Raw genomic sequence first — 57671 nt, forward strand, 5'->3', positions numbered from 1 at the left:
TTCGGCATCGCCATGTCGGCCAGCCGCAACCTCAAGGTGAGCGGGCCGGAGGAGTCGATCGCGATGCTGCGCGGGGTGCTGGACAACCAGCCGGGCCCGGCACTGGACATCGTGGCGCTCAATGCCGGTGCAGCGCTGTACGTGGCGGGCGTGGCCAGCAGCATCGCCGACGGCCTGGCCCGCGCCCGCGCGGCCATTGCCGACGGCAGTGCGCGCCAGCGCATGCAGGAATACGTCGACGCCACCCGCCGCATCCGCGCCGCGGGCTGAGCCCCGCCTTCACGCTGCGCCCTTGGCTGGCCGATAATGGCCGCCCTGAAGGACCCCGAACGACATGAGCGACAAGAGCGACATCCTCGAGACCATCCTGGCCCGCAAGGCCGTCGAAGTGGCCGAGCGCCGTGCCCGGGTACCCCTGGAAGCGCTGCAGGCGCGCCTGGCCGATGCCTCGCCCGTGCGCGGCTTCACCGACGCGCTGCGCGCCTCGATCGCGGCCGGCAACCCGGCGGTGATCGCCGAGGTGAAGAAGGCCAGCCCGTCCAAGGGCGTGATCCGCCCGGACTTCCACCCGGCCGACATCGCCGTCAGCTACGAATTCGGCGGCGCAAGCTGCCTGTCGGTACTGACCGACGTGGATTTCTTCCAGGGTTCCGATGCGTACCTGCAGCAGGCGTGCGAGGCGTGCACCTTGCCGGTGCTGCGCAAGGACTTCGTCATTGATGCCTACCAGGTTTATGAAGCCCGCGTGCTGGGCGCCGACTGCATCCTGCTGATCGTGGCCGCGCTGGAAGACCGCCAGCTGGCCGAGCTTTCCGACCTGGCCATGCAGCTGGGCATGGACGTGCTGGTGGAGGTGCATGACATCGACGAGCTCGAGCGCGCCATCCAGGTGCCGGTGCCGCTCATCGGCATCAACAACCGCAACCTGCGCACCTTCGAGGTGTCGCTGCAGACCACGCTGGACATGCGCCAGGCGGTACCGCGCGACCGCCTGCTGGTGACCGAGAGCGGCATCCTTGGCCCGGACGATGTGAGCCTGATGCGCAACGCCGGGGTGCATGCCTTCCTGGTGGGCGAGGCCTTCATGCGGGTCGAAGAGCCCGGCGAGGGCCTGCGTCAGCTATTCTTCAGCGCATGACTGCGATCTACCCGACTCCGCGTGATGACGCGCCGCTGGTGGTCTTCGACTTCGACCACACCCTGTACGACGGCGATTCCGGCAGCCACCTGTTCGCCTCGCTGATCAAGCGCAATCCGTTGCGGTTGTTGGCGGCCCTGCTGGTCACGCCGATCGCCGGGCCGCTGGTGGCGATGTTGCCCACCCGCCGCCGCGGCATTTCGGCGTATGTCTGGATCGCCACGTTCGGGCTGCACCGCGCGCGTGATTTCAATCGGGTCATCGACGCTTACGTGCTCAAGCACGAGGCGCAGCTGCGCGCCAAGCTGCTGCCGCAGGCGCTGGAGGTCTTCGCCGCGCATCGCGCGCAGGGTGACCGCGTGGTGGTTGCCACCGGTGCACCGCCGGAGCTGGCGCGGGCCATCCTGGCGTTCGTCGCCCACCAGGGCGTGCCGGTGATCGGCAGCGAGGTGGGGCCGCGCTTCGGTGCGGTCGGTGCCACCCGCCACTGCCACAACGAAGAGAAGATGCGCATGCTGCGCGAGCGCGGCTATGGCGATATCGACGTGGCCTACTCGGACAGCACCGCCGACCTGCCGCTGCTCCTCGCGGCCAGGGAACCGGTGGTGGTGAACCCGAAGGTGTCGCGCGTGGACTACTTCCGCAAGGTGCTCAAGCCCGGTACCCGTATCCTCAACTGGGGTTGCGTGGATCGCGGCGGCGACCGGTAATGCGTATCGACCAACGGTATGCCCGTCTCCGACGGGCACCCTCCGGGCCGTCGCAAGCGACGTTAGGAATGGCGGCGCCATTCCTTGCGATACCCACCTACCCCCACCATCCGTGAGCCGCCCGGCCAATCTGGAACAGGCTGATCGACAGCACCAGCACGCCCACGGCCACCAGCACCCAGCGTTCCTTGACCCGCTTCACCAGCACGGCCGCCAGCGGCGCGGCCATCATGCCGCCGATCAGCAGGCCGGCCACGATGTTGAGGTACTGCAGCCCCATCGACAGCAGGAAGGTGAGGGAGACCGCCAGGGTGACCACGAACTCGGCCGCGTTGACCGTGCCGATCGTCGTCCGGGCCTGACCGCCGCGCGCCAACAGCGTGGAGGTGGCTACCGGGCCCCAGCCGCCGCCACCGCTGGCGTCCAGCAGCCCCGCGAAGAAGCCCAGCACCGGCACCCGCTTCACTTCCTGCCGGGGCACCAGCCGCCCGGCCGCGCGCAGCAGGATGAAGATGGCCAGCACCAGCAGGTAGGCGTAGATGAAGGGCCGGATGGCATCCCCGGGCAGCTGGGTCAGCACATAGGCGCCGACGATCCCACCCACTGCGCCGGGCAGCGCCAGGCGCAGGAACAGCCGCCGGTCCACATTGCCGGCGACCAGGTGCGAGACCCCCGAGGCCCCTGTCGTGAAGACCTCGGCAGTGTGCACGCTGGCGCTGACCGCCGCTGGCGGCAGGCCCATGCTCAGCATCACCGAGGACGAGACCAGGCCGAACGCCATGCCGAGCGCGCCATCCACCAGCTGCGCGCCAAGCCCGATCAGGATGAACCAGTAGAATTCGCTGCCAGGTGCCATGCCGTCAGCCTAGCGACAGCGCGTGAACGGCGCTGTCATTCCCAGCGGTGGCGCCGGCCGTGGGCCGGCAACCGACCTCAGCGGGTGCCGTACAACACGACGGTCTTGCCCCGTGCATGCAGCAACCCATCGCTTTGCAGCTTCTTCAGCACGCGGCCGGCCATTTCACGCGAGCAGCCGACCAGGCGGGCCAGCTCCTGGCGCGAGACGCGCAGCTGGGTGCCCTGCGGGTGGCTCATGGCCTCTGGTTCGCGGGCCAGGTCATGCAGGGTGCGCACGATCCGGTCGGTGACGTCCAGGAAGGCCAGGCGGCTGGCCTTGCGGCTGGTGTCCAGCAGGCGCTTGGAGATCTGCTGCCCCAGCGCGTACAGCAACCGCGGCGCGTCGGCCGACAGCGGGCCCAGGAACAGCTGGTGCAGCCGCTCGTAGCTGATCTCGGCCAGCTCACAGGGGGTCCGGGTGCGCAGGATGACCTCGCGGCGGTCCGATTCCACGAACAGCCCCATCTCGCCGACGAACTCGCCCGAGCCGAAGTAGCCGAGGACGAGTTCACGGTCGTCTTCCTCTTCAGCAATTATAGAAACCGAGCCACTGATCACGTAGTACAGGGTGCCGGCGGGGTCTCCAGGCCGGAAAACGTCCGTACGGGCCGGGTAGCGGCGACGGTGGCTGTGGGCCAGAAAGCGATCAATGGTGGCGATATCCAGGGCCAATGGACTCGTGGCAAGGCGCACAGATGACACGTTGAGGCGCTCCCTTTGCTCATGAACAATTCACGGCTATATGCCGCGAGCTTAACGATCAGGGTTGGTAAGGGCAAACCCCAACACACGAACTTGTTTCAATGCAAGTTTCGCCCCCGATCACTTTGCCCCATAATTGATCCTTTCCCACCACACACAGGATCGACCGCCGTGGTCAAGCCGTTGCCTCGCCTGAGGTTGCAGGGTTTCAACAACCTCACCAAGGCGCTGAGCTTCAACATCTATGACGTGTGTTACGCCCGCACCGAAGAGGAGCGTCAGCGTTACATTGAATACATCGATGAAGAGTACAACGCCGATAGGCTGACTCAGATCTTGACCGATGTCGCTGAGATCATCGGCGCCAACATCCTCAACGTCGCGCGCCAGGACTACGATCCGCAGGGCGCTTCGGTGACGATCCTGATCTCCGAAGAACCGGTGATCGACAAGAAGCTGGCGGGCAAGGAGTTGATCTCCGACGCCGTGGTCGCGCACATGGACAAGTCGCACATCACGGTGCACACCTATCCGGAAACGCACCCGCAGGAAGGTATCGCCACCTTCCGCGCCGACATCGATGTGGCTACCTGTGGCGTCATTTCGCCGCTGAAGGCGCTGAACTACCTGATCGAGAGTCTGGAATCGGACATCGTGATCATGGACTACCGCGTGCGTGGCTTTACCCGTGACGTGAAGGGCAAGAAGCACTACATCGATCACAAGATCAACTCGATCCAGAACTTCCTGGCCAAGAACATCAAGTCGCGTTACGAGATGTTCGACGTCAACGTCTACCAGGAAAACATCTTCCACACGAAGATGCACCTGAAGGACTTCGACCTGGACCAGTACCTGTTCGAGGAAAAGGCCAAGAACATCTCGTTCAAGGAACGCATGAAGATCGAAGCGCTGCTCAAGCGCGAGATCGAAGAGCTGTTCCACGGCCGCAACCTGTCCGAGTAAGACCACGCGACACCCGTCCGGGCTCCGGCCCGGACGGTGCAGCACAAGGCGGGACGTCCCGCCCTGTGGAACATCTGTTTTGCGCAGAACTAATGTTCCACGGCACGCTACCGACGACGGTCCGGTGTGAAAACACCGGGCCGTTTTGTTTTTGTTTAGGAGGCAACCCCCATGCCCTGGATCTACCTGCTGCTCGCCGGCATCTTTGAAATCGGCTTCGCTCTTGGCCTGAAGTACAGCGACGGCTTCAGCAAGCCCTGGCCCACCGTGGGCACCATCATTTCCGCCGCGATCAGCCTGTATCTGCTGACGCAGGCGCTGCGCACCATCCCGGTGGGCACCGGCTACGCGATCTGGACGGGCATCGGCGCGTTGGGCGTGGCCATCCTGGGCATCTTCCTGTTCGGCGACAGCGCCTCGGCCCCGCGCCTGGCCTGCATCGGGCTGATCGTGGCCGGTGTGATTGGTCTGAAGCTCGTTTCGGGCTGAGATCGCCTGCGGCGTCGCCCTACCAACGGTAGGGCGCTACCGCGGTGGATCCCCGGCCGCGGTGGATCCCCGGTAGGTATCGACCGTTGGTCGATACGCCTTACAACCGATACGCAATCGTCTTCGTGACCTTCGATGCCAGCGCCATCACGCCCGGGATCGGCGGCGGCAGCTTGCGGGCGCCGGCGTGTTCGGCATGGTCGGCGTGGCGGGCCTCGTCGATCTTCATCACCTTGAGGATCGCGCGGCTGCGCTGGTCGACCGGGGGCAGGGTGTCCAGGTGCTCGTCCAGGTGGGCCTCCACCTGGCGTTCGGTTTCCACCACGAAGCCCAGGTTCCAGCCGTCGCCGCGCAGCCCGGCCAGGGTGCCGATGGTGTAGCTGCCGGCATACCAGATCGGATTGAACAGGCTCGGGCGGCTGTCCAGCTCGCGCAGGCGCTGCGCGCACCAGGCCAGGTGGTCGGTCTCTTCCTGGGCGGCTTCAAGCAGGTGCGCGCGGGTTTCCGGCTCCCGGGCCACGGCGGCCTGGCCGAAGTACAGGCCCTGCGCGCAGACCTCGCCCACATGGTTGATGCGCATCAGGCCGGCCGCATGGCGGCGGGCCGGGGCGGGCATCGGCGCGTCCGGGGTCGCTTCGGCCGGGTAGGGGCGGCTGGCCGGCGGGTTGCCGAACACCGTGTCCAGGGCACGCTGGGCCTCGGTCAGCAGGTGGTCGAGCGGGGTGATCTGGCGGAACGCGGTCATGCGGGTGGGCATCGCGGCAGGGGATCAGCGATTCTCGCCCCATGAGGCCGGCCTGCCAACCCGTGAAGCCGGGCGATTTGCATGCGGGCCAAATGGCCAGTACAATCCCGCCTCTTCACAACGCGTGGCAGAGTTGCGGCCGCTTCAACGCCGTAATGAGCCCGACCTACTTGAGTTCTTCCATGAGCACTTTCACTGCAAAGTCCGAGACCGTCCAGCGCGACTGGTATCTCGTCGACGCCTCCGGCAAGACGCTGGGCCGTCTGTCCACCGAGCTGGCCCGCCGTCTGCGCGGCAAGCACAAGCCGGTTTACACCCCTCACGTTGATACCGGTGATTACCTGGTTGTCATCAATGCAGAAAAGATTGCCGTCACCGGCAACAAGCTGCAGGACAAGCTGTACCACCGCTTCACTGGCTACATCGGCAACCTGAAGACCGAAACTCTGGCCCAGGCGCTGGAGCGCCACCCGGAGCGCGTCATCGAAACCGCCGTCAAGGGCATGCTGCCGAAGGGCCCGCTGGGCCGCGCCATGTACCGCAAGCTCAAGGTGTACTCGGGTTCCGAGCACCCGCACGCCGCTCAGCAGCCTCAGGTTCTGGATATCTAATCATGGCTATCACGCAAAACTACGGCACCGGCCGCCGCAAGTCCTCCACCGCCCGCGTGTTCCTGCGCAAGGGCGCCGGCAACATCACCGTCAACGGCCGTCCGCTGGACGAGTTCTTTGGCCGTGAGACTGCACGCATGATCGTGCGTCAGCCGCTGGAACTGACCAAGAACACCGAATCGTTCGACATCATGGTCACCGCCGCTGGCGGCGGCACCACCGGCCAGGCCGGTGCGATCCGCCTGGGCATCGCCCGCGCGCTGGTCGAGTACGACGAAACCCTGAAGTCCGAGCTGCGCAAGGCTGGCTTCATGACCCGTGACGCCCGTGAAGTCGAGCGTAAGAAGGTCGGCCTGCACAAGGCACGTCGCGCCACCCAGTTCTCCAAGCGCTGATCCATCGCGCCTGGCGTGGGATCCTTCGGGATCCCGCTGGGAGGAAAGCAAAAGCCCGGCTTCGGCCGGGCTTTTGTCGTTTCAGCGGAACCGGGGGGCTTACACCGCGCCCGGGTCACCCTTGGCCTTGCTGCGGGGCCAGTAGCCGCCGCCGCGCTTGGGTGCCGGCGCACGCTTGCGCGGGCGGTCGTGCCCGGCCGCATGCCCGGGCATCCACGCTTCCTGGGCGGACTTGGGCATGGTGTCCACGCCGGTCCCGGCCACGCCGCGCGCCAAGGGCGCCAGATGGCGCAGGGCCCGCGCGTAAACCCCGCGCTTGAACATCACCACGTGCTCGACCGGGTACCAGAAATCCACCCAGCGCCACTGATCGAACTCGGGGCTGTCGGTGTGGTCCAGTTTCACGTGCGATTCGTCGCCTGACAGGCGCAGCAGGAACCAGACCTGCTTCTGGCCGATGCAGACCTGTCGCTCATTGCGACGGATGGCACGTGCCGGCAGGCGATAGCGCAGCCAGCCCGGTGTCGCACCCAGCACTTCGACGTGCTCTGGCAACAGCCCGGTTTCTTCATGCAACTCGCGATACATGGCTTCGACAGGCGTCTCGTCGGTATTCATGCCACCCTGCGGGAACTGCCAGCCATCCCGGCGCACACGTCGTGCCCAGAACACCTGCCCGTCCTGCCGCATCAGCACAATGCCGACGTTCGGTCGATAGCCGTCCGGATCGATCACGATGCGGACTCCTAGAAAAATCTACTGGTCAGGACTGTGACACGCCCGCTGCCCACTCACAAGCGTGATGAAAAGGTGTTGACAGATCCCGTTTACATCTCCAGAATTGCCGGCTCACTAGGGCTATGTAGCTCAGCCGGTTAGAGCACAGCACTCATAATGCTGGGGTCGGTGGTTCGAGTCCACCCATAGCCACCAAGTTCGCTTGGTTTCCTAGTGAAAAAGTGCAATAATCGCACGCACATTTTGCCCCGTCGCCAAGCGGTAAGGCACCTGACTCTGACTCAGGCATTCGGTGGTTCGAATCCATCCGGGGCAGCCAAATACGAAGAAGACCGATCGAAAGATCGGTCTTTTTTTTTGTCCTCCGCAGCCCCCGTCGCGAAGACCCTGAACGGGCAGGCTGAACCGTATCGAGAATGATTCAGATACGAAATTGACAACGATTCGCGTTTCGATTGGAATAGCCACAGGCCGATCCGGGCCTGCCTGTCGAGTCCGCACGTGTACGTCTGCATCTGCAACGGGGTTACCGACCACCAGATCCGCGAAGCCGCCCTCAGCGGTGTCGCCAGCGTGTCCGAGCTGACCATGCGCACCGGTTGCGGTGCCACCTGCGGCTCCTGCCTGGACATGGCGGCCGATCTGCTGGCCAAGGCCCGCAACACCCACGACCTGCCGTTGCCCGTATTGGGGCTGGCGCAGGTCGCCTGACGCAACGCCGACGGTCCGAAGGGCCGACTGGTCCGGGCCGACTGGGTAGAGCCGACTGTTAGTCGGCTGCTCTTCCCGGACGTCCCCGCAAACGGCCAGCCGACTAACAGTCGGCTCTACCCAGTCGGCTCTACCCAGAATGAAACGCCTTCCCGGCACGTTGCGCAACTAAGGTTGATTCGCGTTCCTTCATCCGCACGCGCAACGCGTTACAGTGCCGGCGTTTTCACGCTGCAGGAGCACGGTCATGAAGGGCGACGCCAAGGTCATCGAATTCCTCAACAAGGTCCTCTACAACGAGCTGACCGCGATCAACCAGTACTTCCTGCATGCCAAGATGCTGAAGAACTGGGGTCTGAAGGAACTGGCCGAACACGAATACAAGGAATCGATCGAGGAGATGAAGCACGCCGACGTGCTGTCCGATCGCATCCTGTTCCTTGAGGGCCTGCCGAACTTCCAGGCGCTGGGCAAGCTGCGCATCGGCGAGAACCCCACCGAGATCCTGCAGTGCGACCTGGCGCTGGAGCGCGAGGGCACCGTCACGCTGCGTGACGCGGTGGCCTACGCCGATTCGGTCGGCGATTACGTCAGCCGCCAGCTGTTCGTGAAGATCCTCGACAACGAGGAAGAGCACATCGACTGGCTGGAAACCCAGCTGGAGCTGATCGAGCGCATCGGCGAGCCGAACTACCTGCTCACCAAGCTGGAAGAATGAGTCACCGCGCGGCGGTGGCGCGCACGCTGGCCTGGTAGCCGGCCAGCGCCAGCCGCGCCCGCGCGTACTCGGCAATCAGCAGCGCCACGGCCACGGCCGGGCGCTCCAGCGTGCCGGCGCGTGCGTCGTGTTCGATCCGACGTGCGGCCACCGACAACGCCATCGCGCCAACATTCGCACTCGCCGATTTAAGGCTGTGTGCCAGCGCGCGCAGCTTTTCCAGGTCGCCGGCAACCGAGGCGTCCTGCAGCTGCCGGATCAACGGCGGGGTGTCTTCCAGGAACACGCCGATGATGTTGGCCGTCTCCGCACCGATCACCTCCTGCAGCTCGTCCAGCACGCCGCTGTCGAGCACCCCGGGTGTGCCATCTTCACTGCCGTCGTCTGCGACCAGCAGCGGCAACGGCGGCGGCAACGGCGTGGGCGCCGCCGCCAGCACCGGCACAACGGCGGGGGCGACCTGCGGGAGCGGGGGAGCGTTGCGCAGGTCTGCCGCGTTGTCTTCCATGGTGAACTGCCAGCGCAGCAGGCAGGCCTGCAGCGACTCGCGGTTGACCGGCTTGGACAGGTAGTCGTCCATGCCGGCCTGCAGGCAACGCTCGCGGTCGCCGGCCATCGCATTGGCGGTCATCGCCACGATCGGCAGGCGGGTGCGCCCCTGCGCCGCTTCCTGTTCGCGCCAGCGGCGGGTGGCGCTGTAGCCGTCCAGCACCGGCATCTGGCAATCCATCAGCACCAGGTCGAATGCGCGGCTCTGCAGTTGCTGCAGGCCCTGCTCGCCGTCGGTGGCGGTGGTGACGGTGCAGCCGAGCACCTGCAGCAGGCGCTGGGCGACCAGCAGGTTGACGCTGTTGTCTTCCACCAGCAGCAGGCGCAGGCCCAGTTGCGGTGCCTCCACCGGGCCGCTGTAGGGCTCCACGCTGGCCAGCAGCGGCGCCGGCCGTGCGCTCACCACCGCCGGACGCAGCACCGCGTGCAGTTCAACGTCGCCGGCATCGCGCGGCAGTACGCAGGTGTTCTCGCGCAGCAGCGCGGCCAAGGGCTCGTCGCCCTGCAGCCATAGCAGGCGCGGCGCGGGCGTGCGGGTGTCGTGCAGCACCGCGCGGTGCAGCGCGGTGGCGCCGTGGCGCAGTGCATGGGTGTCTGCGATCACCCAGACCAGGTCCGGTTCGATGCCCGGGCGCACCGGCGCGCGCAGGATGTCCAGCGCGGCCGAGGCGCTGTCCACCGTGTGCAGGCGGATATCGTGATGCTGCAGCACGCGCTGCAGGCGCTGCACCAGCAGCGGGTCTTCGCTGACCAGCAATGCGCGCGTGGTGACCGGCGCGGCCGGCAGATCGCCCGCCACCTTCAGCAGCGGAATCTCGAACCAGAAAGTGGAGCCGTGGCGCGGGGTGGAGCTCACCCCGATGCTGCCCTGCATCAGGTCGATGATGCGCTTGCAGATGGCCAGGCCCAGCCCGGTGCCGCCGTAGATGCGGGTGGTCGAGGCATCGGCCTGGCTGAAGGACTGGAACAGGCGCGCCTGCAGACTGCCGTCGATGCCGATGCCGGTGTCGATCACCTCGAAGCGCAACTGGTGTTGGCTGGCCGTTTCGCCCTGGCGCGTGACCCGCACCCGGATCTGGCCGCGCTCGGTGAATTTGATGGCATTGACCATCAGATTGCCCAGCACCTGGCGCAGCCGCACCGGGTCGCCGCGCACCGACAGCCGTACCGCCGGGTCCAGTTCCAGCGACACGCCCAGGCCCTTGGCCTCGGCGCTGCGCTGCATCAGCTGGACGATGCCCTCCAGCAGCTCGCGCAGGTTGAACGTGGTGATTTCGAGGTCGAGGCCCTTGGCCTCCAGGCGCGAGTAATCGAGGATGTCGTCCACGATGCGCAGCAGCTGCTGCGAGCTGACCGTTGCCGTGGCCAGCATCTGCCGCTGGTCGGTGCCGAGCTGGCCGCCGGCGATCAGGTCGAGCATCGGCAGGATGCCGTTGAGCGGGGTGCGGATCTCATGGCTCATGGTGGCCAGGAACTCGCCCTTGGCCAGCGCCGCCGCCTCGGCCGCCTGCTTGGCCTGCAACAGCTCCTGTTCCAGCATGTCCTGCTGCTGCACGGCGCGTTGCAGGTGGTCGCGTTCGCCGGCCACGGCCTCGCTGCGGCGTTGCATCAGGGCCAGCTGCGCCTGCAGCTCGCGCCAGCGGCTGACGCCGGCCAGCGCAGCCACCAGGCTTACCGCGGCAGTGCCGGCGGCAATGATCGCCCACGGCCCGTTGGCGCCGGCCGCGGCCATGCCGCCGGCGGTGGCGGCAAGTGCGGCCGCGATCGCGGCCAGCCACAGTGCGAAGGGAACCCGTCCGTGGGCCGTCATGGTCAGAGCACCGCGGTGTGGAAGTCGAAGTTCAGTTCGCTCCCGGCCGACTGCACCATGTTGCCCTGGATGAAGTCGACGCCCCCCATCCACATCGCGGCGGCCGCTTGGGGATCTTCGATCTGCTGGCCGATGATGAGCGCGCCGGCACGATGCGCCGCGTCGATGGCGCTGCGCAGTTCATCGCGGGTCTGCTGGTTGGCATGGCTGCTGGAGAAGCGCGCGGCCATGCGCACGAAGGCCAGCGGCAGCTGGCCGAGCAGTGCGTTGGCCTCCGCGCCGGGCTCGAACTGGCTCAGGCAGAAGCGCACGCCTGCCGCACTCATGCGATTGCAGAACTGCTGCAGGGTGACGGTGTGGATCAGGGCGTCAGGCAGTCGCACGTCGATGACCAGCGAAGCGCCCGGCAACTGGCGCTGCTGCAACGTCTCCAGCAGCCAGTCGGCGAAGGCGTCACGGGCCAGCGTGCGCAGCGACTGCGAGACGAACAGGCTCAGCGGCTGGGCGGCGTGCTGGTACAGGTCGAGCAGGCCCAGGGCGTGGTCCAGCACCTGCTGGTCGAGGTCGGCGATGCGCCCGGCCGCTTCGGCCGCAGGGATGACCTGGCCGGCATTGAGCACGCTGCCATCGGCCTGGCGCAGGCGCAGCAGCACCTGGTACTGCGCGGTGTTGCCACCGGCCACCGCCACGATCGGCTGGTAGGCCGGCTCCAGCTGGCCTTCCAGCAATGCCAGGTGTTCCTGTGCGGCCACGTCTTCGCGGCGCACGTGCGCGGCCACACCCGAGGGCAGCAGGCGAGCCTGCAGCGTGGTGCGCTCCACCGCCTCCAACGCCGTGCCGGCGTCGCCGAAGCCGGCCGACAGCCGTGCATGACCCACGACGCCACGCAGGTGCACCGATTCCTCGTCGCGGATCACGAAGGCGCGCGCGGACAACTGGTCGCGCAGGGTGTGCGCCATCGTGTCCAGCGATTCCTCGTCGATGCCGCGGGCGAGTACCAGGAAGCTGTTGTCGTTCAACCGCGCCAGCAGGTGCGGATGCGCGGTCTCGGCCAGGCGCTGGGCGGCCTGCACCATCAACCGTTCGAACGCGGCATAGCCGTAGCGCTCACGCAGGCCGAGCGCGCTGGCCACTTCAATGAAGAACAGCCCGCCGTGGTCGCGGTGCGCCAGCGAGGCGCTCAGCTGCTGCATCACGTGGTGGCGGGTGGGCAGGCCGGTCTCGGGGTTGTTCATCGCCGGCGCGCCCTGCGCACCCGGCTGGGTGGCGGCCTGCGCGCGGGCGCGGCGGATCCGGTTGGATACCGCTGCAATCAGATGGCGCGGCCGGATCGGCTTGCTCAGGAAATCATCGGCGCCACTGTCGAGCACCTCGAACTGGCGCTCCGGATCGGGATCGCCGCTGAGGAACACGATCGGCAGCAGCTGCTGGCCGGGCTGCTGGCGGATCAACGCGGTCAGGCGCATGCCATCCAGGCCGGGCAGATGCAGGTCCATCAGGATCAGGTCGGGGCGGTGTTCGTTGATGACCTGCTGCACGCCTTCGGCCTCGCTGTGCACGATGGCCTCCATGCCGGCGCCGTGCAGCACGCTCTGCGCGAACAGCGCCTGCGAGCGGTCATCCTCGACGATCAGCACGCGGTACGGGGCGTCGGTGCCGGGCGTCGGCTGCGCGGCGTCGTCCTGCCACTGCGCCGGTGGCAGCAGCGGCGGCGTGGCAACCGGCGCTGCGCTGGCTGCATTGAGCGGCACCACGTTGCTGGGCGCTGCGGTGGCGGGCGCAGGCGAATCGACCCAGCGCTGCCAGTGGTCGGCGGGCGGGGTCTCGGCGCGGGTGGCGCGGGCGGATGCAACAGCGTTGTCGTGAACGGCCATCAGTACTCCCAGTCTGCGGCGCAATTATGCGGTATCGCGGTCGGCCACGGTCCCGGTCCGGTCGGCGGGCTGCCGCAGCAGCCAGCGCATGCCTTTCCACAGGGTGCGCCAGACCAGCCAGACGATCAGCGCGCCGACAAGGCTGCAGGCCACCACCACCACCAGCGCGAGCCACGGGTGGGCCAGCGCCAGCGCCAGGCCCCCCACCACCACGGTGTCTTCGGCGGCCGAGGCCACCCAGTTGCTGGCCGGTTCGGGTGAGGTGTTGAGCAGGGCGCGGGTGCCGGACTTCAAGCCATGGCTGGCCAGCGCCACCCCGGCGCCGGCGGCCAGTGCGGTACCGCTGAGCTCGCCGTTGGGCGACAGCGTGGCCGCCGCCAGGAAGGCGCCGGCCGGCACCCGTGCCAGGGTCTGGACCAGGTCCCACGCCGAATCGACCCCGGGGATCTTGTCGGCGAAGAATTCGGTGATGGCCAGTGCCGCGGAGGTCCCCAGCACCCACCAGGACTCGGTGGCCTGCAGCGCGGGCGGCAGCTCGACCCAGCCCAGCAGCCCGGCCAGGCCGACCCCGAACACGGTGAGGTACACGCGGATGCCGGCCAGCCAGGCCAGCAGGATGCCGATCACGAACAGGTGGGCCTCGGTCATGGCAGGCGCTCCGGCGTCAAAGTGTGCACAGGCCCACACTATCGGGGATGGCGTCGATGAACGCTACTGCCCGGGCGCCGACCGGAGGCGAAAAATCCGCCAACCCTGACTTACACTACACAGTCGCTCGTTCCGACAGGGCCGTGTCGGTATCGTCCATAGGGCGCTGCCGCGGAAAACGCCATGAACAACCCGACTCCTTCCCGGATCCAGATCCGCCGTCCCGGCACGCCGTCCGTGCCCGATCGCCGCCGCCTGCTGATCCTGGGCGGGGTGTGGCTGGCCACCCTGGTCCTGGCCGTGCTGCTGGGCCGCTGGCTGGGCAGCCCGGGCGGCGACGTCGGCCGTGAACTGGATGCGGCCAAGGGGCGCGCCGAGACCCTGCAGAAGCAGGTGGTGGAACTGCAGCAGCGCCAGGCCACCCTGCAGGCCTCCGACCGGATCAGCCGCGCCGCCAACAATGAAGTGCAGAGCTCGCTGAGCGAGCGCGACGAGGAAATCGCCGGCCTGCGCGCCGATGTGGCCTTCTATGAGCGGCTGGTGGGGGCCACCAGCCAGCGCAAGGGCCTGAACACCCATTCCATTGAATTCTCGCCGGAAGCCGGTGGCACCTGGCAGTACGCCGTGGTGCTGACCCAGAACCTGAATCGCGGCGCGATCAGCCAGGGCCAGATGCGCTTCACGGTTGAGGGTGTCAAAGGCGGCAAGCTGACCTCGGTCAGCTGGGACGAGCTGCACCAGCGCACCAAGGTGCCGGGCCAGGAGTATTCCTTCCGGTACTTCCAGCAGCTCACCGGCAGCGTCATGCTGCCGAAGGACTTCACCCCGCAACGTGTGCGGGTCACGCTGGGGAACGGTGCAGGGGGCGCCACCCAGGTATTCGACTGGAAGCAGGCCGGAGCACCGGCTGCAGCAACGGCAAAAGAAGGGGAGTAAACCGATGTTTGGCAGCAACAAATCCAATCGCGACGGCCATCTGGTCGTGGACGCGCTCATTGGCGCGCAGGTGGTGATCCGGGGCGACGTGGAATTCAGCGGCGGCCTGTATGTGGAAGGCACGATCCTGGGCAAGGTGATCGCCCAGGAAGGCGCGGCCAACGCCACGCTGACCCTTGCCGAGCAGGGCGCCATCGAGGGTGAGATCCGCGCCCAGGTGGTGGTCATCAGCGGCCGCCTGGACGGCGACGTGCATGCCAGCGAGCGGGTGGAACTGACCCCGACCGCGCGGGTCAACGGCAACATCCATTACCAGGTGGTGGAGATGAACGCCGGCGCCCAGCTGACCGGTCGCCTGATCCACGGCAGCCCGCAGATGGCGTTGCCGCCGCCGGCCGCCGATGCCGCCGCCAGCGGCAAGGATGGCAAGGACGGCAACGCGCGCAAGAAGCTTGCCGACGCCATGGCCTGAACGCCGCATGCTTGAAAGCGTGCCCATGCACCCCCATGCTGGGGGCATGAGCACGCTTGTTTCCCTGCCCGGCGCACCAGTCGCCGCGCCGAACTACCAGTCGTTGGACCGTCCACTGAACTTCACCGAGGCCGCCGCGGCCAAGGTCAAGGAACTCATCCAGGACGAGGCCAGCACCTCGCTCGCGCTGCGCGTGTACATCCAGGGTGGCGGCTGTTCGGGCTTCCAGTACGGTTTCGAGTTCGACGAGAACCGCGCCGAGGATGACCTGGCCGTGGACACAAACGGGGTCACCCTGCTGGTCGATCCGCTCAGCCTGCAGTACCTGATGGGCGCCGAAGTGGACTACACCGAAAGCCTTACCGGCGCGCAGTTCGTGATCCGCAATCCGAACGCGAAGACCACCTGCGGCTGCGGCAGCAGTTTCAGCATGTGACCGGCACGGCGGCGTTCCAACCGGGCGCTGCCGCTTGCTACTGCCGATGAATGGGGGCAGGCTTTACGGATGTCCATATTCCCCCTGCCGCTGAGCGGTTTTTCCTTCACCACCGATCCCCTTGAACGTGCCGACACGCTGCGCGACGACGCCGATGCGTTGCTGCGCCTGTGGCCGCAGGCGCATGTGCTGGTTTTGGATGTCGACGGCCGCGCGCTGGCCGGCGACGACGGTCAGCCGCTGCGCCTGAGCGGCGCGGAGGTGGGCGGTGGCCCGGGCACGGCCATCTTCCTCGGGCTGCGCGGCGAGCAGGCGTGGTTCTCGATCGAATCCAGCGCCGTCGCGGTGAGCGCCCCGCAGCGCGTGGACCTGCGCGAGTCGGCCAGCACCTGGTCGGCCGCCGATGCCAGCGCGTTCTGCTACGCCCGCGGCATGTCCTACTGGCAATCGCGCACCCGCTTCTGCGGCGTCTGCGGCGGTGCGGTGACCTTCAGTCGCGGCGGCTTCATCGGCCGCTGCGGCCAGTGCAACACCGAACACTACCCCCGGGTGGACCCGGCGGTGATCGTGGCGGTGGAGAACAACGGCCGGCTGCTGCTGGGCCGGCAGGCGAACTGGGCCCCGCGCCGCTACTCGGTGCTGGCCGGCTTCGTCGAACCCGGCGAGTCGCTGGAGCAGACCGTGGTGCGCGAGGTCTTCGAGGAAAGCAAGGTGCGGGTCCGCGCGTGCCAGTACCTGGGCACCCAGCCGTGGCCGTTCCCCGGCGCGCTGATGGTGGGCTTCAGCGCCACCGCCGAGGACGACGTTCCCACCGTGGACGGCGAACTGGAGGACGCGCGCTGGTTCAGCGCCGAAGAGGTGGGTGCGGCCTTGGCCCGGGATGTCACCGATGACGGAATCGGCATCCGCCTGTCCCCGCCGATCTCGATTTCACGCAGCCTGATCGAACACTGGTACCGCCGCCAGGTGGGCTGAGCAGTACTCTGCGTTGCCGCTGCCTGAACACGGGGCGGCATACATTACCTACGGCCCGGGGAATTGCCGGGTCGCAAGGCATAGTAGCCGCCAGAAACCGAGCCGGAGGCATTCATGTTCACCACCCTGGTTGCCGTGCTGGTCGCCCTGGCCCTGGGCCATGTAGCGCCTGCCGCCGCGGTGGCGCTGCGCGGGTTCGGCGGGTACCGCCGCTGGCTGCAGTGGTTGGACGCACATGCGGCCGGGAACGGCCTGTGGCGCGGGCGCCAGGGCTGGGTCCTGGCAGTGCTGCCCTTCGTGCTGCTGCTGGCGCTGCTGCAGTGGGCGCTGCATGACCGCCTGTTCGGCCTGCCTTCGCTGCTGCTGGGTATCGCCACGCTGGTGATCTGCTGGGGGCCGCGCGACCTGGACCGCGACGTGGAGGCAGTGATCGACGCCGACGACGCGCATGCCCGCCATGCGGCCATCGCGCAGCTGCAGTCGGCCGGTGGCAGCCTGCACGAGGATGTTCCGTCGCTGGTGGAAGCAACCGTACTCAACGCCCTGCGGCGCTGGTTCGCGGTGCTGTTCTGGTTCCTGCTGCTGGGCCCGGTCGGGGCATTGGCGTACCGCCTGCTCACGCTGTTGGCCGTGGGCCCGATGCGCTCGCTGGCCAGCGTGGAGGCGGTTGTGGGTGCGCGGGTGGTGCTGTCCTGGCTGGAGTGGCCGGTGGCGCAGCTGATGTCGCTGTCGATGGCGCTGGTCGGCAACTTCGACACCGCCTACAAGGCGTGGCGTGAGGCGCACGGCAACCGCTGGGTGGCCTCCACGGTATTCCTCGGCGCGGTGGCACGCGCCAGCGTCAGTGCCGAGCTGCGCGAAGACGCGCACGATTACAGCGATGCGGGCATGGTGCCGGTATGGCGCCGCCTGCCCGAGCTGCGCGATGCGATGAGCCTGGTCTGGCGCATGCTGCTGCTGTGGATGGCCGCGCTGGCGTTGCTGGTCATCGCCGGTTGGGTTACGTAGCGCCGGGCTCTGCCCGGCTAGGCGCCGCCAGGCGCCAACAGGTTAAACGGCATCCACGGCAGATTGCGCATCACCGCATAGCCGACCAGCAATACCAGCCAGAACGTGGGATTGGCCAGCACCCGCATCACCGGGTCCAGCGCACGCATGCGCACGCCCGCGTTGTTGAGCAGCATGAGCAGCAGGAACGGCAGCGAGATCACCAGCAGGGGGTTCATCGCCAAGGCGCCGCTCCAGTCGAAATGGACCAGCGAATACAGGCAGCGCGTGCTCCCGCAGCCGGGGCAGTACAGCCCGGTCAGCGCGTACAACGGGCACCCGGGCAGTACGCTGTTGCTGGCATACGGGCTGACGTGGCGCAGCACCACGGTTGCGCCCACCGCAAGGCCGGCACTGATGGCCAGCGGCGCCCAGCGGGCCAGGGTTGTGCGGGAAGGCATCTTCATCACGGCAGAACGGCCCGGGCCGGGTACCCCGCAGGGGCACCGGACCGGGCCGTCCAGAGTGCGATCAGTAGTTGCTGCCGCCCATCGCGCCGCCGACGCCCATCACCACGACCAGGATGATGTACAGCACGATCGCAACGACGCCGATGATGGCCGACCACATGGCCCACTTCTTGGCGTTGGCCGACGATTCCTGCGCACCGGCGATGTCACCCGCGGCCAGCTTGCCGTTGACCTGGGCGGCATACACGATCGACACGATGCCGGCCGGCAGGCAGCAGAACAGGGTGGTCAGGATGGCCCAGACGAGATTGTTGGGGACTTGCGGGGCAGTGGCGTTCATGGGTGAAGCTCCATTTTCTTGGGTGAGTTGAACGAAGGGTCTTTCAAAGGTCGGAAAGAGCGCTCAGCGCGGCAATGCCGCCGAACAGACCGAACCACAACAGCAGCAGTACCGGCATGGCCAGGGCCGATGCCAACGCCCACCCGCCTGCCTTGCGCGATGCCTCGTATGCACCTGCCAGGTCGCCCGCCGCACGGCGGCCATCGACCTGGGCGGCATACACGATCGACACAATGCCCAACGGCAGGCAGCAGAACAGCGTCGTCAGGATCGCCCACACCAGGTGGTTCGGTACGACGACGGCCGATGACGGTTGCGGCGGGTGATCCACGTACTACTCCATTCCATTGGTTGTCCCTTGGCATCTCCAAAAGCCAAGTGACACCCCCTATGGCGGGTAATTTACCCGATGTTGTGTCCGGATGTATGCGTTTACATCCCCGCAGGGCGGGATTTCTTCCATGCGCCGGCGGACGGGCGGGGTCCGTCGCGTACCGACCGGGGCAATCGCGACATCAGCCGCGGTCGCCGCGCAGCGCGCGCACCTGAGCCTCCAGCCCATCGGCGGTCGCCGTGGCGCCGTCGACCGGTGCACCGGCCACCACCTCGATGTGGGCGCGGACGCGGCGGGGTACCCGCATGCGCCCCAGCCGGGTGTCGCGCCGGCTCCACATGCTGGACCACATCCCGCGCAGGGCCATCGGCACCACGGGCACGGGGCGGCGTTCGAGGATCTTTTCCACGCCGGATTTGAACGCGGCCATCTCGCCGTCGCGGGTCAGTGCACCCTCGGGGAAGATGCAGACCAGCTCGCCTTCGGCCAGCGCCTTGTCCACTTCGTCGAATGCCGCCTGCATCAGCGCGGGGTTCTCGCGTGCGCCGGCAATCGGAATCGCCTTGGCGGTGCGGAAGATCCAGCGCATCACCGGGATGTTGAAGATCTTGTAGTACATGACGAAGCGCACCGGGCGCGGGATCGTCGCCGACAGGATCAGCGCGTCCATGTAGCTGACGTGGTTGCACACGATCAGCGCGGCACCCTCGTCGGGCACGTTGGCTTCGATGCCATGCGGGCGCAGCCGGTACAGGAAGCGCACCATCACCCAGCTGAGGAAGCGCATCAGGAATTCGGGGACGATGGTGAAGATGTAGATCGCCACCACCGCATTGGCGATCGCCAAGGCCAGGAACAGCTGCGGAATCGTCCAGTGCAGGAACTTCTGGGTGACCAGGGCGATCATCGCCGCGCCGACGATGAAGCCGGAATTCTGGATGTTGAGCGCGGCGAACACGCGCGACATTTCCGACTTCGGCGTACGGCTCTGGATCAGCGCGAACAACGGCACCACGAAGAAGCCGGTGAACAGGCCGATGCCGACCAGGTCGATGATGATGCGCACGCTGCCCGGAGCGGCCACGAAGGCCGATACGCTCAAGCCGGCAGCGGTGGCGGTGCCGGCGCGCGCGAAGTACAGGTCGAGCATGAAGGCGGTCATGCCGAAGGCGCCCAGCGGCACCAGCCCGATCTCGACGGTGCGCCCGGACAGCTTTTCGCACAGCAGCGAACCGACGCCGGTGCCGACCGAGAACAGGGCCAGCGCGAAGATGTACAGGGTAGGCTCGCCGCCCAGGTTGACCACCGCATAGGTGGGCAGCTGCGAGGTGAGCATGGTGCCCACGAACCAGAACCAGGACACGCCCAGGATGGCGTTGCGCACGGCCTTCTGCTTCTTGGCCAGGCGCAGCACCGCCAGCGATTCGGGAATGGGGTTCCAGTTGATCTTCAGGTCGGGCGCGCCGGCGTCGACCTTGGGAATCATGCGCGCGGTGACGTTGCCGGTGATGGCCAGTGCGATCACTGCGGTGGCCGCCACGATCGGACCAAAGCTGCCGGCCAGGGTGAAGATGATGCCGCCGCTGATCATGCCGGTCAGGATCGACATGGACGTGCCCATCTCGACCAGGCCGTTGCCGCCGGTGAGCTCCTCGGGCTTGAGCACCGAGGGCAGCACCGAGTATTTGACCGGGCCGAACAGGGTGGACTGCAACCCGGTGCAGAACAGCGCCACCAGCAGGATGGGCATGCTCTGGGTGAGGAAGCCGACCGCGGCCAGCGACATGATCGCGATCTCCATGGTCGTGGTGATCACGATCAGGCGCGATTTCTCCAGCTTCTCGGCGATCTGCCCGGCCAGGGCGGAGAACAGGAAGTAGGGCAGGATGAAGATCGCCGGCGCCAGGGTGGTGTACAGCGATTGCTCTTCCTGGCTGACGCCGAGGTAGAACAGCAGGCCGATGATGGCCTGGCGGTAGACGTTGTCGTTGAACGCGCCCAGCGACTGGACGATGAAGAACGGCAGAAAACGGCGCTGGCGGAGCAGGGCGAACTGACTGTGGCCGGACATGGAAACTCCTTGCGAACCGGCGCACCTTATCACGCGGCCCCGCCGCCCCCGATTACCGCAACGTGCGGGCCGCTTCGTTGGCGGCGGCGCGCAGCTTGGGCAGCAGGCGCAGCATGAGGCCCATCTGGGTGCGGATCAGCTGCAGCTTGGGCGGCATGTCCTCGCCGATCTGCTCGAGCTGTTCGGCCAGGGCGCGGTCGCCGTCGTTGCCGTCCTCGGCCACCGGCTCGCGCTGCTCCAGCGCGCTGGCGATCTGCTGCATGGCCTGCTGCACGCGTTCGCCGCTGGAGCGGGCCAGCGGGTCCTGGGCGTAGCTGTCCAGCTGCGTGCGGTGGGCACCCAACGCGGAGAGGTGGCCGAGCAGGGTGTTGGACAGGGCCAGGAAGCGGAAGCCGGCATCCAGGTTGCGGCGCACGTGGCCGGGCTCGCGCAGCATGTTGGACAGGGCGGTGGACAGGGCCGCGTCGGCGTTGTGCATGTCGCGGCGGGCGATGCGGTAGGCCAGGTCGTCCTGCATGCCGCTGCCGTACTGGCCCAACACGGCCTGCAGATAGCCCGCGCAGCGCTCCAGCACGCGTGCCATGACCAGGTTGAGCCGCCGGCCCTGCCAGTCGGGCAGGATCAGGAACGCGGCGGCCGCGGCAATCGCGCACCCCAGCAGGGTATCGACCAGACGCGGCCAGATCAGCAGGAAGCCGTCGCCAATCAGGTTGAAGCAGGTCAGCGCCATCACGGTGATGGCGGCCGAGGCCACCAGGTAGCGGTCGCTGCGGGTGAAGAAGAACAGCAGGGCCGAGAGCAGGGCGATCAGCAGCTCGATGCGCAGGTCCTGGAACAGCTGCATCAGGGCCCAGGTCAGCACCAGGCCGATCAGGGTGCCGGCGATCCGCTGGGCCAGTCGCTGGCGGGTGGCACCGAAGCTGGGGCGACACACGAAGACGATGGTGAGCAGCACCCACGAGCCGTTCTGGGTATTGAACAGGCGGATGGTGACAAAGCCGACGATCAGCGCCAGCGCCATGCGCAGGCCGTGCCGGAACAACACCGAGCCGGGGGTCAGCTGCTGGCGGATGCGCACGCCCATTTCGCGCAGGGTATGCGGGTTGGTGTCGCGCAGGCGGGTGTCGACGTTGTCGAGGGTGGATTCGGACTGCGCCGCTTCGGACAACCGCCGTTCGATGCTCTGCAGATTGTGGCCGAGCAGCTCCAGCGAAGACAGCAGGCGCTGCCACTGCGGGTTGTGCTGGTCACGCAGCCACGCCAGGGAGTCGGTCAGGTCGGCGGTGGCCTGGCGGGTGCGGTCGCCGTACTGGAACGGGCGGCGCAGGCGGATGGCGGTACCCAGGTTGGCGCAGGCCTCGCCCTGCAGGGCGAGCAGGCGCTGGCAGCGGTACAGGACGTCGCTGTGGAAGAAGGCCTCGGTGAGTGCGCCGTACGGGTAGTGCGAGGAGCTGGCGCGCTCGTGGAAGTCCTGGGCCATGTAATACAGGCGCAGGTACAGGCCGGATTGGACGCCGGGCCGGCCGGAGCGCCCGAAGCGGGCCAGGATGGCGGTCTTGGCGATGTTGAGGGCCTCGACGACGCGGCGGTTCTGCTCGGCCAGGGCGAGCTGCCGCTTCTGTACGTCGGCATCGCGCACGGGTTCGAACAGGTCGGCCTTGAGCTGCAGGTAGCGGCCCAGTTCGACGAACAGGCGCGCGATGCGCTCGCGCACGGGGCGGTTGGCGAACAGGGCGGTCCACAGGATGGAGAGCAGGCCATACCAGAGCGCGCCGGCCAGCAGGTGGCTGACGGCAGTGATGGCCTGGGCACGGTCGGCGGCGCCATGTTGTTCCAGACCGATCATGGTGTAGATGGCGAGGGTGACGGTGGCCTGGGCGATGGAGGCGTAACGCTCACCCAGCGCACCGAGCAGGGTCAGGGCAAAGGTGGACAGGGCCAGCGCGCCGATGAACAGCCACGGCCAAGCAAACAGTTCGACGACGGCGGCGGCAGCGGCCACGAAGCAGAGCAGCGACAGGGCAACGGATTTGGTGCGGCCCCACCAGTTGTCGTCGGTTTCGGCGATGGCGCTGGCGATGATGCCCAGAAACACGCCGGGCAGCGCGGGCAGCTGGTCGAGGTGCCAACACAGGCCCATTGCGACAGAGAGCGCGATGAACACCCGCAGGCCATAGCTGGCCTTCTCATGCGCCCACAGGCGGCTCAGGCGGGATTCTCGGGCGGACATGCGGACTCGCGGTGCGGGGGCGCCCTCATTATTGCGTCATCGCGGTGAAGTCGACATAGCCGGTTGGTAGGTACCGACCGTTGGTCGGTGCTGCAACGGCAACGGCAACGGCCTTGGTCTGCGAACGGTCCTGGCTTGGGCCGGCGGGTGCGGCTTTGCGGGACACGCCGTGAATCCGTCCGTGGAGGCTTGTAGAAAACATCCATGTTTTCTACAGTCCCGCAAATCCACCCCCGCCGACCCTTCGACAGATTGCCGGTGGACATGGGAAAACGAGGCAACGGCAAAGCCAAACGCGGGTGCGCGTACGCGCACCGCCGTAGAGCCAGGCCATGCCTGGCTGCTGCCTCCAACCGCGAAACTGGAACCGCCCGCCTCAGCGGGCGATAATCGGGACGCTTCTTACATATCAAACCGCACGCTCACGGCAAACGTACGCGGCAGCCCGATGCCGGCGTTGGACCAGTACTTCCTGTTGGTGAGGTTCTCCACGCTGGCGCGCCAGGTGATGGGATGGCCGTTGGCCTGCATGCGGTAGCCGACGCCCGCGTTGACGAGGGTGTAATCGGGCAGCTTCAGCGTGTTGTCGGCGTCGTAGTAGACGTCGCCGTAGTAGCGCGCCAGCGCGTACAGGCTCAGGCCCTCCACCTGCGGCACGCTGTAGTCGGCGTGCACGACGCCGTTCCAGCGCGCCGCGCCGGCGGTGCGGTTGCCTTGCTGGGTGCTGCTGTCCGGTGACAGTTTGTCGTAGGTCGGGTCGAGCCAGGTGACGCCGCCGCCCAGGGTGAAGGCGTCGGTCAGGCGCAGGTCGCCGCTTGCTTCGATGCCTTCGTACAGGGTGATGCCGTCCTACACGAGCAGCTTGCCGCCGCTGGTCAGGCGGTCGATGTTGGCGCCGCGCTCGAGCCGGAAGGCGGCGGCGTTGGCGTTCCAGCGCGGGGTTTCGATCTTGGCGCCGATCTCGAACTGCTTGCTGATGGTCGGGTCGAGGACGTCGCCGGCGTTGATGTAGTCGCTGCCGACCCGGCTGCCCGCTTCCAGCGATTCGACGTAGCTGGTGTAGAGCGTGATTTCCTCGGCCGGCTTGAACATCACCGCGTAGGTCGGGGTGACCGGGTAGGTGTGGTACGCGCCCTTGTTCTCGAAGTCGTTGTAGCGCGCGCCGGCCAGCACGGACCAGCCGTGGCCAACATCGACGGTGTCGCTGACGAACACGGCCTGCTGGACGGTCTCGCTGCCGCGGGTGAGCTCGTGCGAACCCACGGCATCGTGGCGCACGGTCGGGCGCTGGTAGAGGTTGCCACGGCCGATGGTGTTCCACTCGTACGGGCGGTCCCAGCCCAGGCCGGTCTGGTGCGAGACGCCGGCCACCAGTTGGTGCGACAGCGGGCCGGTCTGGAAGCGGCCCTGCACGATGGCCTGCGCCAGCTTCCACTCGCTCTTGCCGCCGAGCTCGTAGGCGTTGATGTCGTAGTCGCCGTTGACGTCGTCGATGTAGGCGAAGATCTTGTTCACGTCGTTCCACGACGAGGTGTAGCCGTAGCTCAGGCTGGCCTTCCAGTCGTCGTTGATCTGCCAGTTCAGCGCGGTGGAGAGCAGGCTGGAGCGGGTGTCGTAGAAGGTGCCCGGAATGGCGTTGTTCACATCCCCGGCGATCGGGCGTGGCAGCTGGGTCAGACCGATGAAGTAGTACTGCGGCGACTCCTCGCTCAGGTCGCGTTCCTGGAAAACGCCGTCGAAGGTCCAGGTGAGCGCGTCGCTCAGGCGTGCGTCCAGCGACAGTGCGCCGACCTTGCGGTTCACTTCGCCGCCGTTGAAGGTCTCGCCCTTTTCCTGGTATGCGTTGAAACGGTAGCCGAACATGTCCTCGTTGCCGACGCGGCCGCCGAGGTCGACCTGGCCACTGACGATGCCCTGTTCGCGCCACCCCGCCTGCGCGGAGACCGTGGTGGTATCGGTCGGCTTTTTGGTCACGTAGTTGACGATGCCGCCGGGCTGGCCGAAGCCGTACATGAAGCCGCCCGGGCCCTTCAGCAGTTCGACCTGTTCCATCACTTCCAGCGGCCATTCGGTTCCCCAGGAAGAGACCTGCAGGCCGTTGACGCGGTAGCTGTCGTAGCTCAGGTCGATGCCGCGGTTGCGGATCGGCGAGCTCCAGCCACTGGCATACGCGCTGACCTGGGTGACCACCGAGGGGTCGGTGAGGAACGCCTCGCCGAGCGAGACCACCTGGCGCTTTTCGATGTCCTCGCGGCCCACTACGGAGATCGCGAACGGGGTGTCGCGCACGGGACGGTCGCCCAGCGCGCCCGTTTCGGTATGGGTGCGTTCGGCGGTGACCTTGACCGCGTCGAGTTCGGTCGCCGAGCGCGGACGCGCGGCGGGGTCGGCGGTGGATTGGGCATGCGCGGCACAGGCCAGGGACAACGACAGCGCGAGCAGGGCAGGGCGGAGGGGGCGGCGCGAACGTACGGAAACAGACATGTTGTAGGGGGTCCTCTGCGGACAGCAGCACACCGTCCGCGATCAGTTGATAGCGGAAGAAGAGGGCGTGGCTGAGTCGGGGCACTGTCCGCAGAAGGCGGATTCAGCGCGGTGCGCGAGGCGCGGCAGGACCGTGGCTGGTGCGAATTGTTCTCTTTTGGGTGGCGTGCGTCAAATGATTGTCACGAACGCGGTAGCGCACGACCGTTGGTCGTGCGCCGCGCTACGCGCGGGCGGCGCGCCGGATCAACGCCTTCTCACGCCGCCGTGCGCGGCGGTTGACCCAACGCTCGCGCAGGCACGAGAAGATCACGTACAGCGCGGGCGTGCTGAGCAGGGTCAGGCTCTGCGAGAACAGCAACCCGCCGATCATGGCGATGCCCAGTGGGCGGCGCAGCTCGGAGCCTTCGCCCAGGCCGATGGCCAGCGGCACGGCGGCCAGGATCGCCACCATGGTGGTCATCATGATCGGCCGGAAGCGCACGATGCTGGCCTCGCGCACGGCATCGTGCGGGCTCTTGCCGTGTTCGCGCTGGGCCACCACGGCGAAGTCGATCATCATGATCGCGTTCTTCTTGACGATGCCGATCAGCAGCACCAGTGCGATCATCGAGATGACCGACAGCTCGGTGTTGGTGACGAACAACGCCAGCAGCGCGCCCACGCCGGCGGCGGGCAGGGTGGACAGGATCGTCACCGGGTGCACCAGGCTCTCGTACAGCATGCCCAACACCAGGTACACGGTGATGATCGCGGCCAGCACCAGGATCAGCATCGAGTTGGGGTTGAGCTGCACGTTGAAGCCGCCGCCATCGCTGATGCGGATGTCGCCCGGCAGGCGCAGCCCGTCCACGGTGGCCTTGATGATCGCCTCGCCTTCGCCGGTGCTCACGCCCGGGGCCAGGTTGTAGCTCAGGTCCATGGTGGTGTACTGGTTCTGATGGGTGATCTGCGGCGGGGCCAACCCGGGGATCTGGCGGGCCACGGCGGTGATCGGAATCATCTCGCCATTGCCGGCGCGCACGTGGATCTCATCCAGCGCGCGCGGGGTCGCGGTCTGCTCGGGAATGGCGTTGACCACCACGCTGTACTGGTTGATGTCCGAATAGATGGTCGAGATCTGGCGCTGGCCGAACGCGCCGTACAGCGCACCGTCGATGGCGCCGACCGACACACCCAGCCGTGCGGCCTTGGCCCGGTCAATCTCGATGTTCTGGCGCAGCCCGGCGGTGTCCACGTCGGTGCCGACGTCGCGCAGCATGGGATTCTTCTTGAGGGCGGCCTGTACCTTGGGCAGCCATTCCTGCAGCTGGGCAAGGTCGTTGCCCTGCAGCGATACCCGGTACTGCGCGCCCTGGCTGTTGCCGCCGCCGCCGTCGCTGGGCAGGTCCTGGATCGCGCGCAGGCGCAGCTCCAGGTCCGGGTAGCGATCGGCCTTGGCACTCAGTCGCGCCAGCACCTGCGCGGTGGTCTCGCGGCGGCCGTCCTTGCGGGTCTTCAGCTCGATGTTGAACTGCGCGCTGGAGCCCTGGCGGCCACTGCCCAGGCGTACGCCCACGGTCTTCACCGCCGGGTCGGCCATCAGCATGTCTGTGATGCGGCGCTGGCGGTTGACCATGTCTTCGAACGACACCGTGGCGCTGGAATTGGCGCGGCCCCAGATCAGGCCGGTGTCCTGTGGCGGGAACGAGCCCTTCTTGACCGCGCCGGCCAGCATCACCGTGGCCACGATCAGCAGGATCGGGGTGAGCGCCAACAGCAGCGCATGCCGCAGCGAGAAGTCCAGGCACACGGTGTACACGCGCAGCATGCGGTCGTGCACGCCGTCGAGGAAGCGGCCCATCCGCGATGGCGGTGCGGTGTGGTCGTGAGCGCTCAGGAAGCGGCTGCACAGCGCCGGGGTGAGCGTGAGCGAAACGATCATCGACACCACGATCGCCGCCACCAGGGTGACGGTGAATTCGCGGAAGAAGGCACCGACCATGCCGGTGGCGAACAGCAGCGGAATGAACACCGCCACCAGTGAGGCCGTGATGGAGACGATGGTGAAGCCGATCTCGCGCGCGCCGGTGAGCGCGGCCTGCATGCGTGGCATGCCCTCGTCGAGGTGGCGCATGATGTTCTCGATCACCACGATCGCATCGTCCACGACGAAGCCAATGGCGATCACCAGCGCCAGCAGGCTCAGGTTGTTCAGGGTGAAGCCGAAGATGTACATCACCAGCGCGGCACCGGCCAGCGACAGCGGCACGGTGATGGCCGCTATCAAGGTCGGCGCCAGCCGGCGCAGGAACAGCGCCATGGTCAGCACCACCATCGCCAGGCTGATCAGCAGCGTGATCTGCACTTCATGCAGCGACGAGCGGATGGTGGGGGTACGGTCGAAGTACGGGGTGAGCGTCGTGCCTGGCTGCAGGTAGTCGCGCAGCGCCGGGATCTGCGCCTTGACCCGGTCCACCGTCTCCACGATGTTGGCCCCGGCGCGCGTGAACACGTACATCACCACCGCCGGCTTGTGGTCGAACCAGGCGGCCTGGTAGGCATCCTGCTGGCCGTCATAGACGGTGGCCACATCCTTCAGCCGGATCACGCGGCCGTCGTCCTGGGTCTTGATCACCAGGTTGGCGAAATCCGCCGCGCGCGCCACCGAGTCGTTGGCGATGATCGCGGTGGTGGTGTTGCCGTCGGTCAGGAAGCCGGTGGGCGAGGTGACGTTGGCCGCGCGCACCGCATTACGTAGATCGTCCGGGGTGAGGTTGAGCGCATTGAGGAGGCGCAGGTTGACGTCCACCCGCACCGCCGGGGTGGAGGCGCCGGCGATATCCACCGAGGAAACGCCGCTGATCTGGCGGATGCGCTGGGCCAGCAGCGAATCGGCCACGTTGTACAGCTCGTCGGCCGACTGCGTCTGCGAGGTCAACGCGATGGCGATGACCGGGTCGTCGTTCGGGTTCGCCTTCTGGAACATCGGCGAGCCGAGTCCGGAGGGCAGGTCGGCCTGCGCCGAATTGATCGCGGTCTGCACGTCCAGCGCGGCCGAATCGATGTCCACGCCACTCTGGAAAATCATGAACACCAGCGAGCTGCCTTCCGAGCTCGATGAGCGCATCTGGTCCACGCCGGGCAGCTGGCCCAGGTGGCGTTCCAGTGGTGCGGTGACCGTGGAGGCCATGGTGGTGGCGTCGGCACCCGACTGGCTGGCATGCACGAAGATCACCGGAATCTGAATGTTCGGCAGTGCCGACACGCCCAGTTTCAGGTAGCAGATCAACCCGATCACGAACAGGCCGATTGCCAGCAGCGTGGTGCCGATCGGGCGGCGGATGAACGGTCCGGAGATGTTCACGCGCGGTCCTGCACGGCGGCATGGCGCAGCGCGCGCTGCTCACGGCGCACGCGCATGCGCTCGGAGAAGCGTTCCATGTACAGGTAGATCACCGGCGTGGTGTACAGCGTGACCAGCTGCGAAAGCAGCAGGCCGCCGACAATGGCGATACCCAGCGGGCGGCGCAGCTCCGAGCCGATGCCGGTGCCCAGCGCCAGCGGCAGCGCGCCCAGCATGGCCGCGGCCGTGGTCATCATGATCGGGCGGAAGCGCAGCAGGCAGGCGCGGCGGATCGCCTCGTGCGCGTTGGCACCGGCGCGGCGCGCCTCGATCGCGAAGTCCACCATCATGATGCCGTTCTTCTTGACGATGCCGATCAGCAGCACGATGCCGACGATGCCGTCCACCGACAGGCTCAGCCCGCACACCATCAGCGCCAGCAGCGCGCCCACGCCGGCCGGCGGCAGGGTGGAGATGATGGTGATGGGGTGGATGTAGCTTTCGTACAGCACGCCCAACACGATGTAGATCACCACCAGCGAGGCCAGCAGCAGCCACACCACGTCGGTCTGGCTGCCGGTGAACTCGGCGGCCTTGCCGATGAACTGCGCGTGCACCTGCGAAGGCATGTCCAGGCTGGCGCGGGTCTCTTCAATCGCCTTGACCGCGTCGGACAGCGAATAGCCCGGGGCGATGTTGAACGACACCGTCACCGCCGGCAGCTGCTGCTGGTGGCTGACCACCAGCGGCGTGCTGGTGACCTTGCCTTCAGCCAGCGCGGCCAGCGGAATGATGTTGCCCGCACCGGCCGGAATGCCCGTGTTCTGCGCGCCGATGCCGGTGGCGGTGGACGAGTTGGACGAGCTGACTTGGCCGAAGTTGGTGGCATTGCTGCCGGTCAGCGCACCGGCGCCGTTGGAGGCCACCGCCAGCTGGTTCATCAGCGCGGTGCTGGTGCGGAACTCCGGCGCCACTTCCAGCACCACGCGGTACTGGTTGAGCTCGGTGAAGATGGTGGAGATCTGGCGCTGGCCGAACGCGTCGTACAGGGTGTCGTCGATGGTCTGCATCGGCACGCCCAGCACGCTGGCCTTGTCGCGGTCGATGGTCAGTTCGAGCGCGCGACCCTGGTTGGACAGGTTGTTGTCCACGTCGGCCAGCTCCGGGCGCTGGCGCAGCGCCTCGGTGAGGCGCGCGGCCTGCAGGGCGACCTGGGCGCTGTCCACGTCCGACAGCGAGTACTGGTACTCGGTGGCGGCCACGCGGGTGTCCAGCGTCACGTCCTGCACCGGCTTGAGGTACAGCGCCACGCCCGGAATGCCGGCCACGGCGTCCTGCAGGCGCGGCAGGATCTCGTCGAGACCGTCGCGGTCGCCGCGCTTCTTCAGCACGATCGACAGCTGGCCCTGGTTGAGCGTGGGGTTCATGCTGCCCGCACCGATGAACGCGGACACGCCGGTCACCGCAGGGTCCTTGCGCAGCGCCTCGGCCACCGCCTGGGTGCGCTGCTCCATCTGCGGGAAGGCAATGTTCTGGTCGGCCTGGACCACGCCGGTGATCAGGCCGGTGTCCTGCTCGGGCAGCAGGCCCTTGGGAATCACGATGTACAGCACCACGGTGAGCACCAGCGCGCCGGCGGCCACCGCCAGGGTCAGGGGCTGGTGGTCCAGCACCCAGTCCAGGCTGCGTTCGTACAGGCCCACGGTGCGGCTCCACACGGTCTGCTTGCCGGCCGCGTGGGCGCGCTCATGTGCGTCTTCGCCTTCCGGCAGTGCGTCGGGCTTGAGCAGGTAGGCGCACATCATCGGGGTGAGCGTCAGCGAGATCAGCATCGACAGCACCACCGCGATGCTCAACACCCAGGCGAACTCATGGAACAGCCGCCCGGTGACGCCGGGCATCAGCAGCAGCGGCAGGAACACCGCCACCAGCGACACGGTCAGCGACAGCACGGTGAAGCCGATCTGGCGCGCACCGATCTCGGCTGCTTCCGGGCCGCTCTTGCCCTGTTCGATGTAGCGCACGATGTTCTCGATCATCACGATCGCATCGTCGACCACGAAGCCGGTGGCCACCACCAGCGCCATCAACGACAGGTTGTCCAGCGACATGCCCGCAAAGGCCATCACCCCGAAGGTGCCGGCCAGCGACAGCGGTACCGCGACCGAGGGAATGATCGTGGCCCACAGCCGGCGCAGGAACACGAAGATCACCGCGACCACCAGGCCGATGGTCAGGATCAGCGTGAACTGCACTTCGTGCACCGAGGCGCGGATGGTTTCGGTGCGGTCGGAGAACACCTCCAGGTGCACGTCGGCCGGCAGCACGTTCTGCAGCTGGGGCAGCAACGCCCGGATGCGCTCGACGGTCTGCACGATGTTCGCGCCGGGCTGGCGACGGATCTCCAGCAGCACCGCCGGCTTGCCATCGGCCCACGCGGCCAGCTGGTCGTTCTCGACGCCGTCGACCACGTTGGCCACGTCCGACAGCCGCACCGGGCGGCCGTTCTTGTAGCTGATGATGGTCTCGCGGTAGTCGGCGGCACTGGTCAGCTGGTCGTTGGTGCCGATCGAATAAGACTGGGTCTTGCCGTTGAGCGAGCCCTTGGGCGCGTTGACGTTGGCCTGGGTCAGCGCGCTGCGCAGTTCTTCCAGGGTCAGGCCCATGTTGGACAGCTGCGCCGGATTGACCTGGATGCGCACGGCGGGGCGCACATTGCCGGCAATGGAAACCAGGCCCACGCCCTGCACCTGCGACAGGCGCTGGGCCAGGATCGAGTCGGCGTAGTTGTTCACATCGCGCAGCGGGCGCGTGTCGGAGGTGAGCTTGAGGGTGATGATGGCCGCGTCGGCCGGGTTCACCCGGTTGTAGACCGGCTGGTAGGGCAGCGACGAGGGCAGCGTGGCCTGGCGGATCGCGGCCTGCACGTCCTGTGCGGCGATGTCGATGTCGCGGTCCATCGAGAACTGCAGGATGATCGTGGACAAGCCCGCCGACGAGTCGGAGGTCATCAGCTCCAGCCCGGAGATCTGCCCGAACTGGCGCTCCAGCGGCGTGGTCACCAGCGAGGCCATGGTGGTGGCGTTGGCACCGGGGTACTGGGTGGTCACCACCAGGCTGGGCGCATCGATTTCCGGCAGCGCCGACACCGGCAACTGGCGGTAGCCCAGGATGCCGAGCAGCAGCAGGCCCGCCATCAGCAGCGAGGTGGCGATGGGGCGGCGGATGAAGATCGTCGAAAAGCCCACGGGCGGATCCTTGCTGTTACGTCAAACGGCGATGCAGGGGACGAACGCCGGCCCGAAGGCCGGCGTCGCGGACACGGGGCGCGGCGTCAGCGCGGGCCGCCGCCACGGCGGCTGCCGGTGTTGCCCTGCTTCTGCGCGGCGGCCTTGAGTTCGGCTTCGGTCGGTGCGGCCGGGGTTTCGCCCGGCTTCAGCGCGGTGACCTTGCTGCCTGGCTTGAGCCGGAACTGGCCCTCGCTGACAACGCGCTCGCCGCCCTTCAGGCCGTCGGTGATCTGGACATTGCTGTCGCCCACTTCCACGCCACTCTTCACCGTCTGCATGGCCACCGTGTTGTCCGGCTTGACGATGTACACGTACTCGCCATCCGGGCCACGCATCACGGCCTGGGTCGGGATGACCACGCCGCCGGCAATGGTGCGCAGCTGCATGCGCACGTTGACGAACTGGCCGGGCCACAGGCGGTTGTCGGCGTTGTCGAACAGGGCGCGGGCGCGGAAGGTGCCGCTGTCGCTGCTGATCTGGTTGTCCACCACGTCCAGCGTGCCGCCATCGGTGAGCACATGCGAATCGTTGCGGTCCAGCGCGGCGATGGTCACCGGGCCGGCCTGCTGGGCCTGGCGCACGTCCGGCAGCTGGCGCTCGGGCAGGTTGAATACGACATGGATCGGATGGATCTGGGTCAGCGTGACCAGCGCGGTGCCGGCGCTGACCACGTTGCCGGCGTCCACCGCGCGGATGCCGGCGATGCCGGTGATAGGCGCGGTGACACGGGTGTACTGCAGCTGCACCTCGGCCGCGCGCATGCTGGCCTCGTTGGCCGCTACCGCGCTTTCGTACTGGGCCACCTGGTTGCGCTGGGTGTCCAGGTCGGTCTTGGCGACGTACTGGCGGTATTCGGGCGAATTGGAGCGGGCGAAGTTCGAGCGCGCGGTGGCCAGCTGGGCCTGGTTCTGCTTCTTGGCCGCGGCGGCCTCGTCATAGCTGGCCTGCAGGGTGCGCGGGTCGATCTGCGCCAGCAGGTCGCCCTTCTTCACTTCCTGGCCTTCCTTGAAGTTCAGGCTGATCAGCTGCCCGCCCACCTGGGGGCTCACGGTCACGGTGTTCATCGCGCTCACCGTGCCCAGCGCACTGGCGTAGACCGGCACGTCCTGGCGCGCGGCCTCGACCACCGTCACCGGCACCGGGTCGTTGTTGCGCTCACCGTCCTTGCCGGCCTCGGCCTTCGGGCCGCCCTTGGCGTCGTTGGATTTGCCGCCGCCAAGCATGCGCATGCCGACCAGCCCCACCACCAGCACTGCGATCACCAGCAGCACGATCTTCCAGAAACGCGACATTCAAAAACTCCTGAGGCTGGCGAAGGGCAGGGCCCGGTTGGCAGTGGCAAAGGATACCCGCCCCCCGTGACCTTGCATGCATGACAAATGGGACGGGCGGTCAGACCGGCAAGCGCAGACAAGGTTCAACCTGCCGCGCGGGACGGGGTAGAGCCGACTGGGTAGAGCCGACTGGGTAGAGCCGACTGTTAGTCGGCTGCCCTCCAGCGACAACGTCCAACGGCGCCGAAAGTTACAGCGAAAACCACCCTGATGCCCTACATTCAGGTTCAACCGCCTCGAACCCCTGTCGGAGACCCGAATGCCCCGTCTGTCGCTGCTGCTGTCCGCCCTGCTGCTTGCCTCGCCCGCGCTGGCCGCCACCGCCCCGGCGGAACGCCCGGAAGTGACCGCCGACGCCGCCCGCCTCCAGGCCCAGGTGGTGCAGTGGCGCCGCGACTTCCACCAGCATCCGGAACTGTCCAATCGCGAAGAACGCACCTCCGCCAAGGTCGCCGAACAGCTGCGCGCCATGGGCCTGAAGCCGAAGACCGGCATCGCCCACCATGGCGTGGTGGCCATCATCAAGGGCGGCAAGCCCGGCCCGCGCATCGCCCTGCGCGCCGACATGGACGCCCTGCCGGTCACCGAACAGACCGGTCTTCCCTTTGCCTCCAAGGCCACCAGCACCTATCGCGGCGAGCCGGTGGGGGTGATGCACGCCTGCGGCCATGACGCCCACACCGCCACCCTGCTCGGCGTGGCCGACGCGCTGGTCAAGATGCGCGACAACCTGCCCGGCGAAGTCATGCTGATCTTCCAGCCCTCCGAAGAAGGCGCACCACCGCCGGAAGAGGGCGGCGCGTCGCTGATGCTCAAGGAAGGACTGTTTGCCGACTTCAAGCCGGACGCGGTGTTCGGCCTGCACGTGTTCTCCAGCGTCCAGGCCGGGCAGATCGCGGTGCGCGGTGGCCCGCTGATGGCGGCCTCGGACCGCTTCGGAATCAAGGTGATCGGCCGCCAGACGCACGGCTCGGCGCCCTGGAACGGGGTCGACCCGATCGTGGCCACCGCCGATCTGGTGGGTACGGCGCAGACCATCGTCAGCCGCCGCGCCAACATCTCCAAGCAGCCGGCGGTGCTGTCCTTCGGCGCGATCAAGGGCGGCATCCGCTACAACATCATTCCCGACGAAGTGGAGATGGTGGGCACCATCCGCACCTTCGACGAGGGGATGCGCCAGCAGATCTTCGCCGACCTGCGCAACGTGGCCGAACACACCGCCGCCGCGCACGGTGCCAAGGCGCAGACCGAGATCTATGAGTCCGAAGGCAACCCGGCCACGGTCAACGACCCGGCGCTGACCGCACGCATGCTGCCCAGCCTGCAGGCCGTGGTGGGCGAGGCCAACGTCTACGAGCCGCCGCTGCAGATGGGCGCGGAAGACTTCTCGCTGTACGCCCAGCAGGTGCCGGGCATGTTCTTCTTCGTGGGCTCCACCAGCGAAGGCATCGATCCGGCAACGGCACCGGCCAACCATTCGCCCAAGTTCCTGCTCGATGAGAAGGCGTTGGACGTAGGCCTGCGGGCGCTGTTGCAGGTCTCCCTCGATTTCCTCAACGCGCCGAAGGCGGGTTGAGGCGTCTTATTGCCGGATGTCGCGCACGGTCCGTGCCGGCTGCTCGATGCCGGCGCTGGCCCGCCACGGGTTGATGTCCAACCCGCCGCGGCGGGTGTAGCGCGCCTCCACTTCCAGCCATTCCGGCTGGCAGCGCTGGGTGAGCTCATTGAAGATGCGTTCCACGCACTGCTCGTGGAACTCGGCATGCTCGCGATAGCTCACCAGGTAGCGCAGCAACCCTTCGCGGTCGATGCGCGGGCCACGGTAGCGCACGCTCACGCTGGCCCAGTCCGGCTGCCCGGTCACCGGGCAGTTGGACTTGAGCAGGGCCGAGCTCAGTGTCTCGGTCACCACCTGGCCGGCATTGGCCGACAGGTATTCCGGCGCCGGCGGGCCGTAGCGCTCGATCGCCACATCCAATCCGTCCAGCGACTCGCCTTCGGCGTCTTCCACCAGCAGCGGCACGCCAAACACCACGTTGACCACCGCCCCGGCGCAGGCCGACAGATCGCCGGCGATGCGCTGGCGGGCCTGCTCGTCATCGTCGAAGCGGGTGCTGTTGAGCGAGTTGAGGTAGAGCTTGAACGACTTGGATTCGATCAGATTCGGTGAGGTGCACGGCACGCTGATGGTCGCCACCGCCACCCGCGGCTTGCCTCGCCGGTCCAGCCAGCTCAGCTCATAGGCCTGCCAGCGGTCGTGGCCGACGAACGGCAGGTGGGCCTCGTCCACCCCGATCTCCTCGCGCGCCGCGCGGCGGGGGATGGGGAACAGCAGGCTGGGGTCGTACTGCGACGGGTAAGCAACCTCGCGACCGAGGCTGGAGTCCTGGGGGGTATTCATGCCGCCATTTTAGCGTGGCCCGGCACCGCCCCGGCGCCCTGTTCAGAAAACCTTCCGGAACCTTCACGCCCGCGCCATGCCCCATTAACAAGGCCTGTGACACCGTGCGATCCAGGTCGTTCTATTCAAGACGGGAGCGTGTGGATGAGTACCGACAAGAAGGCCGATTTCTCCGGTGTCACCGCCAGCGTCGATACCACGGCGCAAAAGGTGGAAAAGGCAGATTTCTCCGGTGTCACCGCGTCGGTGGACACCACCGCCGAAAAGGTGGGGAGCACTACCTACACCGTCAAGGCCGGCGACTCGCTGTCGAAGATCGCCAAACACGAGTTGGGTGACGCCAACGCCTGGAAGCGGATCTTCGAGGAGAACCGCGACGTTCTGGACGATCCCGACAAGATCTTCCCGGGCCAGACCCTCAAGTTGCCGCCGAAAGGCTGAGCCGTCCGCATAGCACTCGACATTATTCCCAGGGAGGAATTCCATGAAGAAGACGTCCATCAGTACCGCCGTACTCGCTGCCTTGCTGGCCACCGTGGCCTTGGCAGGCTGCAAGAAGAAGGAAGACACCGCCGACAGCAACGCCCAGCCGGCCGCACCGGTCGCGATGACCCCGGCCGAACCGGCCGCGCCGCAGCCGATGACGGCCGCTGCACCGGTCAGCGTGTCTGCCATCAGCGTCGGCAAGACCGCCGCCGCGGACAAGTCGGTCGCCCCGGCGGCGCTGTTTTCGCCGAAGGACATCATCATCGTCTCCTTCCGCACCGACGGCACCGCCAACAACGTCAATACCGGCGTGAAGTTGACCTATCAGGACGGCCAGGTGGCCGGCGAGAAGAGCCAGGCGCTGAACACCACCGGTGCCGAGACCACCAACGTCACGTTTGAGAATGCCAATGGCTGGCCGGCGGGCAAATACCGCGCGGAAGTCACGGTAGATGGTAAGGCGGCTGGAACGCCGCAGGAGTTTGAGGTCAAGTAAGCCCCGCCGACTCTCTCCCGGCACGGGCTCACGATCGACGCAGCCGCGAGGCTGCGTCTTTTTTATGTGTGCGGATCGCAGTGTTCCAGTACGTTCGCGTATGGTCCGGCTTTGCTCCGGGGGTCTGAAAACGCGACAATGAGGGGGTTACCCGGCATCGCCATCGGCGATCACTCATCAGATCCGCAAGAGAGCATCAGTCCCCCATGTCGAATACGCCCAAGATTCTCTACACGCTTACCGATGAAGCTCCGTTCCTGGCGACTCAGTCGCTGCTGCCGATCGTCGAGGCGTACACCGCCACCGCCGGCATCGCGGTCGAAACCCGTGACATCTCGCTGTCCGGCCGCATCCTGGCGCTGTTCCCGGATTACCTGAAGGACGACCAGAAGGAAGTGGACCACCTGGCCGAGCTGGGCCAGCTGGCGACGACCCCGGACGCCAACATCATCAAGCTGCCCAACATCAGCGCCTCGGTGCCGCAGCTCAAGGCCGCCATCAAGGAACTGCAGGACCAGGGCTTTGCCCTGCCGAACTATCCGGACGTGCCCAGCGACGACGTGTCGCGCGACATCAAGGCGCGCTACGACAAGGTCAAGGGCAGCGCCGTGAATCCGGTGCTGCGCGAAGGCAACTCCGACCGCCGCGCGCCGCTGTCGGTCAAGAACTACGCCCGCAAGCATCCGCACCGCATGGGCAAGTGGTCGCCCGAATCGAAGTCGCACGTCGCGCACATGGACGGCGGTGATTTCTACGGCAGCGAAAAGTCGGCCACCCTGGCCGCCGCAGGCAGCCTGAAAATCGAACTGAAGCAGGCCGATGGCACCACCGTCGTGCTGAAGGAAAAGACCGCGGTCAAGGCCGGCGAGATCGTCGACGCGGCGGTGATGAGCCGCAACGCGCTGGCCTCCTTCGTGCAGGCGCAGATCGCCGACGCCAAGGCCAAGGGCGTGCTGTTCTCGCTGCACCTCAAGGCCACCATGATGAAGGTCTCCGACCCGATCATGTTCGGCGTGGTGGTGGAAGAGTTCTACAAGGACGTGCTGGCCAAGCACGCCGACGTGCTCAAGCAGGCCGGCTTCGACCCCAACAACGGCATCGGCGACCTGTACGCGCGCCTGCCGCAGCTGCCCGAAGCGCTGCAGGAAACCATCAAGGCCGACCTGGCTGCCGAATACGGCAAGCGCCCCGGCCTGGCGATGGTCAATTCCGACAAGGGCATCACCAACCTGCACGTGCCCAGCGACGTCATCGTCGACGCCTCGATGCCGGCCATGATCCGCGACTCCGGTGGCATGTGGAATGCCGACGGCAAGCTGCAGGACACCAAGGCCGTCATCCCCGACCGCTGCTATGCCGGCGTGTACCAGGCGGTCATCGATGACTGCATCGCCCACGGCGCGTTCGACCCGGCCACCATGGGCTCGGTGCCCAACGTGGGCCTGATGGCGCAGAAGGCCGAAGAGTACGGCTCGCACGACAAGACCTTCCAGATCCCCGCCGACGGCACCGTGCGCGTCACCGATGAGGCCGGCGCCGTGGTGTTCGAACACACCGTGCAGACCGGCGACATCTGGCGCATGTGCCAGACCAAGGACGCGCCGATCCAGGATTGGGTGAAGCTGGCCGTCAACCGCGCGCGCCTGAGCGGCACCCCGGCCGTGTTCTGGCTGGACGCCGCACGCGCGCACGACGCGCAGGTGATCGCCAAGGTGAACACCTACCTCAAGGACCACGACACCAGCGGCCTGGACATCCGCATCCTGACCCCGGTGGAAGCCACCGCGTTCTCGCTGGACCGCATCCGCAAGGGTGAGGACACCATCTCGGTGACCGGCAACGTGCTGCGCGATTACCTCACCGACCTGTTCCCGATCATGGAGCTGGGCACCAGCGCCAAGATGCTGTCGATCGTGCCGCTGATGGCCGGCGGTGGCCTGTTCGAGACCGGTGCCGGCGGCTCGGCGCCCAAGCACGTGCAGCAGTTCGTGGAAGAGGACTACCTGCGCTGGGATTCGCTGGGCGAGTTCCTGGCGCTGGCCGCGTCGCTGGAGCACCTGGGCAACCGCTACGACAACGCCGGTGCCACCGTGCTGGCCAAGACCCTGGACCAGGCCAACGGCCAGTTCCTGGACAACGACAAGTCGCCGTCGCGCAAGCTGGGTGGCATCGACAACCGCGGCAGCCACTTCTACATCGCGCTGTACTGGGCCCAGGCCCTGGCCGCGCAGGATGACGATGCCGCGCTGAAGGCCCGCTTCGCTCCGCTGGCCAAGGCGCTGGCCGACAACGAGCAGGCCATCGTGGCCGAGCTGGCTGCGGTGCAGGGCAAGCCGGTGGACATCGGCGGCTACTACCGTCCGGACGTGGCCAAGGCCAGCAAGGCCATGCGCCCGAGCAGCACGTTCAACCAGGCATTGGCCGCACTGTAAGGCTCGACTCCGCCCTGGTGGCGATCGAAAAGAGAACCCGCGCTTCGGCGCGGGTTTTTTTTGGCCTGCATTCCGGGAAATTCTGTGAACTCCGTCGCCACCTTTTTCGATCGGAGGAGGCGCGTCGGTTCGTAAAGACGGCATGAAACTTGCCTGTCGCCGCCGGTTGCGGTGAGAGATTTTTTGGCCAGGTGTCCACACTCAAAGTGTGCAATCCATCACCCATGTCAGCAGGAGCCATGGCATAGGCTAACGACGATCTTTTCAGCAATCGCTGTGATCTCTCACAACCCAGGGGAAGGCGATGGCCAGGGTGCTGGTGGTCGGATCGGATGTCCAGGGAGAACGTGCGTTGCTGCAGCGCCTGCGTGTGGCCGCTTCATTGCCGGCCGATACGGTCCGCAGCTGTCGCGACCTCGATGAGTGTGACCTGCTGGTGATCAAGGACACCCCTGCGCTGCGTAATGCCGCGTTGCGCATGGTGCGCGAACGCCCACGCATCCAGTTCTGGGTGGAAGACCAGGACGGCCAGCTGCGGCAGGGGCAGGGCGACAACCGCGGCGTTCTGGACGACAACGCGATTGAACATGCGCTGCGGCGCATGCCCGAAGCGCCGATCAGCATCGACGAACCGTGCACCGCGCGTGGCGCCAAGGCGATCACCCGCGCGCTGCGCGAAAGCCTGCCGGCACGCCAGGGCCATGCGGTGCTGGCACTGGAGGGTTCGCCGCGGCTACTGCTGGATTTCGTCCAGGACCAGATGGTGGTACCGGCCGGCGTCCCGGTCGCGGACCTCGCGCAGCACCTGTCCGACAGCTTCGACGCGCTGTCGCTGCATGGCATTTCCGAACGACGTTACCAGCAGTTGGCCGGTGCGCTGCCGCGCCAGCCGCTGCGTCCCCTGTTGTGGCAATGGGGGCTGCGGCCGGCGCACTGGCACGACCTTGATGCGCGCCTGCAGCGCCACGCACGGGTGAAGCTGCTGCGCTGGCCGGACTTCCGCGTCCTCGGCCACCAGCACGACAGCTTCCGGCTGTGTTCGTTGCTGCTCAAGCGTGCGTGCAGCGTGGACGAATGCGCGCGGCTGCTCGACATGCCGGCCGAGGCGGTGCGCGGTTTCGTCCATCCGGCCTATCTGTGCGGCTACGCCGCGTTGGAAGACACCGCCGCGAGCGCACCGATGCTGCGCGCCGGCAGCGGCGGCGGCACCCTGCTGGCCCGGATGTGGCGCAGCGTGCGCCAGCGCGGCGGGGGTTGAGCGTGCGCGAACACAAGATCGTCGTGCTGGGCACGATGGGCAGCGGCAAGTCGACGCTGGTGCGCGCGATTGCCGAAGGCGCGGTGATCGACACCGACGTGCCCAACAGTGACCGCCAGGGCGCGGACAAGGCCTCCACCACCGTGGCCATGGACTACGCCGACATCGACCTGCCCAACGGCGACCGCTTGCGCCTGTATGGCACGCCGGGCCAGCAGCGCTTCGACTTCCTGTGGCCGATCCTGCTGCAGGGCGCCAGCGGCGTGGTCCTGCTGCTCGACGCGACCCGCCACGCGGCGGCGGACGAGCTTCAGGCCTATCTGGAGGTCCTGCGCCAGCATGCCGCGCAGGTGCCGGCGGTGATCGGCATTTCACGGCTGGACCTGGCGCCGGCGTTCGACCTGGAATCGTGCGCGGCGATCGCCGGTTGGGAAGATCGCCTGCTGCCGGTACTGCCGCTGGATGCGCGCGAGCGCGAACAGGGCCTGCTGCTGATGGACGTGCTGATGAGCGAAATGGAAACCCGCGACCTGGTGATGAGCGATGGCTGACGGACACGATGCGCGCCGGCTGGAGCCGGCCACACGCGAGCGCGTGATGCAGCACCTGCAGACCTTCGCCGGCGACATCAACGGCGTGCGCAGCGTGGTGCTGGCGAGCGTGGACGGCTTCGCGCTGGTCCCGGCGGCCGGAACCCATGGCAACGGCGAGCGGCTGGCCGCCATGACCAGCGCGATGCTGGCACTGGCCGCAGCAGTAGGGCGCGAGCTCGCGCTGGGCGAACTGGAAGTGCTGATGCTGGAAGCCGGCGAGGGCAAGGTGCTGATGCTGGCGCTGCCGTGCACGCCGGTGCCGCTACTGCTGATGACCGCCTGCGACACCCGCTGCGTGATCGGCAAGGTGCTTTGGAGTGCCAAGGAATGTGGCCGCAACATCATGGCCGAACTCAGCGGATCACGAGCCGATCCGCAGGGCAACTAGGGGCTCGACAACCAACGGGGTGCAACATGGCAGGACTGGACGATACCTTGAATGCGCTGATGTCCATCGACGGCGCGCAGGCAGTGGCGCTGGTGGACTACGAAAGCGGGATGCTGCTGGGCGAAGCGGGCTCGGGCATGGACATGGAAGTGGCCGCGGCGGGCAATACCGAGGTGATCCGCGCCAAGATGAAGACGGCCGCATCGCTCAACCTCAACGACACCATCGAGGACATCCTGATTTCGCTGGGCAAGGCGTACCACATCATGCGCCCGGTGGCGAAGAAGCAGGGCCTGTTCCTGTACCTGGTCCTGGACCGCAACAAAGCCAACCTGGCGCTCGCGCGGCGCAAGGTGCAGGACGTGGAAAGCCAGTTGGCGCTGTAAGGCGCGGTTCCGCTGCCGGCCAACCAAGGGCTGGTCGGCAGCATACCCTCAAGCACGACCGCACAATCAGAACTTCATTGGCCGGATTGGGTTGCCGTATTCACGGGGACGTTTCAACGGACCACACGGCAGCGGCGCCATCGTCATAAAGAGCCAGCGCGAATTCAGCATCGCTGAAGACAACTTGGCGGTCCGCACCCGGCAGCATGTTGCGCGGATTCGACGGGAGCGACACTACGGCGTATGAGTCGCCGGCCGGCAGCGTCCAGAATTCACGCCCCGCCTTCGCAAGAATTACGTGCACTCGACCAAGGTCGTCGTTGACCTGGTAGTACGAAATTCCGTCGCGCTCGAAAGCGTACACGCGCCACGCGGGTAGAAGACTCAAGTTGGCTGCATGAGGGAGCGTCTGCCCCAGCCCGTGGCTGGCGAGCTCCGAGCCATGGTGGTCATGCTGGGCTATCGAGATGCCCGGCAACATGAAAGCAAGCGCCGCGAGCAGCGGGCCCACAAAGATAGATTGGCGCACGGAAACCTCGCAGCAGAAGACGAACGTTCGGGAAGACTTCATATGCTATCGACCGTTCTTCGCTGGCGCATTGAAGAATCTCTGAACAACCCGGAATGCGTGTGGCCGTGCCTCAATCGATTGCAGGTCATCAGCAGGCCGCCAGTGCGACTCGATCGCGCGGCATGGAAGTGACGGGGCGGAATGCGGCATGCAAGGGGGGATAGGAACTGGACGAAACAGAGGCGCAACGTGCGGAAAGGCATCGGTCCTCGCTTCCAACAAGTTGCGAACTTCAGCGCTAAATTCAGTCGAAGCGGAACCCGCATCATTATCTTGGTGTGACGGGCATCAATTATGTCGAGGGGCGCGCCATTGAATGCGCCAGAAGAGCCAGTTCTGGCATTTGCACGCGAGTGGAGTGGTCGATACCGTTCCGTCGCCAAGGCCCTGCATCAGGGTGGTGCCGGCTTGGCGGGAGGAGCGAAGCGTGCAATTGGAATGGTGGAAGAAGGGGGCGAGGCTTGAGCTCCGAATTCGCCCGGAGGGAATCGCGTTTGCCGTTGTGTATGCGCTGGCATGTTGGGCGACGCGCAAGGTGTCGCTGGATCAGTTCTATCTGCCGGCTGGGATGCGTGTGGCGGCATTGCTCTTGTGCCCGCCAAGATTTTGGTTCTATCTGATTCTGGGCGAGTACGCGTACTTCGCTCACATGCGCTATCCCATGATCGAGAAGTATGGTCTTGCCTGGGTGATTGTCGGTTCGGGCTGCCTGATGCCGTCGGTGGCCTTGGTCGTGCGGCTGCACGCTCGCCTGCTGCCAGCGAGAATTGACGTGTGGTTGTTATCTGTTGGCGTCATCTTGGCTGTAATGGTGACAATGTTGAACACGGTCATTGCGCACCTCCTTTGGCCAGTGCCTGTGCCAATTCCACTGGTCCAAAATCTGACGCGATTCGCGCTCGGTGACTATCTCGGTATCCTGACCATTGCACCTTTGGCGCTGCTCTGGTTTCTTCGAAACTCAGGGCAAGAGTGGAACCGGGCATGGCTTAGGCCAACGGTTGCATCGCTCCTTGTCATGCTTGCTTTGGGGCTGACGGCTGCGGCGCTTCCGTCCCAGTGGTCGGCGGGAAAGACAAGTCTGCAGCTCACCATGGCGCTTCCGGTCATAGCCTTGACGTGCATGCATGGGTGGCGAGGAGCAGCCATCGGTGTGCCCCTTCTCAACCTGATCATCGGCCTGACCACCCCTGCGCCAACGCGTCTTTCCTTTGATCACGGCACCTTTGTAACCCAGCAGATCATGGCGGTGGCGGGAACGGCGCTCCTTGCGCTCGGATCAAGGATCAGCCATCACTACCATCAGTACCGAACGGGCGATCTGGACCGAAGAATGGCCATAGAGCAAGTGAAGATGGCCAGTGAGCATGTCAGGACATCCCACATGGCAAGCGAGATGGACCTGCGTGAGCGGGCGTTGAGCATGCGCCGGCTGGGCGAGGGTATCGATCACTCGCTGAGCGAGATTGCCTATTTCCTGAAGCAGCACGGCAACCACAGCCTGGCCACGGACCTGTTGCGCATATCCGTGGCCAACTCAAGACAGTTTCGCGGGCAGACCAGCATGGTTTATCCCACCGCGCTGGAGCACGTGGGGCTGTACCTGGCGCTGCAGATCAGCGGCATCAACGAGGAATGGAGTGAGACCAACCGCGTGGCCACGCTCAGGTCGGACGGAGACCCCTGCCAACTCAGTGTGGGTCTACAGCTGGCCGCGTATCGCACCCTGGTGGAAGCCGTATCGCTGCTGCTCAAGCATGAGCCGGGCCAGGTGGGTATCCGGGCCCGGTGCGGACGGGTGAAGGGATATCAGGGCATCTTTGCCAGTGTTCAGCTCATTGATAAGGGTCACCCTGTCTCCCCGCCGACCGCGGCAATGGCGATCGAGCGGCTAACCGGCCGCACGCTGGCTTACAGCGGCACCGTGCAGTGCCGTCGCAATCGCATTCGCATCGTGTTGATCGAGGCGCCTGTCGCTTCCAAGGCTGCCCTCAGTTCCCAGACGCTGGCCTGAGGGCGCTTGTAGACCCGATGGCGGGCGGTCCATGCGGTCCGGGGTTGCCGGCCATGCGCCGGCACTACTATGGTGGGGGTCGGTCCTTCCGGTCGCGCTGCATGCCTGTTGCCGATTCCCATGACGCTGAAGGGCTGGCCCCGGGGCTGGCCGTGCGTATCCGCGACGGTTTCGAGGATTACCATGCGCGCTTCGCCGCGATCACCCGCCGCGCGCGTGCGCGCTTCGAGGCCCGCGACTGGGCGGGTGCGCGCCAGGATGCGGTGGAGCGCATCGGCCTGTACGACCACTGCATTGCCGAAACCGTCGACACCCTGCGTCGCGTGGCCGGCGATGCCATCGGCCAGCGCGAGCTGTGGCTGCAGGTGCGTACCGCGTTCGCCGCGCGGGTGGATGGCCTGATCGACGCCGAGCTGTACAAGACCTTCTACAACACCCTGGCGCGCCGGCTGTTCGCCACCGAAGGCGTGGATGCGGCGGTGGAGTTCATGGCGCTGGACATGGAGCCGTCCGACGCCATCACCCATCCCGTCGCGCGCCACACCTACGCGCTCTCGCAGACCCGTCCGGCCGAGGCCTTCATGCGGGTGCTGGGCGACTTTCGCTTCGGTATTCCCTACGCACACCAGCTGCGCTGCGCGGCCGCCATCGCGGTGCGCCTGCAGGACGACCTGCAGCACTGGGGCGACAACCCGGTGCGCAGCATCGAGCTGCTCGACACGGTGTTCTACCGCGAACGGCGTGCCTACCTGGTTGGCCGTGTGTTCGGCGAACACCGCTTCTCGCCCTGCATCATCGCGCTGGTGAACGACGACAAGGGCCTGCGCGCGGAGGCGGTGCTGACCCGGCGCCGCGATGTGGCGCATCTGTTCGGTGTGTCGCGCAGCTACTTTCAGGCCGATCTCGGCACCGTGGGCGATGCGGTGGTGTTCCTGCGCAGCCTGCTGCCGGCCAAGCCGATCGACGAGATCTACACCGTGCTGGGCCGTGCCAAGCAGGGCAAGACCGAGCGCTATCGCACCTTCTTCAGGCATTTCCAGGAGCACCCCGACGAGCAGCTGGTGCACGCCGACGGCACCCCGGGCATGGTCATGGCGGTGTTCACCCTGCCCAGCTATCCACTGGTGTTCAAGCTGATCCGCGACCGCTTCGCCTGGCCCAAGACCATGACCCGGCACCAGGTGGAGGAAAAGTACGCCCTGGTGTTCAACCTCGATCGTGTCGGCCGTCTGCTCGACGCGCAGCCGTACCGCCACCTGCGCTTTCCGAAGGCGCGTTTCTCACCGGCGCTGCGTGAGGAGCTGCTCACCCAGTGTGCGGCCAGCGTTCGTGAAGACGGCGATTCCCTGGTGATCGCGTTGTGCTACGTGCAGCGCCGCTTCCGCCCGCTCAACCTTTACCTGCGCGAGCAGACGGCAGAGGCGCGCCGCGCCGCCGCGTTGGACTACGCGCAGGCGATCACCGACATGGCCCGCAACAACATCTTCCCCGGCGACATGCTGCCGAAGAACTTCGGTGTCTCACGGCATGGCCGCGCGGTGTTCTACGATTACGACGAGCTGTGCCTGGTCAGCGACTGCGTGTTCCGCGCGTGGCCGCAGCCGCGCAACGCCGACGAGGCGATGTCCGATGAGCCCTGGTTTCACGTCGGCCCACGTGACGTGTTCCCGGAGCGCTTCGCGCCGTTCATGGGCCTGCCGGCGGCGGAGCTGGCCGCGGTACGCGAGCACCACGGCCACCTGTTCGATCCCCAATGGTGGCAAGGACTGCAGGCGCGTTTCGCGGCGGGCGATTACCCGGACACGCCGCCTTATGCGGCCCGCCACAGGCTGGCCTGACAGGCCGCCCTAAAGCGCGGCACTACCTTCCGGCGCCGGGTACACCACCGTGCGGTTGCGGCCCTGTTCCTTGGCCATGTACAGCGCCTTGTCGGCCAGGCGCAGCGCCTGCTGCGGGTCTTCGTGGTACGACGGGTAGTGGGCTACGCCCAGCGACACCGTTACCGTGCCCACCTGTTCGAACACTTCCGCTTCCACCTGCAGCCGCAGCCGCTCGGCGATGCCGGCGGTAGCGCCGACGTCGATGCCCGGCAGCAGGATCAGGAATTCCTCGCCGCCGTTGCGGCACAGCAGATCGGTATCGCGCGAATCGTCGCGCATCAGCTGCGCGATGCGCAGGATCACCGCATCGCCCACGGCGTGGCCGAAGCGGTCGTTGATGGTCTTGAAGCGGTCGATGTCCAGCGCGATGATCCCGAACGGCTGCCCGCGCGCCTGCCAGTCTTCCAGGCCTTCCTGCAGGCCGCGCCGGTTCTGCAGGCCGGTGAGCGGGTCGGTCATGCTGGCGCGGTTGAGCTTGCCGATCCGGTCCTGCAGCAGGTTGAAGCTGTACAGCAGGGCCTGCTTGAGGTGCGCGGCTTCGTAGTACCAGGCCTTGATCCCGGTGACATGGCGGATGGCGATGCCGGTGTCGCGGTTCTGCACGTTGCGCGCCATCTGCCACAGCGGCAGCGAAATGCGCCGGGCGAACCACCAGGTCACCAGCAGCGACAGCACGCCCAGCGGAATGGCATTCCAGATCACCGCCTTCATCAGGCGCGACAGCGGCGCCAGCGTGGCCTCGGTGGGGCGCTGCGCCACCACGCCCCAGCCGACGCTGGGTACGGGCGCGTAGCCGGCCAGCATCATCACGCCGTGGCTGTTGCGGACTTCCTGTGCGCCCGAGTGGCCCTGGCTGACTGCCTTCACCGCCGGGTTCTCCAGCGCGAACTGGCCGACCCGGTCGGGTTCGATGTGGTACAGGATGCGGCCGTTGCGGTCGACCACGTACAGGTACGAACCGTCGCGGTAGTAATGCTTGCCCAGCAGGCTCTGCAGGATGCTGCGCTGGCGCAGGTAGATGGTGCCGCTGACGTAGCCCTGGTACTGGCCCTGCGGGTTGAAGATGGGGTGCGAAATGGCGACCAGCAGGCGGCCGGTAGCGGATTGATAAGGATCGCTGATGTACGGCTCGCGCCGCTTCAAGGCTTCGCTGTTGCCCTGGCTCTTGAGCACCACGCCCTGCAGCGCCAGGCTCAGTGGCGAGGTAGCCAGGACGGTGCCGGCCGGGTCGACGATCAGCACCGAGTTGAAGCTGTTGGTCTGCAACTGCAGGCGGGCCGCTTCGGCCTCCAGCTCGGTACGGGTGTGCGCACGCTGCCCCAGCCCCGTGGCGGCGTAGGCCAGCTGCTGCTGCGCGGACAGCACGAAGTTCTGGGTACTCTCGGCCAGCTTGCTGGCATACACCCGGTTGGATTCCAGCGTGTTGCCGATCAGTTGCTCGCGCTGCACGCGGTAGCTGGCGTGAAGGGTATTGGCCAGTGCAACGATGGCACTCAGCAGGGCCAGGGCAAGGATCAGCTTGCCCAGGTTGAGGCGGGACGACAGCAGGGGCATGACGTGGGGAACCGACGACGGAGCTCGGCGCGGATTATCACGGATTCGCAGGCGATGTGGGTAAAACGCTGTGGGCCGCTGCAGGCCCCCTACAGGCTCAGCGTTCCAGCCGCTTGCGCAGGACGCTGCGCACGTTGGCGGCCATGCCCGGATCCAGCGGGCCCAACACCCCGCGCGCCGCCTCGGGAATGTGCGCGGTGGTGTCCCCGCCGGCGGCGAACACATAGTGGTCGAACAGCGCCCGCCAGTGCCGACGCTGCGCCGGCGGCAGCTCGCGCAGTGCCAGCAGCGAGAGCATCAGGGCGTTCATCGGCGCGTCCACCCAGCCCGGCACCGGCCGCCACCAGTAGTTCACCAGCACGTTGAAGTCGTCCAGCCCTTCCATGTGGTGCCACCACAGCGAGGGAATGAACAGCGCATCGCCCGGGCCCAGTTCGGCCACCTGGGCGCTGGCCAGGGCGCGGTCGAAGCGCGGGAAACGCGCCAGGTCGGGCGCGGCGAAGTCCACCAGGCTCACCGCCTGCCCGGCGGGAGTGAAGTCCAGCGGCCCCACGTACAGGTTGCCGATCTGGTCCGGCGGAAACAGCGTGACCCGGCGCCGGCCCGCCGCCACGCAAGCCAGGTTGTCCGGCACGTCGTGGTGGGCGGCAATGCGCGAGCGGTTGCCGATCCAGATGCTGGCCAGCGGGTCGTCCACGCCCAGTTCCAGCGGGTTGTCCTGGCGGAAGCCGGGCAGGAAGCTGTCCAGGGTGGTGGAGGCCACATAGATGGTGGGTGCGGCGGGGGCCGTGCGGTACTTGAGCAGGGTATCGAGCACCACCTTCAGCGCGATCTGCTCGCGGCGGAAGTTGAACCCGCTCATGTCCGCGTTGTAGAAGATCCGGCCCTGTGCCTCGGGTGGGGCGGTGGTCGCCGTCACCGGCAGGGTGCCGTGGTCGTACTGCTTGAGATGGGCAACGGCGGCGTCGGCCGACGTGCGGGCGGCGGTGACCATCGGCCAGTCCGCCACCAGCCCGCGGATCACCTTCGGGGTGGTCCAGGTGGGCAGCAGCTCGGGCAGCCGGCTGCGGTCAAAGTCGCGCACTTCGTCGATCGGGCCGGGCGTGGCAGGCATGGCGGGGTCGCTTGCGGGCGGTGGCGGTGTGGCGAGTGTAGACCCGCCACACCGCCGTGGCTCAGAACTTGTAGCGGACGCCGAACATGTAGCGCGGGCCGGTCTGGGTGGCGTAGCGCAGCATGTTGGTGTGGCGCGCGTAGGTGCGCATGGTCTCGTCGGTGAGGTTGATCGCCTCCAGGCTCAGCGACAGCTGGTCGCTGACCGCGTAGCTGATGTTGAGGTCGAGCTGGCCGTAGTCATCGGTGTAGTTCGGGTTGGGGCCCTGGCCGCCGATGCCGTTGAGGAACTTGTCGCGCCAGTTGTAGGCCGCACGGATCTGCCAGCTGTTCTTGTCGTAGAACGCCACCAGGTTGGCCGAATCGCTCAGCCCCACCATCGGATACTGGTCGCCCAGGCTGAGGTTGTCGAAGGTCAGGCCCGACTTGACCTTGGTGTAGTTGGCGGCCAAGCCGAAGCCGGACTGGCCGAACAGGTGCTGCACGGCGATTTCCCAGCCGTCGAGATGGTCCGAACGCTGGTTGGCGGGCAGGGTGATGTCGAACCCTGCCACCGGGTCGCCGGGCTGGCCGACGATGGTGCCGGTGAGCTGGCCGGCCGAGTTGGTGCCGGTGGCGGTCACGCCGGGCTGGCCGTTGAAGTTGGTGAAGATGTAATCGCGGATGCAGGGCATGTCGCTCACCCCACAGCCGCCGGCTGCCAACGCGGCGTTCCAGTACGCGCCGCCCACCGGGGTATGCAGGTTGCCGGTGTTCTCGCGGACGATGGTGTTGCTGATGAAGTTCTTGATGTTCTTGCGGAAGAAGCCGACCGAGGCGTAGCTGGATTCGCCGTAGTACCACTCCAGCGACAGGTCGAAGTTGTCCGACAGCAGGGGCTCCAGCGCCGGGTTGCCGCGCGAGCCGCTACCGCCCTGGGTACGCACGATGTCGGCCAGCGACTGCCCGCTCTGGATCTGGTCCCAGCCCGCACGGCCCAGGCTGCGGCTGTAGCTGCCGCGCAGTGCCAGCGTATCGCTGATGTCCAGCTTCAGGTCCAGGTTGGGCAGCACGTAGTCGTACTTGCCGCTGTCGCTGATGAAGCCACTTTCGCTGGCGTAGTCGATGTTGAGTTCGTTGGCCGAACTCCAGCTGATGCCGTTGGGGACGCGCACCATCGCGGTGGAATCCACGTCGGTCTGCTCATAGCGCACGCCGACGGCCACGTTCAGCGGCATCGACCAGTCGAAGGTCGTGCGGTACTGCAGGAACGCGCTCTTGGACTTCTCGTTGGTACGGATGTCCTGCGAGTACTCGGTAGGTGCCACGTAGCAGGTCGGGCAGGCCGGGTCGGACGCGGTGCCAACCTGGGCGGCGCGGTTGATCAGGCGGTCGAAGTCGAACACCAGGAACTGGCCCGTCAGGCGCGGGTCGTTGTGGCCGGAGAAGGCATCGAAGTACTTCGCCATGTCGTCGGCATACCAGATGCTGTCGTCATAGTCGGCCGGCGTGCCCAGCCCGCCCCAGGTATTGCGCTGCATGATCGCCGACGCCGAACGGTTCTTGACGTCGGTGTAGCCCACGCCGAAGTCGAGTGCGGAGTAGTCGGCGAACTTGAAGGTACCGCGGCCCTGGTACTGTTCGACCTCGGACTTGTTGTAGCTGTTCTGGAACACCGAGCCGGTGACCAGCGCATCGGCGGCCTGCACGCCGCCCGGCGGCAGCGCGATGTTGATGATCGGCAGGTCGCCGCTGTAGTCGACCGTGGTCTTGCCGCGCACGAAGGCGGCCACGCCGAGCACGCCGGCCGAACCGTACGGGCTGTCCGGCTTCGACTCGCCGGTGGAATGGTGCGCGTCGAAGTTCAGGGTCAAGGCGTCATTGACCTCCCACTCCACGTTGAAGCCCAGCGAGTCCAGCGTGTTCTTGGTGGCCAGCTGCGCGCCACCCATCGACACGTCCGAGTTGACCATGTCTTCGCTGTAGATGATCGGCGCGGCGACCGGACCGTTGGTCCAGGTGCTGTCGCCCGGGCCGTAGTTGAACCACACCGACAGTTCGCTGCGCTGCTGCTGCACCTTGTTTTCCACGTAGGTGTAGTCCAGCGTGGTGGTGACGTTGTCGACCGGCTTCCACTGCAGGGTGGCCTGGCCGTTGGTGCGCTGGCGCTGCACACCGTTGACGTTGTAGGCGGTGTTCTGCGGGCGGCCGTACACGTCGTCGGCACCCGGACGGTTCTGGATGCGGTCGGAATACCCCTGGCCCGGCTGCGGCAGTGCCCGCCAGTCGGTGGTGTCGTTGCCCTTGAGCGTGGCCCAGCCTTCGGCCACCGTGGCCTGGTTGAAGCCGGAGTCACGCTCCTGGTAGCTGCCGCTCAGCATCACACCGAAGCGCCCATCGGCATACGTATCGCTGAAGATGCCCGACATCTCGCCGGTGTACTTCGAGCCCTGCAGCGTGCGCGGCAGGTTGTCGTTGGAGGTATCGCTGACCGCCTTCAGGCCGACACTGACCACCGGCGCCGATTCGAGCGGACGCAGGGTTTTGACGTTGATCGTGGCGCCGATGCCACCGGTCGGGTTGTCGGCGCGGGTGGTCTTGAACACTTCCACCGCCGAGATCGACTCGGACGCGATGTTGGCGAAGTCGAACGAACGCGAGCCGGAGAGCCCGCCGCCGCCGTTGCCCAGGTTGGACGCCGGCATCTGGCGGCCGTTGAGCAGCACCAGGTTGAAGTCCGGGCCGATGCCGCGCACGGTGACCTTCGAGCCTTCGCCGCTGGAGGTGCGGTCGATCGACACGCCGCTGATGCGCTGCAGCGATTCGGCCAGGTTGGTATCGGGGAACTTGCCGATGTCCTCGGCCACGATGCCATCCACCACGCCCTGGCTGTCGCGCTTGAGGTTCATCGACGAGGTGAGGCTGCCGCGGATGCCGGTGACCTGCACCGTATCGAGCGTGGCCGGATCCAGCCCTTCCGATGACGACGCAGCGCCGTCGCGGGTGGTGTCCTGGGCCCACGCCGGCCCGGCCAACACGGCGAGCAGCGCGGAAGTGAGCATTGCCTTGCGGGGTACGGCCTTGTACGTCTTCATGAAAGCTCCCTCCCCAGGGAATTCGGAAATGGCAGTCCTACGGCGTCTGGCACGATTCAACAACGATGTGGGCGGATTGGGCCGACGCCTGACAGCGTTGTCAACAAAGTGCCACGAAGGGCAACATTGGTTGCATATCGCTGCGGTGCCAACGCGCTTCCAAACTGGACCGCCGCAGGGCTGGCAAACGCTGCACTGCGGGCCTTTCCGCCCGGTTTTGATGGGACGTGGTGCGCCCGATTCAGTACCGGTAGGTCGTTGTGCAGTGCAGAACGAAACTGCGCGAAACGGGTTTTCTGGGCGGTGCCCGCCGCTGTCGCGTGTTCTGACCGGTTGTCTGACAGCGCTGGACAACCGGGCGCCAAGCGAGTTCCATGTCTGGCCGCCGCTTGGCTGGCAATCCCATCAGAAGGACAGGCAATGGACACAACCACCGTGGTTCGCGGGCAACACGTACAGAGCACTCGCACGGCGCTGGCCGTGGTGACGGCCATCTTCTTCATGTGGGGCTTCATCACCTGCCTCAACGACATCCTGATTCCGCACCTCAAGGCTGCGTTCTCGCTGACCTGGGTGCAGGCGATGCTTATCCAGTTCACCTTCTTCGGCGCGTACTTCCTGATGTCGCTGCCGGCGGGCCGGCTGGTTGCAGCGGTCGGCTACAAGCGCGGCATCGTGGCCGGGCTGGCCATCGCTGGCGTGGGCGCCCTGCTGTTCTGGCCGGCCGCGGCGTTGCACGTCTACGGATTGTTCCTTGGCGCCCTGTTCGTGCTGGCGACCGGCATCACCGTGCTGCAGGTGGCGGCCAACCCCTATGTGGCATTGCTGGGTCCGGAGCAGACCAGTTCCAGCCGCCTCACCCTGGCGCAGTCGATGAACGCGTTGGGCACCACCATCGCACCGCTGTTCGGCGGCCTGCTGATCCTGGCCGCCGAGCCGCGCAGCGCCGAGCAGCTCGCGCTGCTGCCGCAGGCCGAAGCGCTGGCCTACCGTGCCGCCGAAGCGCAGTCGGTGCAGGTGCCGTATTTCGGCCTCGCCATCGTATTGTTCGTGCTGGCGGCGGCGATCTGGATGTTCCGCCTGCCCAGCATTGCCGGTGTGGAAGACAGCAAGGAACACGGCACCCTGGCCGCGGCCCTGCGCCACAAGCATCTGGCGTTCGGCGTGCTGGCGATCTTCTTCTACGTGGGTGCCGAAGTGTCGATCGGCAGCGTGCTGGTCAACTTCCTGTCCATGCCGGGCATCGGCGAGGGCCTGACCGAGCAGCAGGCCACCCACTATGTGTCGCTGTACTGGGGCGGCGCACTGGTGGGCCGCCTGGTGGGTACCTTCCTGCTGGCCCGCTTCGATCCGCGCCGCCTGCTGGGCCTGGCCGCACTGATCGTGATGGGTCTACTCGCGGTCACCATCCTGGGCACGGGCGAGCTCGCCAAGTGGAGCGTGGTCAGCGTGGGCCTGTTCAACTCGATCATGTTCCCGACCATCTTCGCGCTGGCCATCGGCGGCCTTGGGCCGCTCACCGGGCAGGGCTCCAGCCTGCTGGTGATGGCCATCGTGGGCGGCGCGGTGGTTCCGCTGGCCGTGGGCTGGCTGGCCGACCACTACGGGCTGCAGATGTCCTTCCTGCTGCCGATGCTCTGCTACCTGTTCATCGTGTTCTACGCATGGCGCGGCTCGCGCCGTTACGCCTGAGGGTTCAGCGCCGGCGCGGTGCGTGGGTGGATTCACGCACCAGCACGGCGTGGTCCACGGTGACCATGTGGCCGCCGCCGGGCGAGCGGATGCGTTCGATCAGCTGCTCGGTCGCCAGCCGGCCCATGCTGTCGGTGGGCTGGCGCACCGTGGTCAGCGCCGGGTAGATGTGGCCGGCAATGGGTGTGTCGTCGAAGCCGCATACCGAAAGATCGCGTGGCACGCGCAGGCCGCGCTGCCCTGCCACGCGGAACACGGCGGCGGCCATGTCGTCATTGGCCGCGAAGATGGCGGTCGGCGGCTCCGGCAAATCCAGCAGCATGTTGGCCGCCTCGATACCCGATTCGAACGAGAACTGGCCGTTCACCACCAGCGTCGGGTCATAGGCGATTCCTGCGTCACGCAGCGCCTGGCGATAGCCGGCCAGGCGCCACTGGCAGGCACCGTGCGTACGCGGTCCCTTGATGTGCGCGATGCGCCGATGGCCCTGCGCGACCAGGTGGCCGATCAGCTCCACCACCGCCGTGGTCTCATCCATGCGCACGCCGATGCGGCCTTCGGGATGACGGGGGGCGATGCTGGCGTACGGAATCTCATTGTCTTCCAGGTAGGCCAGCACCACCGCATCGTCGGTCAGCGGCGGGATCAGCACCACACCGTCGGGGCGCGAGTTTTCGAACAGCGCGGCCAGGTCGGGCAGGGTGCGCCGCCCGATGCCGACCGGGCCCAGGATCAGGTTGTAATGGTGCGCATGACAGGCCTCCAGCATGCCGTTCTGGATTTCCATCAGGTAATTGCGCGAGGGATTGTTGTAGACCAGCGCCAATGCATACGACCGCTGCCCGGCCAGGCTGCGGGCCGACAGGTTCGGTTTGTAGCCCAGCCGCGTCACCGCCACGAGTACGCGTTCGCGCGTCTCCGCGCGCACGTTCGGCTCGTTGTTGAGCACGCGCGATACGGTCTTGATCGAAACGCCCGCGACGGCGGCGACATCCTCGATACGACTACGCATGGTGCGATGGTTCCTCTGGAAGAGCCGGTCGGCCGCTGCCGATGGTAATGCGCTTGTGTCGTTTCGGGTTACCGATGCAGCCGGATGGTGCCATGACGCGGGGCATTCGTGCACGGTCCGAATTCCATGCGGCGCTGCAACAGCAACGACGGATTTTCATGGCGCTCCAAAACGTCCGGCCCAGCAACCACGGGGAAACCAGGACAAGGCGCGCGCCGAACGGTTGACAGGCCCACGCCCGGCTTATATGACAGCGCTGTCACCGGAGCCGCTGAAACGATCTGCGCCCGGTCCATCATTCGCATTTCCATTGGAGGTAGATGTCCGTGAGCAGCGCCCGGAAGACTCTTCTCACCGTCTGTGTACTGACGGCATTGACCGCCCAGGCGCATGCCGCGCCCGCCGCCGAGCGCCTGCAGGACTGGCCGCATGTGACCAGCGCGATCGCCAGCGACCCGGCAATCGAAAGTCGCGTGCGCAGCATCCTTGCGCAGATGACCCTGGCGCAGAAGGTCGGGCAGATGACCCAGCCGGAGATCAAGCAGATCACCCCCGAGCAGGTGCGCACCTACTACATCGGCTCGGTGCTCAACGGCGGCGGCTCGTGGCCGGGCATGGACAAGCACGCCAGCGTGGCGGACTGGGTCAAGCTGGCCGATGCGTATCACGCTGCTTCGCTGGCTACCGATGCGCGCACCCCGGTGCCGGTGATCTGGGGTACCGACGCCGTGCACGGCCACAGCAATGTGTACGGCGCCACGCTGTTCCCGCACAACATCGGCCTGGGCGCCACCCGCGACGCGGCGCTGATTGAACGCATCGGCGCCGCCACCGGCAACGCCACCCGCGCCACCGGCATTGGTTGGGTGTTCGCCCCGACGCTGGCCGTGGCGCATGACCCGCGCTGGGGCCGCACCTATGAGAGCTTCTCATCCGACCCGGCCATCGTGCGCGCGTACGCACAGGCCTACGTCAAGGGCGCGCAGGGCCGCTTTACCGGCGACGGCAACGTGGTGGCCACGGCCAAGCACTACATCGGCGATGGGGCGACCGACAACGGTCGCGACCAGGGCGAAGCCACGGTGGACAAGGCGACCATGATCAACGTGCACGGCCAGGGCTACTTCGGTGCGCTGGGCGAAGGCGTGCAGACCGTGATGGCCTCGTTCAACAGCTGGAACGACCGCGCCGGCGGCGTGGATTACGGCAAGATGCACGGCAGCCAGGCGCTGCTCACCGGTGCGTTGAAGGAGAAGATGGGCTTCGACGGCTTCGTCGTCTCCGACTGGAACGGCATCGCCCAGGTGCCGGGCTGCCGCAACGACAGCTGCGCGCAGGCGATCAACGCCGGCATCGACATGGTGATGGTGCCCGACGACTGGAAGGCGTTCATCGCCAACACCATCGCCCAGGTAGAGAGCGGCGAGATTCCGATGGCGCGCATTGATGATGCGGTGACCCGCATCCTGCGCGTGAAGCTGCGTGCGGGCCTGTTCGACCACAAGCCGTCCGACAGCCGCTACGCGGGCGACAGCAACGCGGTACAGCACCGCGAACTGGCGCGCGAAGCCGTGCGCGAATCGCTGGTGCTGCTGAAGAACCAGGACAAGGTGCTGCCGCTCAAGCGCGATGCACGCGTGCTGGTGGTGGGCAAGAGTGCGGACAGCCTCTCCGACCAGGCTGGCGGCTGGTCGCTCACCTGGCAGGGCACCGAGAACACCAACGCCGATTTCCCCAACGCCGATTCGGTGCTGGGCGCGCTGCGCGCCGAATTGGGCACGCAGCAGTTGACCTACAGTGCGGACGCCACGGGCATAGACGCGGCGTCCTTCGACGTGGTTGTCGCGGTGATCGGCGAAACGCCGTACGCCGAAACCAACGGCGACATCCTTGCCTCGGACACCGTCAGCCACAGCCGCGCCCACCCGCAGGACCTGGCCGTGCTCAAGGCGGCCGCCGCCACCGGCAAGCCGCTGGTCACCGTGTACTTCTCCGGCCGCCCGATGTACACCAATGACCTGCTCAACCTGTCGCAGGCGTTTGTCGCGGCCTGGCTGCCCGGCACGGAAGGCAAGGGCATCACCGACGTACTGGTGGCCGGCAAGGACGGCAAGCCCGCGCACGACTTCCATGGCCGGCTCAGCTTCCCGTGGCCGGGTGTGGCGTGCCCGGCGCCGATCGACCGCCCGGATCCCAAGCGCCCGGACCTGTTCAAGTTCGGCTATGGCCTGAGCTACGCACAGCCGGCGCAGGTCGCACGCCTGCCTGAATCCAACCCGGACCATTGCGGTGAAGTGACCACGTTGCCGATCTTCAACCGCGTGGACACCGCGCCGTTCTCGCTGCACGTCGCGGCCAACGGCGCTACCCAGCCGCTCGGCAATGATCTCAACGCCAGCCTGCGCTGGCCGAAGGAAACGCCGGTAGCGGAGGTGCGTACCGTGCAGATCAACACCCAGCAGGACGCCCGCGAAGTGACCTGGCTGGCCCCGGCGCAGTTGATCGCGCGCAGCACCTCGCGGCGCAATCTCGGCGCCCTGGCGCGCAGCGAGGGCGCGTTGCAGTTCGACGTGATGGTGCAGCACCAGCCCGCCTCACCGGTAAAGGTGACCATGCAGTGCGGCACCGGCTGCGAGGGCGGGGTGGATATCGCAGCGACGCTGGCTACGCTGTCACCCGGACAGAAGCGCACCGTGACCATTCCGCTGGCCTGCTTCGCCAGCAAGGGCGTGGACCTGGGCGCAGTGGAGGCGCCGTTCGTGGTCAGCGCGGACAAGCCGTTCGCCGCCGCGTTTACCCAGGTGCGGATCGCAGCGAAGGCGGACAAGGCCGCGGGTGTGGTGGACTGCAAGTGATGCATGGGCCGGCCGACGGCCGGCCCTCAGGTTCCCGGATACGCACTCGCGGCGAACTGTCTTCCGGATATAGGAGCAGTT

Annotated in this window: 47 protein-coding genes, 2 tRNA genes and 1 pseudogene (1 of these 50 running past the window's edge); 28 read left to right on the plus strand and 22 right to left on the minus strand. The window is 66.8% G+C overall.

What is annotated here, in order from left to right:
• The 3 genes from trpD to ACREPD_RS00505 form a co-directional block, all read left to right on the plus strand.
• Window positions 1-270 carry the 3' end of an anthranilate phosphoribosyltransferase gene (gene trpD, locus ACREPD_RS00495; RefSeq protein ID WP_431597454.1) on the plus strand. 768 nt of this gene lie to the left of the window's left edge, so only the last 270 of its 1038 coding nucleotides appear in the window; the start codon falls outside the window, past its left edge; it ends in the stop codon at window positions 268-270.
• 64 nt (window positions 271-334) lie between these two features.
• Window positions 335-1138 (plus strand): indole-3-glycerol phosphate synthase TrpC, encoded by an 804-nt coding sequence (gene trpC / locus ACREPD_RS00500; protein WP_431597455.1) that lies wholly within the window; start codon window positions 335-337, stop codon window positions 1136-1138.
• A complete protein-coding gene (locus ACREPD_RS00505) occupies window positions 1135-1848 on the plus strand; it encodes a haloacid dehalogenase-like hydrolase (protein WP_431597456.1) in 714 nt (237 codons plus the stop codon). Before trpC ends, ACREPD_RS00505 begins: the two co-directional genes overlap by 4 nt.
• Window positions 1849-1945: 97 nt before the next feature.
• Here ACREPD_RS00505 and ACREPD_RS00510 read toward each other — a convergent pair whose 3' ends face one another.
• Both ACREPD_RS00510 and crp read right to left on the minus strand, forming a co-directional pair.
• Entirely contained in the window at window positions 1946-2704 is a 759-nt protein-coding gene (locus tag ACREPD_RS00510; RefSeq protein ID WP_431597457.1) for a sulfite exporter TauE/SafE family protein, read from the minus strand.
• A gap of 77 nt (window positions 2705-2781) precedes the next feature.
• Window positions 2782-3447, minus strand: coding sequence for a cAMP-activated global transcriptional regulator CRP (gene crp / locus ACREPD_RS00515; protein WP_313345323.1), 666 nt, complete (start codon window positions 3445-3447; stop codon window positions 2782-2784).
• A gap of 171 nt (window positions 3448-3618) precedes the next feature.
• Here crp and speD point away from each other — a divergent pair, with 171 nt between their 5' ends.
• Together speD and ACREPD_RS00525 are read left to right on the plus strand one after the other, a co-directional pair.
• Window positions 3619-4413 (plus strand): adenosylmethionine decarboxylase, encoded by a 795-nt coding sequence (speD, locus tag ACREPD_RS00520; RefSeq protein WP_017354544.1) that lies wholly within the window; start codon window positions 3619-3621, stop codon window positions 4411-4413.
• Between the two features lie 171 nt (window positions 4414-4584).
• Window positions 4585-4902, plus strand: coding sequence for a DMT family transporter (locus ACREPD_RS00525; RefSeq protein WP_431597458.1), 318 nt, complete (start codon window positions 4585-4587; stop codon window positions 4900-4902).
• 100 nt (window positions 4903-5002) lie between these two features.
• Here ACREPD_RS00525 and coq7 read toward each other — a convergent pair whose 3' ends face one another.
• Entirely contained in the window at window positions 5003-5647 is a 645-nt protein-coding gene (coq7, locus tag ACREPD_RS00530) for a 2-polyprenyl-3-methyl-6-methoxy-1,4-benzoquinone monooxygenase (protein ID WP_431597497.1), read from the minus strand.
• Window positions 5648-5829: 182 nt separating this feature from the next.
• Here coq7 and rplM point away from each other — a divergent pair, with 182 nt between their 5' ends.
• Together rplM and rpsI are read left to right on the plus strand one after the other, a co-directional pair.
• Window positions 5830-6258 carry a 50S ribosomal protein L13 gene (gene rplM, locus ACREPD_RS00535; protein ID WP_017354548.1) on the plus strand — a complete coding sequence of 143 codons (429 nt, stop codon included), beginning with the start codon at window positions 5830-5832 and terminating at the stop codon, window positions 6256-6258.
• A 2-nt stretch (window positions 6259-6260) separates the two neighbouring features.
• Window positions 6261-6653: a 30S ribosomal protein S9 gene (gene rpsI, locus ACREPD_RS00540; protein ID WP_017354549.1), complete on the plus strand. Its 393-nt coding sequence runs from the start codon at window positions 6261-6263 to the stop codon at window positions 6651-6653.
• A gap of 99 nt (window positions 6654-6752) precedes the next feature.
• Here the strand turns inward: rpsI and ACREPD_RS00545 are convergent, their stop codons facing one another.
• Window positions 6753-7388: an RNA pyrophosphohydrolase gene (locus tag ACREPD_RS00545; RefSeq protein ID WP_421567956.1), complete on the minus strand. Its 636-nt coding sequence runs from the start codon at window positions 7386-7388 to the stop codon at window positions 6753-6755.
• A 121-nt stretch (window positions 7389-7509) separates the two neighbouring features.
• Between ACREPD_RS00545 and ACREPD_RS00550 the strand changes: the two genes are divergently transcribed.
• The 4 genes from ACREPD_RS00550 (at window position 7510) to bfr (ending at window position 8820) form a co-directional block, all read left to right on the plus strand.
• Window positions 7510-7586, plus strand: a tRNA-Met gene (locus ACREPD_RS00550).
• 49 nt (window positions 7587-7635) lie between these two features.
• Window positions 7636-7710, plus strand: a tRNA-Gln gene (locus ACREPD_RS00555).
• A gap of 182 nt (window positions 7711-7892) precedes the next feature.
• Window positions 7893-8102: a (2Fe-2S)-binding protein gene (locus tag ACREPD_RS00560; RefSeq protein ID WP_313345311.1), complete on the plus strand. Its 210-nt coding sequence runs from the start codon at window positions 7893-7895 to the stop codon at window positions 8100-8102.
• 247 nt (window positions 8103-8349) lie between these two features.
• On the plus strand, window positions 8350-8820 hold the full coding sequence (gene bfr / locus ACREPD_RS00565; protein ID WP_214904479.1) for a bacterioferritin: 471 nt from the start codon (window positions 8350-8352) through the stop codon (window positions 8818-8820).
• A gap of 1 nt (window position 8821) precedes the next feature.
• Here the strand turns inward: bfr and ACREPD_RS00570 are convergent, their stop codons facing one another.
• From ACREPD_RS00570 to ACREPD_RS00580, 3 genes are read right to left on the minus strand one after another with little or no spacing between them, the layout of a single operon-like run.
• Window positions 8822-11143 (minus strand): ATP-binding protein, encoded by a 2322-nt coding sequence (locus ACREPD_RS00570; protein ID WP_431597498.1) that lies wholly within the window; start codon window positions 11141-11143, stop codon window positions 8822-8824.
• A gap of 38 nt (window positions 11144-11181) precedes the next feature.
• On the minus strand, window positions 11182-13077 hold the full coding sequence (locus ACREPD_RS00575) for an EAL domain-containing protein (protein WP_431597459.1): 1896 nt from the start codon (window positions 13075-13077) through the stop codon (window positions 11182-11184).
• Window positions 13078-13701, minus strand: coding sequence for a DUF4126 domain-containing protein (locus ACREPD_RS00580; RefSeq protein ID WP_431597460.1), 624 nt, complete (start codon window positions 13699-13701; stop codon window positions 13078-13080).
• Between the two features lie 183 nt (window positions 13702-13884).
• On the opposite strand from ACREPD_RS00580, the gene ACREPD_RS00585 reads away from it, so the two are divergent.
• The 5 genes from ACREPD_RS00585 (at window position 13885) to ampE (ending at window position 17528) form a co-directional block, all read left to right on the plus strand.
• Window positions 13885-14637, plus strand: a complete 753-nt coding sequence (locus ACREPD_RS00585) for a DUF6776 family protein (RefSeq protein ID WP_431597461.1) — start codon at window positions 13885-13887, stop codon at window positions 14635-14637.
• A 4-nt stretch (window positions 14638-14641) separates the two neighbouring features.
• Entirely contained in the window at window positions 14642-15109 is a 468-nt protein-coding gene (locus ACREPD_RS00590) for a bactofilin family protein (RefSeq protein ID WP_431597462.1), read from the plus strand.
• 46 nt (window positions 15110-15155) lie between these two features.
• Window positions 15156-15545, plus strand: a complete 390-nt coding sequence (gene erpA / locus ACREPD_RS00595; RefSeq protein ID WP_038685803.1) for an iron-sulfur cluster insertion protein ErpA — start codon at window positions 15156-15158, stop codon at window positions 15543-15545.
• A gap of 69 nt (window positions 15546-15614) precedes the next feature.
• Window positions 15615-16520 (plus strand): NAD(+) diphosphatase, encoded by a 906-nt coding sequence (gene nudC / locus ACREPD_RS00600; RefSeq protein ID WP_431597463.1) that lies wholly within the window; start codon window positions 15615-15617, stop codon window positions 16518-16520.
• 114 nt (window positions 16521-16634) lie between these two features.
• Complete coding sequence (ampE, locus tag ACREPD_RS00605; protein ID WP_431597464.1) at window positions 16635-17528, plus strand: regulatory signaling modulator protein AmpE; 894 nt, start codon at window positions 16635-16637, stop codon at window positions 17526-17528.
• A gap of 17 nt (window positions 17529-17545) precedes the next feature.
• On the opposite strand, the gene ACREPD_RS00610 is transcribed toward ampE, so the two are convergent.
• The 9 genes and pseudogenes from ACREPD_RS00610 to ACREPD_RS00650 form a co-directional block, all read right to left on the minus strand.
• Window positions 17546-17974, minus strand: a complete 429-nt coding sequence (locus tag ACREPD_RS00610; RefSeq protein WP_431597465.1) for a DUF2752 domain-containing protein — start codon at window positions 17972-17974, stop codon at window positions 17546-17548.
• A gap of 64 nt (window positions 17975-18038) precedes the next feature.
• Complete coding sequence (locus tag ACREPD_RS00615) at window positions 18039-18317, minus strand: CD225/dispanin family protein (protein ID WP_421567969.1); 279 nt, start codon at window positions 18315-18317, stop codon at window positions 18039-18041.
• A 43-nt stretch (window positions 18318-18360) separates the two neighbouring features.
• On the minus strand, window positions 18361-18648 hold the full coding sequence (locus ACREPD_RS00620; RefSeq protein ID WP_431597466.1) for a CD225/dispanin family protein: 288 nt from the start codon (window positions 18646-18648) through the stop codon (window positions 18361-18363).
• A 184-nt stretch (window positions 18649-18832) separates the two neighbouring features.
• Entirely contained in the window at window positions 18833-20722 is a 1890-nt protein-coding gene (locus ACREPD_RS00625; protein ID WP_431597467.1) for an MFS transporter, read from the minus strand.
• Window positions 20723-20774: 52 nt separating this feature from the next.
• The gene (gene yccS, locus ACREPD_RS00630) at window positions 20775-22952 is read right to left on the minus strand and encodes a YccS family putative transporter (RefSeq protein WP_431597468.1); all 2178 of its coding nucleotides are present in this window, start codon (window positions 22950-22952) and stop codon (window positions 20775-20777) included.
• Between the two features lie 402 nt (window positions 22953-23354).
• Window positions 23355-25436 (minus strand): annotated as a pseudogene (locus ACREPD_RS00635) (TonB-dependent siderophore receptor).
• 223 nt (window positions 25437-25659) lie between these two features.
• Window positions 25660-28782, minus strand: coding sequence for an efflux RND transporter permease subunit (locus ACREPD_RS00640; RefSeq protein WP_431597469.1), 3123 nt, complete (start codon window positions 28780-28782; stop codon window positions 25660-25662).
• Window positions 28779-32009: an efflux RND transporter permease subunit gene (locus ACREPD_RS00645; protein ID WP_431597470.1), complete on the minus strand. Its 3231-nt coding sequence runs from the start codon at window positions 32007-32009 to the stop codon at window positions 28779-28781. The genes ACREPD_RS00640 and ACREPD_RS00645 overlap by 4 nt, the downstream gene beginning before the upstream one ends.
• 86 nt (window positions 32010-32095) lie before the next feature.
• Window positions 32096-33343 (minus strand): efflux RND transporter periplasmic adaptor subunit, encoded by a 1248-nt coding sequence (locus ACREPD_RS00650; RefSeq protein ID WP_431597471.1) that lies wholly within the window; start codon window positions 33341-33343, stop codon window positions 32096-32098.
• A gap of 301 nt (window positions 33344-33644) precedes the next feature.
• Here ACREPD_RS00650 and ACREPD_RS00655 point away from each other — a divergent pair, with 301 nt between their 5' ends.
• The gene (locus ACREPD_RS00655; protein WP_431597472.1) at window positions 33645-34961 is read left to right on the plus strand and encodes a M20 family metallopeptidase; all 1317 of its coding nucleotides are present in this window, start codon (window positions 33645-33647) and stop codon (window positions 34959-34961) included.
• Between the two features lie 6 nt (window positions 34962-34967).
• Here the strand turns inward: ACREPD_RS00655 and queF are convergent, their stop codons facing one another.
• A complete protein-coding gene (gene queF, locus ACREPD_RS00660) occupies window positions 34968-35786 on the minus strand; it encodes an NADPH-dependent 7-cyano-7-deazaguanine reductase QueF (protein ID WP_431597473.1) in 819 nt (272 codons plus the stop codon).
• Between the two features lie 144 nt (window positions 35787-35930).
• Between queF and ACREPD_RS00665 the strand changes: the two genes are divergently transcribed.
• The 7 genes from ACREPD_RS00665 to ACREPD_RS00695 all read left to right on the plus strand — a co-directional run bounded on the left by ACREPD_RS00665 (window position 35931) and on the right by ACREPD_RS00695 (window position 41825).
• Window positions 35931-36227, plus strand: coding sequence for a LysM peptidoglycan-binding domain-containing protein (locus tag ACREPD_RS00665; RefSeq protein WP_431597474.1), 297 nt, complete (start codon window positions 35931-35933; stop codon window positions 36225-36227).
• 43 nt (window positions 36228-36270) lie between these two features.
• Complete coding sequence (locus tag ACREPD_RS00670; RefSeq protein ID WP_431597475.1) at window positions 36271-36768, plus strand: hypothetical protein; 498 nt, start codon at window positions 36271-36273, stop codon at window positions 36766-36768.
• 206 nt (window positions 36769-36974) lie between these two features.
• On the plus strand, window positions 36975-39200 hold the full coding sequence (locus ACREPD_RS00675) for an NADP-dependent isocitrate dehydrogenase (RefSeq protein WP_431597476.1): 2226 nt from the start codon (window positions 36975-36977) through the stop codon (window positions 39198-39200).
• 304 nt (window positions 39201-39504) lie between these two features.
• The gene (locus ACREPD_RS00680) at window positions 39505-40458 is read left to right on the plus strand and encodes a hypothetical protein (RefSeq protein ID WP_431597477.1); all 954 of its coding nucleotides are present in this window, start codon (window positions 39505-39507) and stop codon (window positions 40456-40458) included.
• A 2-nt stretch (window positions 40459-40460) separates the two neighbouring features.
• Window positions 40461-41009 carry a GTP-binding protein gene (locus ACREPD_RS00685; RefSeq protein WP_431597478.1) on the plus strand — a complete coding sequence of 183 codons (549 nt, stop codon included), beginning with the start codon at window positions 40461-40463 and terminating at the stop codon, window positions 41007-41009.
• Entirely contained in the window at window positions 41002-41439 is a 438-nt protein-coding gene (locus ACREPD_RS00690) for a roadblock/LC7 domain-containing protein (RefSeq protein WP_431597479.1), read from the plus strand. The genes ACREPD_RS00685 and ACREPD_RS00690 overlap by 8 nt, the downstream gene beginning before the upstream one ends.
• Before the next feature lie 26 nt (window positions 41440-41465).
• Window positions 41466-41825 carry a hypothetical protein gene (locus ACREPD_RS00695; protein ID WP_431597480.1) on the plus strand — a complete coding sequence of 120 codons (360 nt, stop codon included), beginning with the start codon at window positions 41466-41468 and terminating at the stop codon, window positions 41823-41825.
• A 100-nt stretch (window positions 41826-41925) separates the two neighbouring features.
• Here ACREPD_RS00695 and ACREPD_RS00700 read toward each other — a convergent pair whose 3' ends face one another.
• On the minus strand, window positions 41926-42396 hold the full coding sequence (locus ACREPD_RS00700; protein ID WP_431597481.1) for a hypothetical protein: 471 nt from the start codon (window positions 42394-42396) through the stop codon (window positions 41926-41928).
• A 427-nt stretch (window positions 42397-42823) separates the two neighbouring features.
• On the opposite strand from ACREPD_RS00700, the gene ACREPD_RS00705 reads away from it, so the two are divergent.
• Both ACREPD_RS00705 and aceK read left to right on the plus strand, forming a co-directional pair.
• Window positions 42824-44410 carry an MASE1 domain-containing protein gene (locus tag ACREPD_RS00705; protein WP_431597482.1) on the plus strand — a complete coding sequence of 529 codons (1587 nt, stop codon included), beginning with the start codon at window positions 42824-42826 and terminating at the stop codon, window positions 44408-44410.
• A 101-nt stretch (window positions 44411-44511) separates the two neighbouring features.
• Window positions 44512-46248, plus strand: coding sequence for a bifunctional isocitrate dehydrogenase kinase/phosphatase (aceK, locus tag ACREPD_RS00710; RefSeq protein ID WP_431597483.1), 1737 nt, complete (start codon window positions 44512-44514; stop codon window positions 46246-46248).
• A gap of 9 nt (window positions 46249-46257) precedes the next feature.
• On the opposite strand, the gene ACREPD_RS00715 is transcribed toward aceK, so the two are convergent.
• From ACREPD_RS00715 to ACREPD_RS00725, 3 genes are all read right to left on the minus strand, one after another.
• Window positions 46258-47844 carry a sensor domain-containing diguanylate cyclase gene (locus ACREPD_RS00715; RefSeq protein WP_431597484.1) on the minus strand — a complete coding sequence of 529 codons (1587 nt, stop codon included), beginning with the start codon at window positions 47842-47844 and terminating at the stop codon, window positions 46258-46260.
• Window positions 47845-47941: 97 nt separating this feature from the next.
• Window positions 47942-48958 carry a cupin-like domain-containing protein gene (locus tag ACREPD_RS00720; protein WP_431597485.1) on the minus strand — a complete coding sequence of 339 codons (1017 nt, stop codon included), beginning with the start codon at window positions 48956-48958 and terminating at the stop codon, window positions 47942-47944.
• A 61-nt stretch (window positions 48959-49019) separates the two neighbouring features.
• The gene (locus ACREPD_RS00725; RefSeq protein WP_431597486.1) at window positions 49020-52031 is read right to left on the minus strand and encodes a TonB-dependent receptor; all 3012 of its coding nucleotides are present in this window, start codon (window positions 52029-52031) and stop codon (window positions 49020-49022) included.
• A 420-nt stretch (window positions 52032-52451) separates the two neighbouring features.
• Here ACREPD_RS00725 and ACREPD_RS00730 point away from each other — a divergent pair, with 420 nt between their 5' ends.
• Window positions 52452-53723, plus strand: a complete 1272-nt coding sequence (locus tag ACREPD_RS00730; RefSeq protein ID WP_431597487.1) for a sugar MFS transporter — start codon at window positions 52452-52454, stop codon at window positions 53721-53723.
• 4 nt (window positions 53724-53727) lie between these two features.
• On the opposite strand, the gene ACREPD_RS00735 is transcribed toward ACREPD_RS00730, so the two are convergent.
• On the minus strand, window positions 53728-54735 hold the full coding sequence (locus tag ACREPD_RS00735) for a LacI family DNA-binding transcriptional regulator (protein ID WP_431597488.1): 1008 nt from the start codon (window positions 54733-54735) through the stop codon (window positions 53728-53730).
• Window positions 54736-55061: 326 nt separating this feature from the next.
• Between ACREPD_RS00735 and ACREPD_RS00740 the strand changes: the two genes are divergently transcribed.
• On the plus strand, window positions 55062-57590 hold the full coding sequence (locus tag ACREPD_RS00740; protein ID WP_431597489.1) for a glycoside hydrolase family 3 N-terminal domain-containing protein: 2529 nt from the start codon (window positions 55062-55064) through the stop codon (window positions 57588-57590).
• Window positions 57591-57671 lie beyond the last annotated feature (81 nt).

This window comes from Stenotrophomonas sp. (assembly GCF_050737075.1).
Classification (GTDB): Bacteria; Pseudomonadota; Gammaproteobacteria; order Xanthomonadales; family Xanthomonadaceae; genus Stenotrophomonas.

What these genes read in the sequence shown, in the direction of transcription:
- trpC (WP_431597455.1), top strand. Translation starts at nt 335, where the DNA reads ATGAGCGACAAGAGCGACATCCTCGAGACCATCCTGGCCCGCAAGGCC.
- ACREPD_RS00505 (WP_431597456.1), top strand. Translation starts at nt 1,135, where the DNA reads ATGACTGCGATCTACCCGACTCCGCGTGATGACGCGCCGCTGGTGGTC.
- ACREPD_RS00510 (WP_431597457.1), bottom strand. Translation starts at nt 2,704, where the DNA reads ATGGCACCTGGCAGCGAATTCTACTGGTTCATCCTGATCGGGCTTGGC.
- ACREPD_RS00525 (WP_431597458.1), top strand. Translation starts at nt 4,585, where the DNA reads ATGCCCTGGATCTACCTGCTGCTCGCCGGCATCTTTGAAATCGGCTTC.
- coq7 (WP_431597497.1), bottom strand. Translation starts at nt 5,647, where the DNA reads ATGACCGCGTTCCGCCAGATCACCCCGCTCGACCACCTGCTGACCGAG.
- rplM (WP_017354548.1), top strand. Translation starts at nt 5,830, where the DNA reads ATGAGCACTTTCACTGCAAAGTCCGAGACCGTCCAGCGCGACTGGTAT.
- rpsI (WP_017354549.1), top strand. Translation starts at nt 6,261, where the DNA reads ATGGCTATCACGCAAAACTACGGCACCGGCCGCCGCAAGTCCTCCACC.
- bfr (WP_214904479.1), top strand. Translation starts at nt 8,350, where the DNA reads ATGAAGGGCGACGCCAAGGTCATCGAATTCCTCAACAAGGTCCTCTAC.
- ACREPD_RS00580 (WP_431597460.1), bottom strand. Translation starts at nt 13,701, where the DNA reads ATGACCGAGGCCCACCTGTTCGTGATCGGCATCCTGCTGGCCTGGCTG.
- ACREPD_RS00585 (WP_431597461.1), top strand. Translation starts at nt 13,885, where the DNA reads ATGAACAACCCGACTCCTTCCCGGATCCAGATCCGCCGTCCCGGCACG.
- ACREPD_RS00590 (WP_431597462.1), top strand. Translation starts at nt 14,642, where the DNA reads ATGTTTGGCAGCAACAAATCCAATCGCGACGGCCATCTGGTCGTGGAC.
- erpA (WP_038685803.1), top strand. Translation starts at nt 15,156, where the DNA reads ATGAGCACGCTTGTTTCCCTGCCCGGCGCACCAGTCGCCGCGCCGAAC.
- nudC (WP_431597463.1), top strand. Translation starts at nt 15,615, where the DNA reads ATGTCCATATTCCCCCTGCCGCTGAGCGGTTTTTCCTTCACCACCGAT.
- ampE (WP_431597464.1), top strand. Translation starts at nt 16,635, where the DNA reads ATGTTCACCACCCTGGTTGCCGTGCTGGTCGCCCTGGCCCTGGGCCAT.
- ACREPD_RS00610 (WP_431597465.1), bottom strand. Translation starts at nt 17,974, where the DNA reads ATGAAGATGCCTTCCCGCACAACCCTGGCCCGCTGGGCGCCGCTGGCC.
- ACREPD_RS00615 (WP_421567969.1), bottom strand. Translation starts at nt 18,317, where the DNA reads ATGAACGCCACTGCCCCGCAAGTCCCCAACAATCTCGTCTGGGCCATC.
- ACREPD_RS00625 (WP_431597467.1), bottom strand. Translation starts at nt 20,722, where the DNA reads ATGTCCGGCCACAGTCAGTTCGCCCTGCTCCGCCAGCGCCGTTTTCTG.
- yccS (WP_431597468.1), bottom strand. Translation starts at nt 22,952, where the DNA reads ATGTCCGCCCGAGAATCCCGCCTGAGCCGCCTGTGGGCGCATGAGAAG.
- ACREPD_RS00650 (WP_431597471.1), bottom strand. Translation starts at nt 33,343, where the DNA reads ATGTCGCGTTTCTGGAAGATCGTGCTGCTGGTGATCGCAGTGCTGGTG.
- ACREPD_RS00655 (WP_431597472.1), top strand. Translation starts at nt 33,645, where the DNA reads ATGCCCCGTCTGTCGCTGCTGCTGTCCGCCCTGCTGCTTGCCTCGCCC.
- queF (WP_431597473.1), bottom strand. Translation starts at nt 35,786, where the DNA reads ATGAATACCCCCCAGGACTCCAGCCTCGGTCGCGAGGTTGCTTACCCG.
- ACREPD_RS00665 (WP_431597474.1), top strand. Translation starts at nt 35,931, where the DNA reads ATGAGTACCGACAAGAAGGCCGATTTCTCCGGTGTCACCGCCAGCGTC.
- ACREPD_RS00670 (WP_431597475.1), top strand. Translation starts at nt 36,271, where the DNA reads ATGAAGAAGACGTCCATCAGTACCGCCGTACTCGCTGCCTTGCTGGCC.
- ACREPD_RS00675 (WP_431597476.1), top strand. Translation starts at nt 36,975, where the DNA reads ATGTCGAATACGCCCAAGATTCTCTACACGCTTACCGATGAAGCTCCG.
- ACREPD_RS00680 (WP_431597477.1), top strand. Translation starts at nt 39,505, where the DNA reads ATGGCCAGGGTGCTGGTGGTCGGATCGGATGTCCAGGGAGAACGTGCG.
- ACREPD_RS00690 (WP_431597479.1), top strand. Translation starts at nt 41,002, where the DNA reads ATGGCTGACGGACACGATGCGCGCCGGCTGGAGCCGGCCACACGCGAG.
- ACREPD_RS00695 (WP_431597480.1), top strand. Translation starts at nt 41,466, where the DNA reads ATGGCAGGACTGGACGATACCTTGAATGCGCTGATGTCCATCGACGGC.
- ACREPD_RS00700 (WP_431597481.1), bottom strand. Translation starts at nt 42,396, where the DNA reads ATGAAGTCTTCCCGAACGTTCGTCTTCTGCTGCGAGGTTTCCGTGCGC.
- aceK (WP_431597483.1), top strand. Translation starts at nt 44,512, where the DNA reads ATGCCTGTTGCCGATTCCCATGACGCTGAAGGGCTGGCCCCGGGGCTG.
- ACREPD_RS00715 (WP_431597484.1), bottom strand. Translation starts at nt 47,844, where the DNA reads ATGCCCCTGCTGTCGTCCCGCCTCAACCTGGGCAAGCTGATCCTTGCC.
- ACREPD_RS00720 (WP_431597485.1), bottom strand. Translation starts at nt 48,958, where the DNA reads ATGCCTGCCACGCCCGGCCCGATCGACGAAGTGCGCGACTTTGACCGC.
- ACREPD_RS00725 (WP_431597486.1), bottom strand. Translation starts at nt 52,031, where the DNA reads ATGAAGACGTACAAGGCCGTACCCCGCAAGGCAATGCTCACTTCCGCG.
- ACREPD_RS00730 (WP_431597487.1), top strand. Translation starts at nt 52,452, where the DNA reads ATGGACACAACCACCGTGGTTCGCGGGCAACACGTACAGAGCACTCGC.
- ACREPD_RS00735 (WP_431597488.1), bottom strand. Translation starts at nt 54,735, where the DNA reads ATGCGTAGTCGTATCGAGGATGTCGCCGCCGTCGCGGGCGTTTCGATC.